This window comes from Bacteroidales bacterium (assembly GCA_031275285.1).
Classification (GTDB): domain Bacteria; phylum Bacteroidota; class Bacteroidia; order Bacteroidales; family UBA4181; genus JAIRLS01.
This window is the reverse complement of the sequence record JAISOY010000211.1, coordinates 1-57,671: the sequence shown is the minus strand read 5'-3', so window position 1 is coordinate 57,671 and position 57,671 is coordinate 1. Positions and strand designations below refer to the sequence as shown.

At 41.1% G+C, this 57,671-nt stretch carries 49 protein-coding genes (1 of these 49 running past the window's edge); 24 read left to right on the top strand and 25 right to left on the bottom strand.

Annotation, left to right across the window (positions count from 1 at the left end):
- The 4 genes in view from LBQ60_21000 to LBQ60_20985 are tightly spaced (at most 32 nt apart) and all read left to right on the top strand, a layout consistent with a single transcriptional unit that may run on beyond the window.
- Nucleotides 1-236 carry the 3' end of a hypothetical protein gene (locus tag LBQ60_21000; GenBank protein ID MDR2040402.1) on the top strand. Its footprint begins 679 nt before the window's first position, so the window shows 236 of its 915 coding nt (coding positions 680-915); its start codon lies beyond the left edge, outside the window; the stop codon is at nucleotides 234-236.
- 32 nt (nucleotides 237-268) lie between these two features.
- The gene (locus LBQ60_20995; protein MDR2040401.1) at nucleotides 269-1,006 is read left to right on the top strand and encodes a DUF4129 domain-containing protein; all 738 of its coding nucleotides are present in this window, start codon (nucleotides 269-271) and stop codon (nucleotides 1,004-1,006) included.
- Nucleotides 1,003-2,193 carry a hypothetical protein gene (locus LBQ60_20990; GenBank protein MDR2040400.1) on the top strand — a complete coding sequence of 397 codons (1,191 nt, stop codon included), beginning with the start codon at nucleotides 1,003-1,005 and terminating at the stop codon, nucleotides 2,191-2,193. The genes LBQ60_20995 and LBQ60_20990 overlap by 4 nt, the downstream gene beginning before the upstream one ends.
- Before the next feature lie 23 nt (nucleotides 2,194-2,216).
- Complete coding sequence (locus LBQ60_20985) at nucleotides 2,217-3,179, top strand: MoxR family ATPase (GenBank protein MDR2040399.1); 963 nt, start codon at nucleotides 2,217-2,219, stop codon at nucleotides 3,177-3,179.
- Here the strand turns inward: LBQ60_20985 and LBQ60_20980 are convergent, their stop codons facing one another.
- From LBQ60_20980 to LBQ60_20960, 5 genes are all read right to left on the bottom strand, one after another.
- Nucleotides 3,180-3,845 (bottom strand): CBS domain-containing protein, encoded by a 666-nt coding sequence (locus LBQ60_20980; protein MDR2040398.1) that lies wholly within the window; start codon nucleotides 3,843-3,845, stop codon nucleotides 3,180-3,182.
- Between the two features lie 87 nt (nucleotides 3,846-3,932).
- Nucleotides 3,933-4,640, bottom strand: a complete 708-nt coding sequence (deoC, locus tag LBQ60_20975; protein MDR2040397.1) for a deoxyribose-phosphate aldolase — start codon at nucleotides 4,638-4,640, stop codon at nucleotides 3,933-3,935.
- Nucleotides 4,641-4,653: 13 nt separating this feature from the next.
- The gene (locus LBQ60_20970) at nucleotides 4,654-4,887 is read right to left on the bottom strand and encodes a hypothetical protein (GenBank protein MDR2040396.1); all 234 of its coding nucleotides are present in this window, start codon (nucleotides 4,885-4,887) and stop codon (nucleotides 4,654-4,656) included.
- A 116-nt stretch (nucleotides 4,888-5,003) separates the two neighbouring features.
- Nucleotides 5,004-6,362: an exosortase N gene (gene xrtN, locus LBQ60_20965; GenBank protein MDR2040395.1), complete on the bottom strand. Its 1,359-nt coding sequence runs from the start codon at nucleotides 6,360-6,362 to the stop codon at nucleotides 5,004-5,006.
- Between the two features lie 11 nt (nucleotides 6,363-6,373).
- The gene (locus LBQ60_20960) at nucleotides 6,374-8,881 is read right to left on the bottom strand and encodes an XrtN system VIT domain-containing protein (GenBank protein ID MDR2040394.1); all 2,508 of its coding nucleotides are present in this window, start codon (nucleotides 8,879-8,881) and stop codon (nucleotides 6,374-6,376) included.
- 600 nt (nucleotides 8,882-9,481) lie between these two features.
- Here LBQ60_20960 and LBQ60_20955 point away from each other — a divergent pair.
- From LBQ60_20955 to LBQ60_20935, 5 genes are all read left to right on the top strand, one after another.
- On the top strand, nucleotides 9,482-10,165 hold the full coding sequence (locus LBQ60_20955) for a 4Fe-4S binding protein (protein MDR2040393.1): 684 nt from the start codon (nucleotides 9,482-9,484) through the stop codon (nucleotides 10,163-10,165).
- On the top strand, nucleotides 10,162-10,686 hold the full coding sequence (locus LBQ60_20950; GenBank protein ID MDR2040392.1) for a nitroreductase family protein: 525 nt from the start codon (nucleotides 10,162-10,164) through the stop codon (nucleotides 10,684-10,686). Before LBQ60_20955 ends, LBQ60_20950 begins: the two co-directional genes overlap by 4 nt.
- A gap of 237 nt (nucleotides 10,687-10,923) precedes the next feature.
- Complete coding sequence (locus tag LBQ60_20945) at nucleotides 10,924-11,883, top strand: L,D-transpeptidase (protein MDR2040391.1); 960 nt, start codon at nucleotides 10,924-10,926, stop codon at nucleotides 11,881-11,883.
- Between the two features lie 44 nt (nucleotides 11,884-11,927).
- Entirely contained in the window at nucleotides 11,928-12,599 is a 672-nt protein-coding gene (locus tag LBQ60_20940) for a murein L,D-transpeptidase catalytic domain family protein (protein ID MDR2040390.1), read from the top strand.
- A gap of 27 nt (nucleotides 12,600-12,626) precedes the next feature.
- Nucleotides 12,627-13,469, top strand: a complete 843-nt coding sequence (locus LBQ60_20935; GenBank protein MDR2040389.1) for a prolyl oligopeptidase family serine peptidase — start codon at nucleotides 12,627-12,629, stop codon at nucleotides 13,467-13,469.
- Between the two features lie 42 nt (nucleotides 13,470-13,511).
- On the opposite strand, the gene LBQ60_20930 is transcribed toward LBQ60_20935, so the two are convergent.
- The 8 genes from LBQ60_20930 to dapF all read right to left on the bottom strand — a co-directional run bounded on the left by LBQ60_20930 (nucleotide 13,512) and on the right by dapF (nucleotide 23,137).
- Nucleotides 13,512-14,465: a hypothetical protein gene (locus tag LBQ60_20930; GenBank protein ID MDR2040388.1), complete on the bottom strand. Its 954-nt coding sequence runs from the start codon at nucleotides 14,463-14,465 to the stop codon at nucleotides 13,512-13,514.
- Nucleotides 14,466-14,653: 188 nt separating this feature from the next.
- The gene (locus tag LBQ60_20925; GenBank protein ID MDR2040387.1) at nucleotides 14,654-16,846 is read right to left on the bottom strand and encodes a glutamine synthetase III; all 2,193 of its coding nucleotides are present in this window, start codon (nucleotides 16,844-16,846) and stop codon (nucleotides 14,654-14,656) included.
- Nucleotides 16,847-17,048: 202 nt separating this feature from the next.
- Entirely contained in the window at nucleotides 17,049-18,080 is a 1,032-nt protein-coding gene (gene asnA / locus LBQ60_20920) for an aspartate--ammonia ligase (GenBank protein ID MDR2040386.1), read from the bottom strand.
- A gap of 74 nt (nucleotides 18,081-18,154) precedes the next feature.
- A complete protein-coding gene (locus LBQ60_20915) occupies nucleotides 18,155-19,528 on the bottom strand; it encodes an ammonium transporter (protein MDR2040385.1) in 1,374 nt (457 codons plus the stop codon).
- 21 nt (nucleotides 19,529-19,549) lie between these two features.
- A complete protein-coding gene (locus tag LBQ60_20910) occupies nucleotides 19,550-19,897 on the bottom strand; it encodes a P-II family nitrogen regulator (protein ID MDR2040384.1) in 348 nt (115 codons plus the stop codon).
- Nucleotides 19,898-19,915: 18 nt separating this feature from the next.
- Nucleotides 19,916-20,611, bottom strand: a complete 696-nt coding sequence (locus LBQ60_20905) for a hypothetical protein (protein MDR2040383.1) — start codon at nucleotides 20,609-20,611, stop codon at nucleotides 19,916-19,918.
- Between the two features lie 355 nt (nucleotides 20,612-20,966).
- On the bottom strand, nucleotides 20,967-22,220 hold the full coding sequence (locus LBQ60_20900; GenBank protein MDR2040382.1) for an LL-diaminopimelate aminotransferase: 1,254 nt from the start codon (nucleotides 22,218-22,220) through the stop codon (nucleotides 20,967-20,969).
- Nucleotides 22,221-22,306: 86 nt separating this feature from the next.
- Nucleotides 22,307-23,137 carry a diaminopimelate epimerase gene (gene dapF / locus LBQ60_20895; GenBank protein ID MDR2040381.1) on the bottom strand — a complete coding sequence of 277 codons (831 nt, stop codon included), beginning with the start codon at nucleotides 23,135-23,137 and terminating at the stop codon, nucleotides 22,307-22,309.
- 543 nt (nucleotides 23,138-23,680) lie between these two features.
- On the opposite strand from dapF, the gene LBQ60_20890 reads away from it, so the two are divergent.
- From LBQ60_20890 to LBQ60_20860, 7 genes are all read left to right on the top strand, one after another.
- The gene (locus LBQ60_20890; GenBank protein ID MDR2040380.1) at nucleotides 23,681-25,474 is read left to right on the top strand and encodes a von Willebrand factor type A domain-containing protein; all 1,794 of its coding nucleotides are present in this window, start codon (nucleotides 23,681-23,683) and stop codon (nucleotides 25,472-25,474) included.
- 129 nt (nucleotides 25,475-25,603) lie between these two features.
- On the top strand, nucleotides 25,604-26,770 hold the full coding sequence (gene nagA, locus LBQ60_20885) for an N-acetylglucosamine-6-phosphate deacetylase (GenBank protein MDR2040379.1): 1,167 nt from the start codon (nucleotides 25,604-25,606) through the stop codon (nucleotides 26,768-26,770).
- Between the two features lie 14 nt (nucleotides 26,771-26,784).
- Nucleotides 26,785-27,267: a dihydrofolate reductase gene (locus tag LBQ60_20880; GenBank protein ID MDR2040378.1), complete on the top strand. Its 483-nt coding sequence runs from the start codon at nucleotides 26,785-26,787 to the stop codon at nucleotides 27,265-27,267.
- A 151-nt stretch (nucleotides 27,268-27,418) separates the two neighbouring features.
- On the top strand, nucleotides 27,419-28,408 hold the full coding sequence (locus tag LBQ60_20875; GenBank protein ID MDR2040377.1) for a class I mannose-6-phosphate isomerase: 990 nt from the start codon (nucleotides 27,419-27,421) through the stop codon (nucleotides 28,406-28,408).
- Nucleotides 28,409-28,544: 136 nt separating this feature from the next.
- Nucleotides 28,545-29,876, top strand: coding sequence for a glucose-6-phosphate isomerase (locus LBQ60_20870; protein ID MDR2040376.1), 1,332 nt, complete (start codon nucleotides 28,545-28,547; stop codon nucleotides 29,874-29,876).
- A 268-nt stretch (nucleotides 29,877-30,144) separates the two neighbouring features.
- The gene (locus LBQ60_20865) at nucleotides 30,145-30,579 is read left to right on the top strand and encodes a hypothetical protein (protein ID MDR2040375.1); all 435 of its coding nucleotides are present in this window, start codon (nucleotides 30,145-30,147) and stop codon (nucleotides 30,577-30,579) included.
- 359 nt (nucleotides 30,580-30,938) lie between these two features.
- Nucleotides 30,939-31,673, top strand: a complete 735-nt coding sequence (locus tag LBQ60_20860) for a carbonic anhydrase (protein MDR2040374.1) — start codon at nucleotides 30,939-30,941, stop codon at nucleotides 31,671-31,673.
- Between the two features lie 177 nt (nucleotides 31,674-31,850).
- On the opposite strand, the gene secDF is transcribed toward LBQ60_20860, so the two are convergent.
- Nucleotides 31,851-34,901, bottom strand: a complete 3,051-nt coding sequence (gene secDF, locus LBQ60_20855; GenBank protein MDR2040373.1) for a protein translocase subunit SecDF — start codon at nucleotides 34,899-34,901, stop codon at nucleotides 31,851-31,853.
- A 107-nt stretch (nucleotides 34,902-35,008) separates the two neighbouring features.
- The gene (gene folK / locus LBQ60_20850) at nucleotides 35,009-35,494 is read right to left on the bottom strand and encodes a 2-amino-4-hydroxy-6-hydroxymethyldihydropteridine diphosphokinase (GenBank protein ID MDR2040372.1); all 486 of its coding nucleotides are present in this window, start codon (nucleotides 35,492-35,494) and stop codon (nucleotides 35,009-35,011) included.
- A gap of 216 nt (nucleotides 35,495-35,710) precedes the next feature.
- On the opposite strand from folK, the gene LBQ60_20845 reads away from it, so the two are divergent.
- Genes LBQ60_20845 through LBQ60_20830 form a run of 4 tightly spaced genes read left to right on the top strand, consistent with a single transcriptional unit; the run spans nucleotide 35,711 to nucleotide 39,659 of the window.
- Nucleotides 35,711-36,739, top strand: a complete 1,029-nt coding sequence (locus tag LBQ60_20845) for an FAD-dependent oxidoreductase (GenBank protein ID MDR2040371.1) — start codon at nucleotides 35,711-35,713, stop codon at nucleotides 36,737-36,739.
- Nucleotides 36,740-36,755: 16 nt separating this feature from the next.
- Nucleotides 36,756-37,097, top strand: coding sequence for a 4Fe-4S dicluster domain-containing protein (locus tag LBQ60_20840; GenBank protein MDR2040370.1), 342 nt, complete (start codon nucleotides 36,756-36,758; stop codon nucleotides 37,095-37,097).
- A 5-nt stretch (nucleotides 37,098-37,102) separates the two neighbouring features.
- A complete protein-coding gene (locus tag LBQ60_20835; GenBank protein MDR2040369.1) occupies nucleotides 37,103-38,887 on the top strand; it encodes a 4Fe-4S dicluster domain-containing protein in 1,785 nt (594 codons plus the stop codon).
- A 4-nt stretch (nucleotides 38,888-38,891) separates the two neighbouring features.
- On the top strand, nucleotides 38,892-39,659 hold the full coding sequence (locus LBQ60_20830; GenBank protein ID MDR2040368.1) for an MBL fold metallo-hydrolase: 768 nt from the start codon (nucleotides 38,892-38,894) through the stop codon (nucleotides 39,657-39,659).
- Between the two features lie 1,363 nt (nucleotides 39,660-41,022).
- On the opposite strand, the gene LBQ60_20825 is transcribed toward LBQ60_20830, so the two are convergent.
- Nucleotides 41,023-43,296 carry a carbohydrate-binding protein gene (locus tag LBQ60_20825; GenBank protein ID MDR2040367.1) on the bottom strand — a complete coding sequence of 758 codons (2,274 nt, stop codon included), beginning with the start codon at nucleotides 43,294-43,296 and terminating at the stop codon, nucleotides 41,023-41,025.
- Between the two features lie 53 nt (nucleotides 43,297-43,349).
- Here LBQ60_20825 and LBQ60_20820 point away from each other — a divergent pair, with 53 nt between their 5' ends.
- Nucleotides 43,350-43,658 (top strand): hypothetical protein, encoded by a 309-nt coding sequence (locus tag LBQ60_20820; GenBank protein MDR2040366.1) that lies wholly within the window; start codon nucleotides 43,350-43,352, stop codon nucleotides 43,656-43,658.
- Nucleotides 43,659-44,121: 463 nt separating this feature from the next.
- On the opposite strand, the gene LBQ60_20815 is transcribed toward LBQ60_20820, so the two are convergent.
- The 4 genes from LBQ60_20815 to LBQ60_20800 form a co-directional block, all read right to left on the bottom strand.
- A complete protein-coding gene (locus LBQ60_20815; GenBank protein ID MDR2040365.1) occupies nucleotides 44,122-45,948 on the bottom strand; it encodes an O-antigen ligase family protein in 1,827 nt (608 codons plus the stop codon).
- A 23-nt stretch (nucleotides 45,949-45,971) separates the two neighbouring features.
- Nucleotides 45,972-46,802, bottom strand: coding sequence for a signal peptidase I (gene lepB / locus LBQ60_20810; GenBank protein MDR2040364.1), 831 nt, complete (start codon nucleotides 46,800-46,802; stop codon nucleotides 45,972-45,974).
- Nucleotides 46,803-46,936: 134 nt separating this feature from the next.
- A complete protein-coding gene (locus LBQ60_20805) occupies nucleotides 46,937-47,554 on the bottom strand; it encodes a hypothetical protein (GenBank protein MDR2040363.1) in 618 nt (205 codons plus the stop codon).
- Nucleotides 47,551-48,684, bottom strand: coding sequence for a 6-bladed beta-propeller (locus tag LBQ60_20800; protein MDR2040362.1), 1,134 nt, complete (start codon nucleotides 48,682-48,684; stop codon nucleotides 47,551-47,553). The genes LBQ60_20805 and LBQ60_20800 overlap by 4 nt, the downstream gene beginning before the upstream one ends.
- A 945-nt stretch (nucleotides 48,685-49,629) precedes the next feature.
- On the opposite strand from LBQ60_20800, the gene LBQ60_20795 reads away from it, so the two are divergent.
- Nucleotides 49,630-49,782 carry a hypothetical protein gene (locus LBQ60_20795; GenBank protein ID MDR2040361.1) on the top strand — a complete coding sequence of 51 codons (153 nt, stop codon included), beginning with the start codon at nucleotides 49,630-49,632 and terminating at the stop codon, nucleotides 49,780-49,782.
- 150 nt (nucleotides 49,783-49,932) lie between these two features.
- Here the strand turns inward: LBQ60_20795 and LBQ60_20790 are convergent, their stop codons facing one another.
- Entirely contained in the window at nucleotides 49,933-50,172 is a 240-nt protein-coding gene (locus tag LBQ60_20790; GenBank protein ID MDR2040360.1) for a hypothetical protein, read from the bottom strand.
- 417 nt (nucleotides 50,173-50,589) lie between these two features.
- On the bottom strand, nucleotides 50,590-51,756 hold the full coding sequence (locus LBQ60_20785) for an AAA family ATPase (GenBank protein ID MDR2040359.1): 1,167 nt from the start codon (nucleotides 51,754-51,756) through the stop codon (nucleotides 50,590-50,592).
- Nucleotides 51,757-53,250: 1,494 nt separating this feature from the next.
- Between LBQ60_20785 and LBQ60_20780 the strand changes: the two genes are divergently transcribed.
- Together LBQ60_20780 and LBQ60_20775 are read left to right on the top strand one after the other, a co-directional pair.
- A complete protein-coding gene (locus LBQ60_20780) occupies nucleotides 53,251-53,475 on the top strand; it encodes a helix-turn-helix domain-containing protein (GenBank protein ID MDR2040358.1) in 225 nt (74 codons plus the stop codon).
- Nucleotides 53,476-53,707: 232 nt separating this feature from the next.
- A complete protein-coding gene (locus tag LBQ60_20775) occupies nucleotides 53,708-54,664 on the top strand; it encodes a hypothetical protein (protein ID MDR2040357.1) in 957 nt (318 codons plus the stop codon).
- Between the two features lie 68 nt (nucleotides 54,665-54,732).
- On the opposite strand, the gene mnmE is transcribed toward LBQ60_20775, so the two are convergent.
- The 3 genes from mnmE to LBQ60_20760 form a co-directional block, all read right to left on the bottom strand.
- Nucleotides 54,733-56,130 (bottom strand): tRNA uridine-5-carboxymethylaminomethyl(34) synthesis GTPase MnmE, encoded by a 1,398-nt coding sequence (gene mnmE, locus LBQ60_20770; protein MDR2040356.1) that lies wholly within the window; start codon nucleotides 56,128-56,130, stop codon nucleotides 54,733-54,735.
- Complete coding sequence (locus LBQ60_20765; GenBank protein MDR2040355.1) at nucleotides 56,123-56,695, bottom strand: DUF4269 domain-containing protein; 573 nt, start codon at nucleotides 56,693-56,695, stop codon at nucleotides 56,123-56,125. The genes mnmE and LBQ60_20765 overlap by 8 nt, the downstream gene beginning before the upstream one ends.
- Before the next feature lies 1 nt (nucleotide 56,696).
- A partial coding sequence (locus LBQ60_20760) for a glycine--tRNA ligase (GenBank protein ID MDR2040354.1) occupies nucleotides 56,697-57,671 on the bottom strand: 975 nt, incomplete at its 5' end.

The window sequence follows — 57,671 nt, the reverse complement described above, 5'->3', positions numbered from 1 at the left end:
TCTATGTTTCAATGGGTGTAGCCGCGATCATGCAGATAGGTGAAACAGGAAATCTCCTGATCATTATCTGTTCCCTGATCCTGTTCCTGGGATCATACCTGATGTCGGTATTGCCCACACTCGCTCTCGGATTCCAATACTTTAACCTGGTCGAAAAGAAAGAAGGAACTGGTCTTCTGGAAAAAATAGAACAGCTTGGAAAAGAAGAAACTTCTGAAAACGAAGGCGGGTTTTAAATCGTTTCAAGTCAATTGCCACATTGTCTGATTTGTGTAAATATACTGTATTCCTGGTTCTGGTTGCTTTATTCCTGCTGCCGGATGCAGCTGTATCTATGGAAATACAGGATCCAAATGATATTTCCGCCCCAATCGTTTCGACAGACCATTCCCCGGTTACTGTCCGGCTACCGGATGAAGCATCCCTGGATCGTTTCCGGCGAAATCCCGAATTCAGGTATACCAGGGATGTCCAATATCCTACCACTTTCTGGGAACATGTTAAATATTATCTGCAAAAATGGCTCCGGAGCGTATTTGACTCGGATGTATCCGGAAAATGGACCAAACGGATTTTGATCATCCTGTTGGTTGTTGCAGCTGTTTTTGTCCTGCTTAAAATGCTGAAAATAGACACATCCGGAATCTTCTTCAGTTCCCCGGAAACAATCGACCTTTCGGATAAGACGATCGATCAGGATATCCGTACCGCCCAACTGGACAAGATGCTTGAAAAAGCACTGGACCAGCAACAATACCGGCTGGCCGTACGCCTCACCTATCTGATCATGTTAAAACTATTGTCTGATGCCGGACAAATACACTGGCAGCCGGACAAAACCAATCGTTCTTACCTGGGTGAGATCAACCGTGAAAAACTTCGTAATCCGTTTGCAGAACTTACCCGGCAATATGAATATGTCTGGTATGGAGATTTTGATATTACCGAGAAACATTATGCTGATGTAGCAGACAATTATCATCAATTGAAAGGATTACTGTCATGACAAAAAACGAGATCAAATATGTCGTAATCCTGGTCCTGATATTTGCGGCTGCAGTCCTTTTTGAGGTATACCGGCCCAAACCCATTAACTGGTCGAGAACATTATCCAATAATGATAAAATTCCATTCGGCACCCACGTCCTGTACAATCTGATGGGTGAGGTATTCCCCGGGCAGGAAATCATAGAAGCACGGGTTCCGGCATACAATTTCCTGGAAAAGGACAGCACTTTGGAAGCCCATTATATTTTTATCTGCAATAATCTATCCCTGGACGAACTCGATACAAAAAGCCTGTTGAATTTTATATCAAAAGGAAATTCTGTATTCATTGCCACCCAGTACATGCATTCGGGAAGCATGCTTTCCGATAGTCTCCATTTCCTGATCAATGACACACTGGCACAGGCATTGCGTGACACATCCGTCACCTTCACCCATCCGGAACTGAATACCCGGCCATATAGTTTTCAGAAAACCTCGAACATCCTCTTTTTTGAACCGGACTCCTTGTCAAAATATACCATACTTGGAAAAAACACAATAGCTAAACCTAATTTTATCAGGATCGATCATGGAAAAGGAAACATTTACCTGCATCTTTTACCTTTGGCTTTTTCCAATTACTATGTCCTGAACGATACCACTTCCGATTATGCCTTTAAAGCATTATCATATTTACCTCCCGGAAAAACGGTTATCTGGGATGAATATCTGAAACAGGGAAGAGCCGGCGCAACAAGCCTATTGCATGTAGTCATGCAGCGACCTCAAATGCGTTGGGCGTATTACACAAGCATATTCGGCATATTGTTCTTTATCCTGATCGAAGGGAAACGTCGTCAACGGATCATTCCGGTAGTACGTCCGCTCAGGAATACCACCCTCGACTTTTTGAATGTTGTCAGCCGGCTGTATTATCAAAAACAGGATCATCAAAGCATTGCCAGAAAAAAGATCACTTTTTTCCTGGAACAGGTACGCAACCTGTACCACTTACCAACCCATACCCTGGATGAAGAATTTACACATATGCTTTCCCTGAAATCGGGCTATCCTCAAGACAAGACGCAATATCTGGTATGGAAAATCGAACAGGTCGGAAAACAAAACAGCCTGACTGCCGATGAATTGGAAAAACTGAACAAAACCCTAGAAGATTTTCATGAAAGTACCTTACATCACTGATATTAATCTCAAATAAAACAGATATGTTTGAAGCACGCATTGATTTTTCACAATTGAACGAACGGATACAATCGGCCAGGGAATCCATTGGCAAACTGATTGTGGGTCAGCAACAGATGATAGACTTATTGCTGGTCGCTATTTTATCAGAAGGCCATGTACTGATTGAAGGAGTTCCCGGTGTGGCTAAAACCCTTTCGGCGAAACTCCTTGCTGAGATCGTTGATGCCGGATTCAGCCGGATACAATTTACACCGGATTTAATGCCTTCGGATGTAACAGGATCGTCTGTATATCTTCCTGCCAAAGGCATTTTTGAATTCAGGAACGGACCGGTATTCGCCAATATCATCCTTACCGACGAGATCAACCGTGCCCCGGCCAAAACCCAGGCCGCATTATTTGAGGTAATGGAAGAACGTCAGGTAACTTATGATGGCGTCACCTATCCGATGTCGTATCCGTTCATGGTAGTTGCCACACAAAATCCTATTGACCAGGAAGGTACTTACCGGCTTCCGGAAGCGCAACTGGATCGTTTCATGTTTAAAATCCTGGTGAGTTATCCTGATACAGTTCAGGAAGTTGAAATCATGCAACGCCACAATAACGGGTTATTTGCACAAACCACCGATCTTCCCAAAGTACTGAATGCCGATATTATCCGGAATCTGCGTTCCTCGATTCAATCGGTATATGTAAAACCGGATTTATTGGAATATATTGCCCAGATAGTTGCTGCAACCAGAGGAAACCCAGCTTTGTACCTGGGTGCTTCCCCACGTGCCTCTATAGCTTTATTGAATGGGACAAAAGCCTGGGCTGCCATGCAGGGACGTGACTTCATTACCCCTGAAGATATCCAGGAACTGGCTTATCCTGTTCTCCGGCACAGGATCATGCTTTCTCCCGAAAAAGAAATGGAAGGCTCCAGCCCGGACGATATGGTCAGACAGATCATCCAGAAGATAGAAGTTCCCAGATAATCAAACGTTCATATACATCATGAACTGATCATAGTTGTTGCGTAATATATCCTCATTATCGTTCCTGCTCTGGAATGAGGCTTTAATGGTATAGTCATAACGCAAAAAAGTCTGGATAATGGATGTCAGATCCGTGCGGTCGACCTTAAGTATTACCTCCATTTTGACAGAATCAGACGGTGTGGTTACATAACAGCTAAGTATTTTTGCATCATTCTCTTCAATAATAGTTGCCATCTGTGATAACAGGTAATCTTTGGTATTTACTTCCAGCACCAGGATCCCTCCCGGATTTTTTACAGCCGCCAGGTCCCCGAATGACTGGATCAGCTGACGCTGGCTGATGATCCCCAAATATTTATTTTTCTCTGTAAGTACAGGCACAGCAGTAAGGTCAAGACGCGAAACGAGTTCTATCACTTCATACAGGTGCTGGTGCTCATATACAAAAGGAGAAAAAGGGGGAATCTGATGTTTTTCAATAGGATCGTCGACCATGTCCTGATCATAAATGTCCACATCGGACAACAAACCCAAAAAGTCACCGTTAGAGACGACAGGCAAATGTGAAATACGAAAAATATCCATCCAGTGGAGTGCTTTCATTCCAGTATCAGATGGACTTAACGAAGGTATTACTTCTGATATGAGATCCTTAGCGAGCATAAATCAGGTGATTGGTTCTCCAAAGGTATAAATAATAATCCTGAATTCAGGAATATCAAAAAAACATTCTTATTGTTGGGTTATTTTTTAAGATATTTCTGTCTTTAACTTCCGGTAGGCTTCTACAATAGATACACTTCCTGAAGTTCCGAGGCGACTGGCTCCTGCTTTGATCATGGCCAGCGCAGTTGTAAGATCCCGGATCCCGCCGGAAGCTTTTATACCAACCTGCTCCCCTACCACACGGCGCATCAGTTTGATATCTTCAATCGTAGCTCCGCCCGTTCCGAACCCGGTGGATGTTTTCACATAATCTGCGCCTGCATCGACCGCTATCCGGCAAACCTTTTCTTTTTCTTCATCCGTCAGATAACAGGTTTCCAATATTACCTTACAAATGGCTTGATGTTCCTTACAGACTAATACGACACTTTCGATTTCCTGTATAACGGTATTGAATTGTCCTTTTTGTAATGCCCGGTTATTGATCACCATATCTATGTCAACGGCTCCCCTGTCAACGGCATCCCTGGTCTCAAACACTTTACTTTCCGTACTGTTTTGTCCTAATGGAAAACCGATCACAGTACCGATGCGTATACTTGATCCGGACAATAGCTGCTTACAGGTATCGATTTCAGACGGGTGTACCATCACTGTAGAAAATTGATATTCAATCGCCTCTGAACACAACTGTTCAATATCCCCGGCTGTCCCGTAAGCTTTCAAAAAAGTATGATCGATCATAGCAGCCAGTTGATCTGCCGATAAACGGTTGATTATTTCATTCATCATTGATTGTTTCCTTTCACCAACAAAAATATTTCCATGCATTATTCTTTAAAGCCTGCAACTCGTTCCCGATAGCTGTTACGGAATATGTTTTTCCTGAACGGACTACTGATTTTGGAATAATGATCTTTCTGGTATAATTATTTGTGATGACTTTCACCTGATTGATTCCGGTTGTTTCATACTTAATTCCGTTCACGGTAAATTCCTGTGCTATTGCTGCTGTAGCAAAAAACAGGAAAAACTCCATAGCATTATTCTTTTATCCTTCTTAAATATCTGTTATGGAAAACTACCGTAGTCCATTAAACAAATATAATGATTTTAGAGGAAAAATCCAAGACCTATTTTTTAAAGAACAAACAGCTAAAAACGAAATGCTACAACTTCATGGGCAAGGCCGATCATTTCTGATATTCCGGACTCCAGTTCTTCTTTGCTGGCTACTGTTACGTTTACCAAAGAGTAAGGATGAGCGCCTTTGAGCATATCCCAGCGCCAATGCAGCTGGCTGTTGGTCATCGAATACCCGTTCGTATACCACCATGCCGTATACAGGACATCCTGCCCGTTATAAAGTATTCCTGTATATATGGAAAAGTCACCCCGAACAGTTTCCTGAACCTGGGTGATAGTATAGCCGCTACCTTTCCAGCATATCATCGGATTATGTTCGGTATCGCAAAACCACCGGATACGTTTCACATATACCAGTGAATTATTGTTCTCCAGTTTAAAAATACCCTGTGAGTGCCGGGTAGTTTCATAACCGGGTACATGCATTGTTTGCAGTTCACCAGATATTTTTTTGTCCGAAACATGTAATGTTGCCATCCATAACAACAGGCAACAAGCAATCTGAACAGGTATGTAGAAAAGTTTTCCGGTATTTTTCCGGAAAATACGATTGTCCTCTTTACTTTGCTTTCCGAGTTTCATCATCATTAACCGGCTGATGATCCAAGCAGGCAAGATCACCTGTACCGAAAAACAAATGATCCCGACGATATCGTGCATGATTGTTTCAGGCATCACCTGAAACAACACCAATACCATCATTCTGATAAGATTAGAAAATACATTCAAGAGGAGAATGATCAATAAATACAAGCAGACACCCCATACCGGAAGTTCTTTTTTGCACTGTTTCTGATAAAAACCAAGCAGGAGTACCCCGACAAGAAAAGAAGTGGTCAACATACTGAGCCCCATACAAGCCGGATCTACTGTAAAATCGACTCCATCAAAAACAATCGTATTGCCGGCTATTACGACCGGAACCCCTGCCAGGCCGAATAAATATCCACAAACAGAAGTCAGCCATATCCGAACAGGAAAACTAAAAGTATTCAATAAATAGCTGGTAATAGGCATGACCAAAACCGCTACGACAACAGTCAGAAAATTGATCCGCCCAAAACGTGATTCTACCAGAAAAAGCAAAACAGAGATCAGGGCGAAGTAAATAAATGTATGCACCGGAACATAAAATGAGAGAAGCATAAACGATACGGCCACTATCGCAAAACGGAAAGATCCTTTTTTCCGGGAATTTATCTTTATGGCAAAAGGGATCACGATTACACCCAAAGCCAGATTGAATAACTGGGCAGACAGATATTCACGAAAGAACAAGATGACAAGCAATATACAGGAAAAAACAGATAAGACAAAGATGATCTTACCAGCGCTCCATAGATTAAATTGTTTCAACAATGCGACCATCAATACCGCAATTATATTTTTCTGATCAAAAAGTCAGGATTCTTTTTACGGATATACAGATAACACGTCACGGCTATTACAATGAGTAATAATGCCCATTCGTGAGGCTCAGGTATGGCACCCTTCGATTTTTTCGATGCGTTCTTCAGGCTATTGTCTGCATCTGTAATGCCAAAACGTTCGTAATCCTTCTGGGATTCCAGCACAACAAGACTCGAGACCGGCGAAACGACATAGGCTTGCCGGGCTTCTTCCACCATTTCTTCGGTAAGTGTTGAAACCGAGTTCCAACTGCCGGCATAACGGAACATGATATGGTTGTAAGCAAACAAACGCATCAGGTGGTCGGGAGCATTTCCTGTTAAAGACCCGGATTGTTTGATGATATTAATTCCCGCATCGTGTACCGCCACCTGATGATCATTTTCAAGCGAAGCCTGCAAAAAAACAGATTGTTTCATTGTTTTATATACATCCTCAATATTTCCTTTCCGATAATTCAATAACCGGTATTCCCGGAGAGTTTTCAGGTATGGAGACAATGTTTCTCCTATGTCCAGAAAATATACAGATTGTTCCGGATGTAATGCAGATTTCATTTTTCTGAAAAAGCGACTATCCTTTAAATCGGATAAATTGGGAGAAGCGGAAGTACTCTTGCTTATCAGCAGGCTTTGGTCCGTTTTATTAATCAGGTGAACCGGGAAAAGAGAAAACTGAAGCTTACTCAAATCACGATATACCTCGTCTTTATTTCCTGAATTTACCGTAACCATTTCCTGACCGTTGAATACCTTTACTTTTCTGCCATCCGAAGCATTCCACACAGCATCGAATTCTTTTTTGCTCCATGAGCGGTTTACATCCAGATACACTTCTTTTATATCAACCTGCACTTCCTTTGACTGAAGTTCCTGTATATGATAGCAATGTGCATCAAAACAGAAGGGCTCGACGGATAAACCAGGATCATCCATAGAAATTGTCCAGTTGCTCTTGTACCTGCTTTTCCGTTTACTTTCCAGACCTGTGTGGTTTTTTCCCATAAACGGCGGATATTTCAACTGTAGAGGTTCATCCATAAATCGGACATGGATGGTTTCTCTTGCTTTACTGCAGTCGGTACCTTCAAAATAAACGGGTTCATACACGAGCTTTGTTTCTTTTTTCCTTAAAGGGGACGTAATACCTATTTTAAATACCCGTTCTTCTTTTGATGTGACCGGAAAAACACGCACGCTTACAGTTGACCCCTCCTGCCAATGCACCAATGACGGGTCCCGGGCCTCCACACCTACGATTGTCCGGTATGCCGAATCGGCTTTACCCTTAGTGGTCAGTATCCCTTTTTCCTCTTCACCGTTGATCCATAAAGAAAGTGAAGTCACTACCGAACCTTCGGGCAAATGAAAAGTATATACGGCTTCACCGGTATCCCGCCATCCGATCCGGGTATTCCTGAGCATGATGATTTGCTCTGTATACGCCATACGAAATTGAGGCCATATCTGTATGGAAGAGTTCACATAAGTGGTTTTGATCCCCTCATCGCTCCATAATCGTTCGGTTGCCTGATGACGCGAATCGTAGATACTTTCCAGTATTTTTATTTTTTCTTCGTCATTAAGACGGGGTTGTCCGGCGACGAGTGCCGCCACAACAATGAACGGATCATGCAGCTGCTGCTCTGTAAATCCCGTAGAAAAACGGAAGTTGGAAAGGTTTAGTGTGTTAAAATCGGGTAAAACGTAAGTAAGTCCTACCTTCAATGCTTTATTGGTAATGTTATTCCTGGGGATACGCTGGGATACCCTGACCCAGGCCGGCAATGTTACATCATCTTCAGCAAATGACTCCTGATAAGTATCATTAATGCCATTGACCACCGAAGCCCACCGGAAGGTAAATATGATTGCCAGGATAAGTACCAATCCGCTCCCGGCATACAAACCCTTTACTGCCATTTCGCCTTTCCGGGTATAACGGAATATCCATATAAAAATAAATATCAAAAAAAGTAATGGAACAAAACTATGCAAAGAAATTCCCAACACCCAGAAAAGAAACGCACTGACCGGATATGCGGGAATCAGGTAAATACCCAGATAGAAAAACACAACTATTCCCACCCCGACCAATGTCAATACCAGCCATTGAAAATAACGGTTCATCCCCCTGAATCCCGCCAATGATAAACAGGCCAACGAGACCAACACAAGCACAAGGAAAAACCATAGCGGAGAGGTATCGAACAGATTCATAAACCTGTTCAAAGAATAAGCACTGATCAGCGATAACACCAGAACAGGAAAGATGCGGAAGAAACGGAATGTCTTGCGGAAAAATATAACTGAAATGGCCAAATACACCCATGCAATGGCTGTAAAAATATAATTCACAAAAAAAAGCCCCAGCGTAGCATCCCCCTCTACATTCATTCCGGCTAAATAAACAAGAAAACTAACAAAAATAAAGCCCAGTCCAACCAGATAAGGCTTGTCATTAATTATTTCTTTCATGTGTATTCACATTAATAAATTATTGTAATTAAAAGTACTTTTAAATGCAAAGTAAAGGTTTATTTTTTAATAAAATTAATTTTATTTACAGAAAAAAATATTTTGCCTAAAAATCAAATAATTACATATCAAATTGGCCAAGTTTATAATAACGTTGTTAAATCACTTTAATTTATCTTCATTACTTTTTGACGCCGCAAAAAGTAATCAAAAACGGCTTAACGATTTTAACGCGCTCCGCCTCCGGCTTCGCTTGAACGGAAAATCGTCAATATGGTATGCTTCGCATGAATAAAATGAACTGACCGATCGTTGTGACTTGACTAAGACATTGCTAACAAGCATTTAATAATTTTTCAATGCTAATTTTAACTACAGTTATTAAATTTCTTTTCTTCTTAAATATCAAGATTTTTTATCGGCATCATCGCCAAATAGCTGTTTCAGTAATGTTTTAGTTGTGCTGCTGTATTTCAATTTCTTTATTCATCAATCAATTTATCGTCATCCGGCCGTAAACCTATGTCAACAGAATTAACACAAATTATTTTTCAACATTCTTTACGATTGAATGATAATTTTCTAATTTAGCTTTCAATTATGGGGCAGCTTGACAAAAACATAATCAGGGAAATAGGAATTGCATCGGGGGCGTCCGTAGTGGGAATTACTCCCTCAGATCGTTTTACCAATGCAACAGTTGGTTTTTCTCCGGAAGATAAATTACCGGGATGCAAAACGGTGATCGTATTCGGATCACCGTTTCCACGGGAAGCATTATCAAAAACCACAATTGAATATACTTCCATCCGCAACGAAATGGTAGAAAAAATGAACCATACCGCAAAAGAAGCGGCAAAACAAGTCAAAGAAATGGGATACAAAACCAAAATAATAGGCGGATTGGGTGGGAAATGGGATAATGGCCGTTTCAGGGGACATATCTCATTAAAACATGCTGCAGAACTTGCCGGACTCGGATGTATTACACGCAATTACCTTTTAACCAATCCAGATTATGGAAATCTCCTATGGTTCAGCGCTATTTTAACCAATGCTCGGATCGAAGCAGATCAGATACTGGAATATGATATCTGTAAAGGATGTAATCTGTGCGTCGATGTTTGCCCTTCAGGGGCATTAAATGATCCGGCATTATTTGGTCAGAAAAATTGCTATAAAGTATGTTACAAAACAATAAAAGGCAAGTTGGAACTAAAATGCTTTGAATGCAGGAGAATATGTCCCCATCGTTTTGGAATCAATCAAAAACACCTCACATGAATTTTTTAGATTTAGCGAAACAGCGTTGTACTGTCAGGGCATTTATAGCACAGGCAATAGAAAAAGAAAAACTGGACTATATACTGCAGGCTGCCCGGGTCGCACCGACAGCCTGTAACAAACAACCACAAAGAATACTTGTTATCCAGGAGCCGGAAAACATCACAAAAGTCCAGAAAGCATACAAAACATTCGGCGCGCCATGCGTCATGATCATATGCAGGGATACGAGGGAGTCCCTGATACGGCCCTATGACAACAAATGTTCCGGGGACCTGGATATAGGAATCATCACAGACCATATGATGTTAGCAGCACGGGAAGTAGGCATAGGAAGTGTCATGGTCGGCCTGTTTGATCCGCATATCATTAGGAAGGAGTTTGACATCCCCGATTATATGGAAGCAACAGCATTACTCATCCTCGGTTATCCAAAAAATGATTTTTCAGATCCGAACCGTCATTCTGTTCTCCGCAAACCACTATCCGATCTGGTCATGATGGAAAATTGGAAAAATTGATCAAGCTGTAATTCAGCGTCTTGAAAGCGGAACGGTCACTTTTATATTCATACGCAAAATTACGGATTAAACCTATTTATAGGATTCATTTTATTGAAAACGGGTATTTTCTTTAAAGATTCAATACCTTTGCCCTGGTAATCATCACATACCAGAAAAATGCTACACCGGATAAAACCTATTCAAAAGATAATTGCACCATTACTGACAATAGTCTTATTATCAGAATCCTGTTCTGTGAAAACAATAAAAAGACTATCCCGGGAAACGAATGTTATATCTTTACCTGATCAAACAGATTCTCATACAGGGATAATTTCCAGAAAAATAGCTCCCATGACTGTAGAGATGGAAAAGGATTTCCTTTATGACCAATATACGCTACCGGACAGTTTTCCATATGAAAGTACCGTTCGCAAATTTCAATGGGATAAAATACGCAGGCATCTGGTATTCCTTGATTCAATCCAACAAGGAAACGTACGTTGGGGCATTTTACAAAATTACAGGAATATGAACGGGAAAGCGCCGGTAGTTAAAGTAAATCATAAAAATGAGTATAACAGCATATCCGATGCTTTCGGAGTCGACCAGAATCAATCGGTCCCTTTATTTTTTCCGGATAACCGGACGGTTGCGGAACGATATGGAAAAGACGGTTCGCTTGTTAAATATATTGCGGATACTGCCGGATTTACAAAAATAGATGTAATCAGTATTGAAGGAGAGTGGCTGGTTCCCAAAAAATATATCAGGCCGATCAATGATACGGTCATCTTCAAAAAAGCCATTTTCGTTGACCGTACCAATCAAAATATCACAGTGCTTGAAAAAGTGGGTGCAATATGGTTGATAAGAAGTATGAATCCGGCAACTACGGGTCGCCGTAAACCGCCTTTTGAACGCGCAACCCCTACCGGAATTTTTGTAATCCAGGGGAAAAAAGGCCAGATGTTTTTTTATAAAGACGGGACTACGGAAATAGGCGGATTCGCACCTTATGCCAGTCGTTTTTCCAATGGAGGATACATACATGGGGTTCCGGTAAATCTTCCACACACAGAGATCATTGAATATATCCCGACACTCGGAACAACTCCCCGTTCACATATGTGTGTACGGAATGCCACCTCGCATGCCAGGTTCATTTTTGACTGGGCTCCTGTTGAAGAGACACTTGTTTTTGTTTTTGACTGAAATCAATTATAGGTATTTGGCACAAAAGTTGTTTTAATTGTGGCATGCAGAAATATTTTATCTTTTTTAGTGTATGGTTTCTTTGCTTGCCGATCAATTTTCTGTTGAGTAAAGAACGGGATTCAGAAGAATTGGTTTTATCAGAGAGTCAGCAACTTTATACAGAAATGGAGTTGGAGCATGTAGTCAATTATACGGCATTTGAATACGCTGTTACCGGGTATCAGAAATTAAATGCCAAAAACAAAGATGTGGTCACGTTGATTGACTTTTCAAAACCATCGACAGAGGAACGTCTTTATGTGTTGGACATGAAACAGAAAAAAATCCTGTATTCGACGCATGTATCGCACGGTAAGAATAGCGGCGGAAATTATGCCACCTCTTTTTCCAATGAAAGGGGATCGAATAAAAGTTCATTAGGTTTTTTTATCACTGAAAATACTTATCAGGGAAAACATGGCTACTCCCTGATTATTGACGGCCTTGAAAAAGGAATCAACGACCGTGCAAAAGAACGTGCTATCGTGATCCATAGCGCTACTTATGCCGACCCTTCCGTCATTGCTTCAGCAGGACGTTTGGGACGAAGTTTCGGTTGTCCGGCACTTCCCAAATCAATCAGCAAGACCATTATCGATACCATAAAAGAAGGGACTTTGATCTTCATCTATGCGGATGATCAGGATTATTTTGATCAAAGTACCATTCTGTAATCTGAAAAAAGCATATAATTATGTAAAATGAACGTATCCATAAAAAGGGCAGCCATTATTATTGCCTGTATATCGGTCTTACCATTAATACTGTCGGTAAAATCATGGAAACCGGATTATAGCCTATTCGAAAAAAAAGAATATGTGAAAGGAGAATATACCTTACCCTATCGTATACTATGGCCGGAAGATATGGAAGAAGGCAAATCATATCCGTTGTTTATTTTTCTACATGGAAAAGGCCTTTCCGGTAATGACAACGAAAGACAATTAAAACGTGGTGCAGAACTTTTTCTTGAACCGGAAAATCGTAAAAAATACCCGTCTATAGTGATATATCCACAGGCCCCAAAGAGAAGCGCCTTTGTAAACATCATGAGAAATGGAAAATCTGCTTTTTTTGTAGGAACAAGAAAACTGATGAGAGAAGAATCTAACCGTAATGAGATGGAAATATCCCTTTCCCCATACGGAGAGATGGTGTATGATATTATAAATCAACTCATAGTCGGTAATATTATAGATACCACCAGGATATATATAGGTGGGGTTTCCATGGGTGGATATACTACCTATCAAATGATTGCCGAATACCCTGACCTGTTTGCCGCCGCTGTAGCCATGTCGGCAGGAGCATCTCTTTCCAACGTTGAAAAATGGGCAGGTAAAGTGCCTATATGGATCATACATGGAGAAAAAGACCCGATGGTCCCTGTAGAAAATTCAAGATTGATCGTAAAAGAACTGGAAAAATTAGGCATCACAAACTTTCGTTATAGTGAATATGAAGGGATCAAGCATCACAGTTGGGAAGTCGCCTTTGAAGACCCCGGCTTCTTAGAATGGGTTTATACCAAGAGTAGAAAATAAAACCATATTATATCGGGAAGGCAGGCAATACCTGTCAGATGATTACCGGAATCCTGACCTGCTTGCTGTCATCATGGTATCAGGAGTATCTCTTTCCACTTTAAGACTGATCCCTCTTACCATGACAGCCGCATCAAAAATCCCCGGAACTTCCCATCCGAAGTTCATTTCTGTAAGTACCAAATCCGAAAGTGATGTCGCCGTAAAAACCCCTTTTTCCTGCATCGATTCAACCGCCCGCATCATCAATGGCAATAGATCCGTTTCAGCCTTATGCCACCTCATATCCTGAAAAGAGATATCGCCCCAGACAAGTATTTGGGGAACATTATAAATAAACATCTGTGTTCCTATATCCCAGGATATTAATTCCTTTTCACTCATCTTAGTATATCGGTAATCAAAAGAGGGAATACCGAACCAGATAGCGGAATTATAGTCTTCAGAGTTTTTATTGGTATTTTTTAAAATAAAATAAAGAGGCGTCTGGGCGGTGTGTAAGGCCTCGTTAAAATCTTCTTCACGCATCATATTAGTACACTTCACCAACTTCATTTCCATTGAAAAAAGTATTTTCCGGACTTCCCCGATGTTTACCCTTTTATTCAACTTTTGTTCGATCAGTAAATGCGGCCATGGTTCTCCATCCCGGCGGGGATGGTCATATTCAGTACTTGTTGTGATCTCCAGTAACAGGGATCCGTCATGATGCCTTGTAATTTTCTTGCCCTGATTACTGTATGATATGCTGTCCCTGTTTTTTTGAGTTATGGTACCTGCCAGGTCATATTTACTATACCATTGCGACATTTGCCAAACCGGTCGGGTATCCGGCTGATAAAAATAAAGGGTATCAGTATTTGCCTTATCTGCACCTTTTCGCTGGGTAATTTGTGGATCGAGCGGCGAAAGGGAAAAACCTTTTTCGAAAGTAATATCCCCGATCACCTCTTCCATAACATGGGAAGAATGATCGGAAACAACAGTTCTTTTCATTTTACAGCCTTGCAGGGAAATCAAAAAGAACAGAATAGGAATTAAGAGAAATTTTCCATCAGAAAATTGAAATAGCATACTTAAAACATCTACTTTTTAACACAATACTGAACGAAATGTATCAACTTTTCAATTAAAAATCCCGGCAGACTAATTCCTGCCGGGACGAAAAAATTGGTAAACTAACTCTATCGGATAAATAACAGTTCCCTGTATTTCGGCAGTGTCCACATTTCATTATCGACAATCAGCTCGAGTTTATCGATATGGTAGCGGATCTCGTCAAAGAACGGTTCTACTTCCCGGCAGTAAGTGACGGCTTTTTCACGCTCGTTTTCGATCCTGTTGGCCACTTTACGGGCTTCGATCATCTGATCGGTCTTTGTCTTAATAGTATTGATATGATGCGATATATCCTCTATCAGTTCAAAATCCTGTGCAGATACCGCCTTGGCTTTTTCAATATTGTCATATACTGATTGAATCTTGTATACATTATCGAGCAGCATTCCCTGATAACGGGTAGCCACCGGAATGATATGATTCATCGCCAGATCACCGAGCACACGTGCCTCTATCTGTATTTTCTTGGTATATACTTCCCATTTCACCTCATTACGTGCATGTAATTCCTTTTCACTCAACACATCTGCGGAAGTGAACATATCCACGGAACGGGGAGTAAGGTAGGCATCATAAATTACAGGCACACAGGTTTCACAATCGAGGCCGCGTTTCTTAGCTTCTTCTTTCCATTCGTCGCTGTAACCGTTACCGTCAAAACGAATGGGCTTCGATTCGATGATGTACTCACGGATCATTTTAAAGATGGCTTCGTCTTTCTTAGTTCCTTTGGCAATCAGCTCATCCACCGATTTTTTGAACTGGTTGAGCTGGTATGCCACAGCTGTGTTAAGTGCGATCATAGCGGAAGCACAGTTGGCGGACGAGCCTACCGCACGGAATTCGAAACGGTTCCCTGTAAAAGCAAAAGGTGACGTACGGTTACGATCGGTATTGTCTACCAAAATCTCGGGAATATGTGTTAAAGAAAGACGGGTTCCGGTTTTTTCGGTTACCTTGATGGTAGAGATCCCTTCACTAGATTCCAGTTTATCCAGTACTTTGGATATTTGCGAACCGAGGAATACGGAAATAATAGCCGGCGGGGCTTCGTTAGCGCCCAGACGGTGTGCATTGGTAGCCGACGATATGCTGGCTTTCAGCAATGCATTGTTTTTGTATACCGCCATTAACACATTTGCAAGGAAAGTGATGAACTGGAGGTTTTCGGAAGCATTTTTGCCGGGGCCAAGTAAGTTCACTCCGGTATCAGTACCCAACGACCAGTTATTGTGTTTCCCTGACCCATTGATGCCCTTAAAAGGTTTTTCATGCAGCAACACCTTGAAATTATGGTGTTCTGCAACTCTTTTCATGGTAGACATCAATAATAAGTTGTGGTCTACAGCTAAATTAGCTTCTTCATAAATCGGAGCAAGTTCAAACTGATTGGGAGCTACCTCGTTGTGACGTGTTTTTACAGGAATGCCGAGCTTATAGCATTCGTATTCCAGTTCACGCATGAATGCGGAAACCCGAGTAGGAATAGCACCGAAATAATGGTCTTCCAGCTGCTGGTTTTTGGCGCTTTCATGCCCCATCAGGGTACGTTCGGTCAGAAGCAAATCGGGACGAGCTGAATATAAGGCTTCATCCACCAGGAAATACTCCTGTTCCCAGCCCAGAAAAGAAGTTACTTTTCTGACACTGCGGTCGAAGTATTTACATACACCTGTTGCTGCTCTGTCTACTGCCTGAATAGCTTTCAGCAAGGGCAGTTTATAATCGAGCGATTCACCGGTATATGATATGAAAATGGTCGGGATACAGAGTGTATCGTCTATAATAAATGCGGGAGAAGAAGGATCCCATGCCGTATATCCGCGGGCTTCAAAAGTATTACGGATACCGCCGCTGGGGAAACTGGATGCATCGGGTTCCTGCTGTGCCAGGAGTTTTCCGGTAAATTCCTCAATTACTCCACCATTTCCATCAGGTTCCACGAATGCATCGTGTTTTTCAGCCGTACCATCGGTCAGGGGATGAAACCAGTGCGTATAGTGGGTAGCCCCCAGTTCCATGGCCCACATGCGCATACCTGCTGCTACGTGGTTGGCAATGCTACGTTCCAAGGGAACCCCTTTATCGATGGCATCCAACACCACTTTAAGCGTCTCCTTCGAAAGATATTTGCGCATCTGGTTGCGATCAAAAACAAGCGTTCCATAATAATCGGATGTTTTTTTGTCAGGAATAGGAACCTGAACGGCTTTCCTGCTGAAAGCTGTTTCTACTGCTTTGAATCTTAGATTAGACATGGTTTAAAATTTGATTTCAATGGTTAATGAAGACACGAATAACACAGATTACATGGATGTTCGCAAATATCGAAAACCGGATGCGCTGTTATTCTGCAAAAATACAAAACCAACAGCCATGAGTGCAAATTAGTAGACAACTTTTTCACACTGAACTTATAAACATCCCTGTTTCCCGCATATATCATGTTGTTTAAATATTTTATTTTAAAATAATGTGGTTGTCTGCACATTTTCTGATCATTTCCTCCGGCCAGATACTCGATTGTACTTCGCCGATATGGGCGCTGTGTAAAAGGTACATGCAAAGACGTGACTGTCCGATACCGCCGCCGATAGAGAGAGGTATCCTGTCTTCCATCAGGCTCTTGTGGAAAAGCAAGCCCAGCCGGTCCTCACATCCCCTGATCCTGAGTTGTTCCACCAAAGCGGTCTTATCCACACGGATGCCCATGGATGAGATTTCGAAAGCGCTTTTTAACAATGGATTCCAAAGGATAATATCTCCGTTGAGACCCTTGAAACCATTTTCACCAGGTGTACTCCAGTCGTCATAATCGGGCGAGCGTCCGTCATGTATCTTTCCGTCTGCCAGTTCTCCGCCGATACCGATAACAAATACAGCACCATACTTTTCTGCGATTTTGTTTTCGCGTTCTTTCGGAGACAACTGGGGATACAATTCCAACAACTCTTCACTGTGTATGAAATGGATATCATCCGGAAGCCATTGCCTGATATCTGGATAGGTATCATGTACCTTTTTTTCCGTAATACGAATAGCCTGATATATTTTCCGGACTATTTTTTTCAGGAAGCCGATGTTACGGTCTGCAGCGGTGATGGTACGCTCCCAGTCCCACTGGTCCACATATACGGAATGCAGGTTATCCAACACCTCTTCATCTGCCCGGATAGCATTCATATCGGTATAGAGTCCTTTCCCGGGTTCGATATTGTATGCACCGAGTTTCATGCGTTTCCACTTTGCCAGTGAATGAACGATTTCGGCACGTTGCCCGATGGCGGATATTTCAAACGATACCGGACGCTCCATTCCGTTCAGATTGTCATTGATACCTGTGCCTGATAGGACAAAAAGCGGGGCTGTTACCCTGCGTAGGGATAATGCCTGTGCCAACTCTTCCTGAAATGTGAGTTTGATCATCTTCACAGCTTCTTCCGTCTGCTGTACATCCAGTGTCGGATGATAATCTTTAGGGATACTTAACATTTTGTTAAATTTTAAAATTAAGAGATAAAAATTAAGAACTACTCAACTTTTCATTCTTAATTCTTAATTATTTATCAGTTATATGCTGTTTCACCATGTTCATAAATATCCAATCCTTCTTCTTCAACCCGTGGAGAGACCCGTATTCCGACCATTTTATCCACGATAATGAAAATGATATATGTAAAAACTGCACTATATGCGATGGCTGCTACAGTAGCAATGGTTTGCACCCAAAGCTGGTGCCAGTCTCCATACAATGCGCCCTGCTGTCCATCAGGACCGGTAATAAACTGTGTAGCAAATACTCCTGTAAGTATAGATCCGACAATCCCCCCCATACCATGCACACCAAAGGCATCTAAAGAATCATCATATTTATACTTTGATTTGACAAAAGCTACCATTAAAAAACAGACTATGGATGATACCGCCCCGATGACAAAAGCACCAAGGACACCGACTGTTCCTGCGGCAGGAGTAATGGCCACTAATCCCGCTACGGCTCCTGTACAAAGACCTACTGTTGTTGGTTTTTTGTGGTGTATCCAGTCTATTACCATCCATACGATTGCCGCAACTGCTGTCGCAATGTGTGTTACCAGAAAAGCATTTGCAGCCAGTCCGTCGGCAGCCAGCCCACTACCTGCATTGAACCCGAACCAGCCCAACCAGAGGAAGGTAGCTCCTAAAAAGACATAAGTGATGTTGTGAGGAGTGGTAGGGCGTCCATGTTTATAATCCTCGCGCTTCCCCAGCATAATCGCCATCACAAGTGCCGATATACCTGCATTGATATGAACGACCGTGCCTCCGGCAAAGTCGATGGCTCCCATTTCTCCGATCCAGCCTCCGCCCCATACCCAGTGCGCCATAGGATTGTATACCAGTATAGCCCAGAAAATGGTAAAGAGAAGAAATCCTGAGAACTTGATCCTCTCGGCAAAAGCTCCTACTATCAATGCGGGCGTAATTACGGCAAACATACATTGAAAAAGGGCAAACAGGATTTCAGGGATGTTTCCGCTCGTTAAGGTATCCAGTGTTATCCCGTTAAGGAAAACCTTGTCGAACCCTCCAATAATGAATCCCCATGGACTGCCTGATTCCATAAAGCCGGTCCCGAATACCCAACTGTACCCGAAAGCAACCCAAAGTATGCTGATTACCCCTACACAAACCAGACATTGCATAATGATGCTCAATACGTTCTTCTGACGTACCAAACCACCATAAAACAAGGCAAGCCCCGGTATCGTCATCAACATAACAAGAATAGTGGCGGTAAGTATCCATGCTGTATTGCCTGTATCCATCACCGGAACATCTTCAATTAGGACGACTTCTGTAACGTCAACAGTCGCGGGAGCCTGAGCCAATACCGAAAACGGTATGACCAACAAAACGATGAATAGAATTGTGATATATTTTGAAATACTATGTATCATGATTATTGTTTTTGAAAGTGATTATTTGGCATCATATAGTGAAATGTCTCCACGTTCACCGGTACGGATGCGGATGGAATCATCAATGGTTGAAATAAAGATCCTTCCATCTCCGATTTCACCGGTCTGAGCCGTTTGGAGAATTGCGGAAACCGTTTTTTCCACATTTATGTCACGTACCACTATAACAAGCATGGTACGTTCAATATAACTGGTATCGTACACTACACCACGATAAATCCTTTCCTGATGTGTCTTACCTACACCACGTACACTATAATAAGAGAACCATTCGATATCTGCTTTCAGTAAAGCTTCTTTCACATCCTCGAACCGGCTTTTGCGTATAATTGCTTCTATCTTTTTCATTTTCTTTTCATTATAATATTAGAAACTAAATCCGAATACAAGGAATACATCTTCCTTTGCAGGATTGAAAGTTAACTGAGTAAAGACAGGCAGCGAAAAGCGTTCGGTGATACTGATCTCTTTGGATGCAAGCAGTGAAATATTGGTGATTGCGAATCCGTCTGTCGCATGGGCATATCCTGCAGTATACATGACATCGCTTTTCCACGGGCTGAAGCCGAGTGACGCCGTTAAGTCAATACTTTTGATGGAGAAAGAATAACCGGCTTCGATATAGGTAGAGAAAGCCCTCTGGATATCTCCATCATCGTCCGGGTATTTGTCCTGAGCTCCGGCTACCATGGTATTCCACGATAAGCTGAGACCGAATCCGAATTCATATCCCAGGTTCACTTCCAGCATGTGGGATGACGAATCTTTTTTGAACCGGAAATAATCATAAGCTTCTTCGCCGTTCCACCAATAATCGGATAATCCGATACTGAAGCCTCCGATAGAATAGCCGAGGGTCAGGTCCACTTCCTTGAGTCCGAACCCGCCCACATCTACGCTTCCCCATGTCCCGATGGAGAAGCCTCCTACCGATAATCCCATACTGGGTTGAATACTTGTTCCGGCACAATGGGATCCGCGCCATATATATGAACTGACAATATCAGCTCCTAATGAATAATCGACTTGCGCTTTACTTGTTAAGGGAGCAACAAACATCATCGTTGTTATGAATAATATTGAACATGATTTGTTCATGATTTCTAAAAATTAAAGTTGAATCTTAAACCGAAAAAATTGATAATAATAGGTATATTTTTCCGAACGAATACTACGCTGGGCTTGGCAGTCATTCCTTTTTTATATGTCCGGATAATACAAGGGATATAATCCATCGTCTATCAGGCTATTCCCCGGAATCAGTTCATCCCCCGTAGGGGTTCTTTATCCGCGGATACAATTGAAAATCCAGTTTTAACTTTTTCATGACATTTTATTTATCGATGAACTATTTCACTTCCTAAACTTTATAACTTTCCGACTTTATAAACTTTATAAACTTTTTAACCTTCTAACCTTATGAACTTTCTGACATTCTAACTTTATGAACCTTTCCTTTCATTCTATTTATTGCTTCAACAGTATCTTCCCGCTTTCCAAATGCAGTGAGCCTTACATAGCCTTCCCCGCTTTTCCCGAAACCTGAACCCGGAGTACATACAATTTCCAGCTTTTGCAACAGAAAATCAAAATAATCCCACGATGACTTTCCGTCAGGTACCTGCAACCAGATATAAGGGGCATTTATACCGCCATATACTTTCATTCCGCATTGCTCCAATCCTGTCCGGATAATTTTTGCATTCTCCATATAGTAATCGATGGTCTCACGTACCTGTAGTTTACCCTCGGGTGAATAAACCGCTTCTGCCGCACGTTGTACAATATAAGCCGTACCGTTGAATTTCGTCGATTGGCGACGGCGCCATAATTCATTCAAAGAAAAAGTTTTTCCTGTATCGGAATATCCTTTTAACTCTTTCGGCACCACCGTGTATCCACACCGGAGTCCGGTAAAACCAGCTGTTTTTGAGAAACTACGGAATTCTATAGCTACTTTTTTGGCTCCTTCAATTTCATAGATGCTGTGTGGAACATCTTTTTCAGTGATGAACGCTTCATAAGCTGCATCGAACAGTAGCAACACATCATTTTGAACGGCATAATCGACCCATTTTTTCAGTTCACTTTTGGTTAGTGTGGTTCCGGTAGGATTATTGGGATAACACAGATATACTACGTCCACACGCCTTTGCGGAAATTCAGGGACAAATTTGTTCGCCGCCGTACATGGCAGATATTCAATACCATTCCACATAGCATCCTCCCATTCACCGGCTCTCCCGGCCATCACATTGGTATCTACATATACCGGGTATACCGGGTCGGTCACAGCCACCATATTATCGGTGCTCAATATATCCCCGATGTTTCCCGTATCACTTTTAGCGCCATCACTAATGAAGATTTCATCCGGATCAATACTTACCCCACGGGCTTCAAAATCGTTTTTTATAATGGCATCGATCAGGAATGAATAACCCTCATACGGAGCATACCCATGCATAGTTGCAGCATCGGCCATTTCAAGAGTTGCTTTCTGCATGGCTTCAATAACTGCCGGAGCCAGCGGTCGCGTAACATCACCGATACCAAGAAAAACCAGCTTGTTTTCGGGATGTGATTTTTGGTAGACATTCACTCTTTTGGCAATCTCTGCAAATAGATAATTGCCGGCTAACTTCAGGTAATTTTCGTTGATTAAGGCCATGCTAACTTTTGACTTTATGAACTTTTTGACTTTCCAACATTCTGACTTTCTAACTTTATGAACTTTTTGACTTTCCAACGTTCTAACTATTCTATTTCCCCATGAAACACAGTAATGGCATCACCGGTCATATATACATGGTTATCGCTTTCACGCCATTCTATCTCAAGGTCTCCACCTAATAAACTGATCGTCGCTTTTCGTTCTGCTTTCCCATTAAGTACTGCGGCAACAAGTGCAGCACAGGCACCTGTCCCACATGCCTGGGTTTCGCCGGCTCCACGTTCCCAGACCCGCATTTTCAGGTGTGTAGATGAGATACACTTCACAAATTCGACATTGGTGCGTTCAGGGAAAATAGGATAACACTCGATTTCAGAACCTATCCTCCTCAATGGAAAATAATCGATATTGTTTTCAAAGATCACTGTATGAGGATTTCCCATAGAAACACAAGTGATCAGGTGTGACCCCGAAGGAAAATAGACCGGAGTCGCGATTATTTGTTCTTCCGGTAATGCCACCGGTATTCCTGTTGATCTCAGGACAGGTTCCCCCATATCTACGCAAACCTTTGTTATTTCCCCGTTTTCAGGAAAAAGCCAGAGTTGTTTTATCCCTGATAAGGTTTCCAGTGTCAGATGTGTTTTTCCGGTCATACCATGTTCGTAAACATACTTTCCGACACACCGTGAAGCATTACCGCACATCTGAGCCTCCGAACCGTCGGAATTAAACATGCGCATACGAAAATCACAAATCTCGGATGGCATAATCAGCACCAGACCGTCAGAACCTATTCCTTTATGCCTGTCACTGTAGCGAACGGCAAATTCCTCGGGTCGGCTGATCTGTTCCCGCGAACAATCCACATATATATAATCATTACCTGAACCTTGCATTTTTGTGAATTTCATAACCGTTTTCTTATTTTTACTACATTATCAAAACAACAATGCAAATAAAGATAACATTTTTTCAAAATCACAATATTTTAGATAAAATAAAGTTAAAAAATCAATTTTAGTTATAATTTAAAATTAATTTACAATTTTGAATAACGTATTGAAAGTAACTTCAAATAAATACAATAGAATTTCTTTCAAATTGTAAAATAAGCGGTAATTGCCGCCAGAAGGCTCTTTCGAATGAAATAAAGAGTAAATCAAAAGAACTAAGAAACTATCTCAAAATTACCGGTTTATTTCTCTATTTTTCATTTAATACATATAGATATTACTCTTCCTCCAAAAACGAGGTTACGTGAAAATAATTCTAAATTTATAATCCAAAATATGAATTTACTCAACACTTATATCTAAAATCAACACACAACCAACTAATCAACAACAACTTACTTAAAAATATATAAAAATTTCTCCGGATTTATGGAATACGACATAACATTGCATCTATATAGAAAAATAATGTCGAATTTAAAATTCAGAGCTATGAAAACAATGAATGCAAAAACAAAGTGGGCCTTTTTATGGATAATATTATTATTCGGATTTCATCTAAGTGCCCAGACAATGACAGTCACAGGTCGGGTTACGGATAAAAGCGGCGTATTACCGGGGGCAAGTATCATCGTAAAAAGCACCCGGACTGGTACTGTGAGCGACATCAACGGATTGTACAGTATCCAGGCAAAAAAGGGAGATATACTGGTATTTTCTTTTGTCGGATATCAGACACAAGAAGTCATAGTCATAAAAAGCACGCATGATGTCCATATGAAAGAAGCAGAAGCACAGCTTGATGAAGTAACAATAGTAGCATTCGGCACACAAAGAAAAGCATCTGTAATAGGTGCGGTAATGCAACGTAGCATCCCCATGCAGACTGAAGAGTATGCTTCATTCGGGGAAAACAGGTTTAAAAATGCACTGGATGATCCGCTATCTACTTTCTCCATTGATGTGGATGCTGCATCATACAGCAATATGCGCCGTTTTGTCAATCAGGGGCAAATGCCTCCGAAAGACGCCATCCGCACTGAAGAACTGGTGAACTATTTCAGCTACAACGATACAAAACCCAATGGCAAAGATCCGGTACACATCACTACAGAGATCGGGGAATGTCCCTGGAACACTTCCCATCGTCTCGTCCGTATCGGAATCAAGGCTAAAGAAATTGAAAGCGAGCATCTTCCTGCCAGCAACTTTGTTTTTTTGATCGATGTATCCGGCTCCATGTTTGGTCCGACACGTCTCGATCTGGTAAAATCATCATTAAAATTACTGGTCAACAATCTGCGTGAAAAAGACCGAGTTGCTATCGTAGTGTATGCCGGCGCTGCAGGAGAAGTGCTGCCTTCGACACCAGGTTCCGACAAGCAGAAGATCCGTGATGCCCTGGACGGACTTACTGCCGGGGGGTCAACGGCCGGAGGAGCCGGGATACAACTGGCTTACAAGATTGCTAAAAAAAATCTGGTTAAAGACGGCAATAATCGTATCATTCTTTGCACAGACGGAGATTTCAATGTCGGAGTATCCAGCAACAAAGATCTGGAAAACTTGATCGAGGAAGAACGGAAGAGCGGTATCTTCCTGACAGTACTGGGTTACGGAATGGGTAATTATAAAGACAGCAAAATGCAGACCCTTGCTGAAAAAGGAAATGGCAACCATGCTTACATAGATAATCTCCAGGAAGCCAACAGGGTGCTGGTACAGGAATTCGGTTCCACCATGCATACTGTTGCCAAAGACGTAAAATTACAGATCGAGTTCAATCCGGGAAAGGTACAATCCTATCGTCTGATCGGATATGAAAGCCGCTTGCTGAACAAGGAAGATTTCAACGATGACACCAAAGATGCCGGAGAAATTGGTGCCGGACACAGTATCATTGCTTTTTATGAAGTGGTTCCGGTCGGAGTACAAGGACCAGGCAGTGTGGATGACTTGAAGTACCAGTCAAACACGAAAAATACGAAAATCAAAAGCCAATCATCGGACCTGCTCACCGTAAAATTACGTTATAAACGTCCTGATGAAGGGAAAAGCCATAAAATGGAAGTAGCGGTGATTGACAATGGAAAAAATAATGTCTCGGATGATTTCCGGTTTGCTGCAGCCGTGGCTATGTTCGGGCAACTGTTACGCAAATCTGATTTCAAAGGCGATGGAAGCTATGAAAAAGTGATCACCCTGGCCGAATCCGGATTGGGAAAGGATCCTAAAGGATACCGCCGTGAATTTGTAAGAATTGCGGAAACGGTAAAATCATTGGACAACGATTGATCAACATGATCCCAAACAGACACACTACATGCTCACCAACAGTATGTAGTGTGTCTTTTGTTATTCTACATTCAGACATCCGTGTGATCCGGTGTTTATTTCTTACCTTTGCGGATAAGAACACCCGATATGACAAAAACCAGCATCAACCATATCCGCATCGTTACCGAAGACCGGACCATCAACAACGGATCGATCATTTTTGAAGATGGTGTCATCACCGGGATCAGTGACAATCCGGAAGCACATGACATACGAAATAAGATTGACGGTAGCGGGCTGACAGCCATTCCCGGATTTATCGACACCCATTGCCACGGAGGTAATGGTGCAGATGCTAATGACGGTACAGTCGGATCGATAGAAACACTGGCTAATTTCCACCTGAGACATGGGGTCACCGGAATGTACGCGACATTGGCTACCGACGATTTCAATAAGATCATCAAAGGATTTGAGATCATCAGGGAATACATGCATAAAAATCCGGAAGGGAATATTCTGGGAGCACATCTTGAAGGCCCTTTCCTGAACATTAAGTATAAAGGAAGCCAGTCTGAGAAATATTTTATTCCTTTTGATGAAAAATACCTGCCTGTCATCAACACTTATAAGGATATCATAAAACGCATTACGCTCTCTCCCGAATTAGAACACCACCTGCAACGCATATCAGAACTTACCGGGATGGGAATAGTCGTATCCGGAGGACATAGCGATGCCGACTATGACCTGATGCTGGAAGCAGCTGCTCTTGGCATGAATAGTGTTACCCATCTGTACAATGCCATGTCGCAGGTACATAAGGAAGGGCCATTCAGGATTTGCGGAATGACAGAAGCCGCGCTTACGCTGGACACGCTTTATGCTGAAATTATTGCTGACGGCTATCATGTACCGGTTCCGCTGATCCAAATCGCTTATCGCTGTAAAGGAGCGGATAAACTATTGATATGTTCCGATGCCAATGGCGCGTCGGGATGCAAAGACGGAGGTGTTTACCATGTATATGGACACACTTTCATTGTCGAAAACGGAATTGCATTGAATGAGCAACGTACATCCCTGGCTGGATCTGTCACTCCGCTTGATGCCATGTTCCGGAACCTGATCACCCTGGCTGGTATCCCTTTGGAAGATGCTGTAAAAATGGCGTCAACAAATCCCGCCAAAATGATGGGGATCGACCAGAGAAAAGGTTCCCTGAAAACAGGAAAAGATGCGGACATTAACCTGTTAGACAATGAATACCGGCTTGCCAAAACTTTTTGTAAAGGAAAAGAAGTAAAATACTAAATCTATCATTGAATATGATCTCTGCCATTGTCGCTATCGATGAAAATAATGCCATCGGATACAATAACCAGTTACTCACCCATCTCCCTAATGACCTGAAATATTTTAAACGCACTACGCTCGGGCATCCGGTAATCATGGGACGGAATACTTATGAATCTTTACCGGTAAAGCCTTTGCCCGGAAGAAAAAATATTATCATCAGCAAATCTTTCTCCGAAGCACCGGGCAGTATTGTGGTATCTTCTATAGAGGATGCACTGGAACAATGCGATGATAGCGAAGAATGCTTCATCACCGGTGGGATGCAAATATACCGGCAAATGATGCCCTATGTACAGAAGTTATATATAACACGCATACATCACCGGTTCGAGGCGGATGTATATTTCCCTGATATAGATCCGGATATCTGGCAGTTACAATCATCCGAACGTCACGAAACAGACGAAAAACATCCTTATGCCTATTCATTCGAAGTATATCTGAGAAAATAAGAGCCCACTGTACCAAAGTTTTGAAAACCTTGAAAATGCAGAACATCATTGATTTTGTTTCCTGAATATTTTTGTAAAAAATGATAGTTTCATTAATTTTACATCCACATTCTTGAAAGGTTTTATTACAAATAATCCGGATCTCAACATCATGTCTACAGAACAATCTTTATATCCTTTAAAATTTACGCCCATATTAAAAGAACGTATTTGGGGAGGCGATCGCTTACATACTGTTTTAGGGAAAAAGACAAAGACGGATCATTGTGGGGAAAGCTGGGAATTATCCGGTGTATCAGGTGACATCTCGGTGGTTGAAAACGGATTCCTTAAAAATAATAATCTCCAGGAATTGATTGAAATTTATATGGGCGACCTGGTAGGAGATACCATTTATGATAAATTCGGCATCGAATTCCCTGTACTGATCAAATTCATTGATGCACAGGATGATCTTTCGATACAGGTACATCCGGATGACCAGTTAGCTGCTGAACGGCATAATTCGTACGGGAAAACCGAAATGTGGTATGTGATGGAAGCCGATAAGGACAGTAACCTGATTGTCGGCTTCAATCAGAAAATGGACAAAACTACCTATCTCAGAGCGCTGGACGAAAAAAAATTAAAAGACATCATGAATGTGGAAAAAGTATCCAAAGGTGATGTCTTCTTCATTCCTGCAGGCAGGATACATGCCATCTGCAAGGATATCCTGGTCGCCGAGATCCAGCAGACATCCGATGTTACCTATCGAATTTATGACTGGGACAGGATAGACTCGGACGGAAAATCACGTGAATTGCATACCGAACTGGCAGTTGATGCGATCGACTATTCTTACCATGATCATTATAAGACCCAATACCGGAAAAAAGAACAGGGAACTGCCGAATTGGTGAAATGTCCCTATTTTACCACGAACATAATCAGTATCAGTCAATCCATGGAAAAGGATTATCAGGCTATCGATTCGTTTGTTATCTATATCTGCACATCCGGAAGCTGTTCCATAGAATACGGACCGGGTAAAATAACGGATATCCGCAAAGGTGAAACCATATTATTACCTGCTGTGCTCAAAAACATCCGTTTGATTCCATCGGAACCAACGGAAATACTGGAAGTATTCATTGATTGACAAAATATTTTATTAAGTAATGTCAATTAATGACATATTTAAATGAACGTAACCAATTTGATCAATCTAGCTCAAGAAAATAATAAATAGCACTGAGTGCTTATCTGAAAATAAAGACCATTTAATAATCATTAGTATGAAGCTGAATATCGAAAAAGTCACTGATTTCGTATCAAAAGAAAAAATATATGCCAATAAGGATCAGGCATTGGGATATGTAAAAGCCCTGTATGAAAAAACCGGCAAGGGAAGCGATTTCCTTGGATGGGTAGACCTCCCTTCCTCCATCAAAGATAAAGACTTTGCCGCCATTGAAGATGTAGCCTCTTTTTACAAGAAAAATGCCGAAATAGTAGTGGTGATAGGCATCGGTGGATCTTATCTCGGAGCTAAAGCAACATTGGAAGCTTTGTCCGATAATTTCTGGCAAATGAAAGAAAATGAAAGCCCGAAAGTTGTTTTTGCCGGACAAAACATCAGTGAGGACTATTTATATGAATTGCTGGATTTGTTGGAAAACAAGAAATATGGTATTGTTGTTATTTCAAAATCAGGTACCACCACTGAACCTGCCGTTGCTTTCCGCATACTGAAAGACCATCTGGAAAGTAAAATCGGTAAGGAAAAGGCCAAGGATTATATTGTTGCCATCACTGACGAGAAACGTGGCGCTCTGCGGACACTGGCTGTACAGGAAGGTTACCGTACTTTTGTGATTCCTGATGATGTGGGTGGCCGTTATTCGGTGCTTACCCCTGTCGGATTACTGCCTATTGCCATCGCAGGATTCAATATCAGGGAACTGGTGCAGGGAGCCGTGGATATGCAGAAAGCGACAGGCCCGGAAGTTCCTTTTGAAGAAAATATAGCGGCTATTTATGCGGCTACCCGCAACGAACTTTACAAAACCGGAAAGACCGTTGAGATACTGGCGGGATACCATCCTAAGTTACTCTATGTTACCGAATGGTGGAAACAACTATACGGGGAAAGCGAGGGCAAGGAACTTAAAGGCATCTTCCCTGCAGGAGTCACCCTGACAGCTGACCTCCATTCAATGGGTCAGTACATCCAGGAAGGATTGCGCATCCTCTTTGAAACGGTCATTTCTGTTGAACGCACAGCCCATAAATTACGCATCCCCAATGATCCGGCAAACCTTGACACCCTTAATTTCCTTTCCGGCAAACGGATCGATGAAGTGAATAAAATGGCTGAATTGGGAACCATGCTGGCACATGTTGACGGAGGTGTTCCCAATATCCGTATAGAAATACCGGCCATCAATGAATACAACTTAGGGAAACTTTTCTATTTCTTTGAAATTGCATGTGGTATCAGCGGTTACCTGCTTGGTGTCAATCCATTCGACCAACCTGGTGTGGAAGCATACAAAAAGAACATGTTTGCATTACTCGATAAACCCGGTTATGAAGAAGAAAGTAAAAAGGTAAAGGCCAGACTATAAATCGTCGGATATTAAAATTTTGAAATAAACCCTAAAAGTTGTACAACTTTTAGGGTTTATTTCTATAAAGCTTAAAGTCAATACTATTTCACCCAACAAACCAACCTGATCCGATGTCCTAACGCACATTTTGGAGGTATCTGAATACCAACTTCACAGTATTTAAAAGGAGTGTAGGTATATATAAAAAGCATATATTGTAAAATAAATCATTACATTTGTTAAAGACTTTTAGTTATTAATATTGCAAATAAAAACTGTGTGAAATATGATGAAACAAATAATACCTCTAGCGTTTTTATTACTTATCTCGTGTAGCCAATCTAATAAAAAAGATGATGCCCGTGTCACCAGTGCATTGACATTTGTAAACAACTATATAAAAATAGACGCTTCATCGCCTGAAGATCTTGAAGCATGGTTCAAATCGTCCAATTTGGTCACAGAATCTTTTAAAACTGCGTATAAAAGAGTAATTGATAAAGGGTGGGAAATGGATTCCGAACTGGGACTTGGTTTCGATCCCGTAATTAACGGACAAGACCGCCCAGATGAAGGATATGAGTTAGATTATATTAACGACAAGGATAATTATGTTTTTTTAAAGGGGAAGGGTCAGGAACAATTTAAACTGGCCGTTAAGGTTATAAAAAAAGACAATAATTGGTTAGTCGATGGATCAGGGATAGTCAATATGCAATAAAAACTTAATTTTTGTCCTTCAAGCTGGGTAGTCAAGGAGGTATAAAGTGGTATTATAAGTAAAAAGGCCACTATGCGCAAGTAATTTGTGTCTCACTGAGTCTAAAATCAAATATTCGGTCCTCCGGAAAATAATCAGACATCATCTTTTTAATTTTATTTCCATATCTGAAAATACGTAATTTACAATAGATAGAACGAATATGGTTTTCGTTCACAATGGTACAGATATATCACGAATTCATCTCTCGAGCATGCCTAAATTTTATTGATTATCAACCACAACACATTTCTTCGGCACTCTTTTTGATGTAGCATAGATTACAAAAAATCTTAACATAGAAACTTAATAAAATGATCATGAAAAATTTATTGATTGTATTCATTGCCGTATCGGCTTTATTATCCTGTAACGGATCAAATACAAAAGTGGTTGAAATTGATAAGGAAGAAATCCTTGACAATACAATTCTCACAGCAGATCAACAGGCTAAGCTAACGCCCGATCAGGTAATTGAAATCCTGAAAAGGGGAAATGATGACTTCACCCAAAATAATCTGATCGTACGGAATACCACCGAGCGGGTAAGGGATGCTTCATTAGGGCAATATCCGAAAGCTGTCATTCTTTCATGCCTGGATTCACGCGTCCCGGTAGAAGATGTGTTTCATCGCGGAATAGGAGATATATTTGTGGCACGCGTTGCAGGAAACATAGTGAACCCTGATATTCTGGGCAGTATGGAGTTTGCCTGTAAAGTGTCCGGATCCAAGCTGGTACTCGTACTGGGACATGAGTACTGCGGCGCCATCAAATCGGCAATTGACGATGTGGAACTTGGAAATATCACCACACTGCTTGATAAGATAAAACCGGCTGTTGAGCAGTCCAGATCGTCTTTTCAAGGAGAAGCGAAATCATCCAACCCGGAATTTGTCGAAGCAGTTTGTCATACCAATGTTGAACTAATGGTGAAGGAAATACGGAAACAAAGCCCAATACTGAAAGAAATGGAAGAAAAAGGGGAAATCAAAATCATCGGGGGCGTATACGATATGCATACCGGAAAAGTCGACTTTTATGAAAATCTGTAGTTAAAAATGAAGATAACTTCATAGAATCGGAAATAATAATACCTACAGGGAGTTATCCCATATAAATATTTTTCTGTTATGAATAAACCCAGGCTTTACCAGACAGAAATATTAAAAAACAGAAAGCTGCCTAATTTTATTGTTTAGGCGGCTTTCTGTTTTTGATCTCAATCGAGATTATTTCTTTACTTCCTTTTTGTTTTTTCTATTCATTAAATCAAATACAATCGGAGCGGCCGTAAAGATGGAAGAATAGGTACCGACCATAATACCAACCAGCAGAGCAAACGCAAAACCACGAATCATTTCTCCCCCGAAAAGGAAGATGATGAACAATACAAACATGGTTGACAGCGAGGTATTCATGGTACGACCCAATGTACTATTAATAGCAGCATTGTATGTCTCTTTCATCGAACGTTTCGGATAAAGCGTCACATATTCACGGATACGGTCGAAAATAATCACCGTATCGTTGATCGCATAACCGATGATGGTCAGGATAGCTGCTATAAAATGCTGGTCAATCTCCATGGAGAAAGGCATCACCTTATACAACAACGAATACAATCCGATCATAATGGTTGCTACAAAGAAGAGGGAAGTGACGGCAGCCAATCCAAACTGCCAGTTCCTGAATCGCATGAAGATATACAGGAAGATCACCATCAACGACAGCAATACCGCAATCACGGCATTACGCTTGATATCATGGGCAATGCTTGCTCCTACTTTTTGCGAATACATGATATGATCCGTACGGAATTGCTCAATATCCACATTATCACCCAGTAAATATTTAGAACCTTCATACAAACGTACCAAAACAATACTGTCGACATTACCGGTTATTTCATGGTTCAATTCTTCTTCCATCAGGTAATTCGTTGTTATTTTCACCTGATTATCAGAACCGAAGGTTTTTACTTCCGGAGAACTGTTCTCTAATGCATCCCGTAAAGAAGACTGCAGTTCTACGGTATTTACAGGATCGTTAAAACGAACGGTATAACTACGTCCACCGGTAAAGTCAATCCCCATATTAAATCCCTGGAATATGATGGACAATAAAACTACGGCCACCATCGAAAGTGATATAATATAAGTTTTCTTACGGAAATCTATGAAATTGAACTTCGCTTTACTGAATACATTGGCTGTAGCCGGAATGGAAAACTTGATATTTTTGTTCCTGTCCAGCATCCACTCAAAGATCAGGCGGCTGATAAAGATAGAACAGAACATAGAAGTGAGGATACCCAAAACCAAGGTAGTGGCAAATCCCTGAATAGGCCCTGTTCCAAAGAAATATAATACAACCCCTGTCAGAAGCGTAGTAACGTTACCGTCAATGATCGCAGAGTATGCATTTTTATATCCGTCGGATACTGCCAGCCGCAACCCTTTACCCGCTCGAAGCTCTTCCCGGATACGCTCAAATATGATGATGTTGGCATCATCCGCCATACCCAGCGTCAATACGATACCTGCAATACCCGGCAAAGTGAGCACGGCTCCCAGTGAAGCGAGCACACCCATCAGGAAGAACATATTTACCATCAAAGCGATGTCTGCAACCACACCGGCACTACTGTAATAGAATGCCAGATAGAGCATCACCACTACCAATGCCATAATGAAAGAGATAAACCCGGCGCGGATGGATTCTTTTCCTAAAGTAGGACCGACCACTTCATCCTGGATAATGCGGGCTTTCGCCGGCAATTTTCCTGATTTCAAAATATTGGCAAGGTCCGTGGCTTCATTGATCGTAAAATTACCGGTAATCCTTGATTGTCCTCCCGTAATTTCCGTCTGAACATTAGGTGCGGAATAAACGTTGTCATCCAAAACAATGGCTATCGAACGGCCAATATTTTCCTTGGTCATCCGGGCCCATGTCTGGGCGCCTTCTTTGTTCATCGTCATAGAGACTTCAGCTGAAGAGCCTCCCTGATCGGCGAAATTAGCAGATGCTGTAGTAATGGCATCGCCACTCAACGGAGGGCGTCCATCACGTCCTGTCTGCTTGATGGCATGTAATTCAAAAAAATCCGTGTCGCGTTTTCTTTGAGGATCATTAGGATCTTTCATCGGCTTTACTGCCCACAGGAATTTTATGTTACGAGGCATCAGGTCACGTACCTGAGCCATAGAAAGATAACGATTTACCTGAGCCGTATCTTTTATACGAGCCATCCCAACAATTGATCCCGGCATAAGCTGATTCTGGGATACATTGGGACTCAACACTGAAAATAAAGGAAAATCCTTCATTACATCACCCTGTAATGCTGCAGTATCGGTAACGGTAGTACCTTCCTGACTCAACCGGTCAAGTAATCCACCCTGGGAAGAAGTATCCTGTACAGATGCTTCTGCTACCGGCTGCTGAACGGAAGAAGTTGCTTGTGTTTCTGTCTCCGGTGTCTCCAGAGCAGCTTTGGCATCTTCTATTTCTTTGATCTTTTCATTGGCCTGTAACAGATATGGGTATACTTCCGAATTATCGTAAGTTTCCCAGAATTCGAGATTCGCAGATCCCTGCAATAACTTACGGACCCTTTCAGGCTCTTTCACACCCGGTAATTCTACCAATATCCGACCTTTGGTCTCTAACTGCTGGATATTAGGTTGTACTACCCCAAACTTGTCAATCCTTGTACGGATGATATTGAAAGCATTATCAATGGCACTGTTTGATTCATTACGTATGATACGAAGCACCTCTTCATTGGTCGCGTCAAATTTGATCTTATCGCCCATTTCAGGAGTACGGAATATCGCTGCCAAACGGGCATTGGGATCGATTTCACGGAATGCCCTTCCGAAAAGGGTGATATAATCTTCCTGGCTGTTTTGCTGCATCTGGGTAGCACGGGTAAGTGCCTGCTGAAAAGTCGGATCCGGATTGTAATTCGATAAGGCCTTGACAACATCAGCCACCGATACTTCCAGAATAACGTTCATCCCTCCCTTCAGGTCGAGGCCCAGGTTGATTTCCCGCTCTTTACATTCTTTATACGTATACTTACGTAACCCCAGAAAATTATAAACTTCTACATTGGATATGGAATCCAAATATTTTGCTTCTTTGTTGTAGTCACCAGCTGCATATTCTTTAGCCGCTTTTTCAACAGTATAAGTCTTCCAGGTAAACAACAGTTGATACAGGCACACCAATGCCATCGCTATAGCAAATGCCCTGATAATTCCTTTATTGCGCATTGTATCCTTTTATTATATAATGTATGGTTTCATAAAAATTGAGCGCAAATATATAGCTTTTTTTTAAGCTACGGAAGCATTTTAATAATTAAGGGAAAAAAGTCATATCAATCCCATTTCCGTACCGTCAAAACATCAGTACATTCTTCCTTCAGAACATGGATCGTCCGGTCTAAAACAGGATGTACCCAATCCGGTATCAGATCCGATAAAGGTTGTAACACAAACATGCGTTCAGCCATATGAGGATGGGGAACTACCAGATCCGGAAGATGGATCTGTTCTTTACCATAAAAAATAATATCGATATCCATGGTCCGCGCTTCATAATCTCCAGAGGTACGGATTCGCCCCAATGCAGTCTCTATTTCCTGGATCTTTTCAAGTAATATATGTGCATCCAGCAATGTGAGCAATTCCACAGCCTGATTCAGGAACCAGTCAGGGTGATCGAATCCCCACGGTTCACTTTCATAGATCGAAGACAACCGGTTAACCTTCCCGCAATTCGCCCCCAATAAGGATATACTACGTCTCAAATACGCTTCCCTGTCTCCGATATTACTTCCCAGCAACAGATATGATTTTTTCATGATGCAAATGTAAGATTTTCAAAGGCATTGCTAACATTTTATTGTTAAAGTTTGAAGGGAAATTATTATTTCACTATTTTTGAACCTGATTTTTATCATTTAAGTATGACAAAAAGACCTCCGAAAAATTGCCGGATGCTGTATTTTTTCAGGATGATAGGTAACCACCAGTTATGCTGATGTGGGTTTTAAAGGAGTCGTTTAAAATTTTGACAAATGTATGATGTTGCCGTTATAGGTGCAGGTATTGCAGGGATAGAAGCCGCCACCCGGCTTTCTAACATGGGACATGAAGTAATACTTGTTGAGAAAGAAAAAGAACCGGGAGGCCATGTTGCCAACTGGGACCGGTTGTTCCCTTTTCAAAGAAACGCTGCGCTGCTTTCCGGAGAATTGGTCGCTGCTGTTGAAAAAACACCGGTAAAAATACTTACCGGAACCTCTGTGGCCGATATTCAGCCGGACGGACGGAATTTCCGCATCTGGTTGTCCGACGGACAGGGAGTCACAGCATCATCAGTGCTCCTGACTACAGGATTCCGGCTGTTCGATGCCCACCGAAAGGAAGAATACGGCTATGGCATCTATGATAATGTGATCACGTCTTCCGACCTCGAGAAAATGTTTGCATCCGGAAATCCGGTAACTACCAGCAAGGGAAAAGAGCCCAAACGTGTCGCGTTCATTCACTGTGTCGGTTCCCGTGACGAAAAGGTCAATAACCGCCATTGCTCCAAGGTCTGTTGTGCCACGGCCGTGAAACAGGCTTGTGAAATAAAACAGATGTACCCCGAAGCGGAAGTATACTGCTTCTACATGGACCTGCGCATGTTTGACCGTCATTTTGAAAATATGTACCTGGAAGCCCAGACCAAATACGGGGTAATGTTCGTCCGCGGACGCTTATCGGAAGCTGCCGAAAGTATTGACGGACAGGTCACCATCAAAGCGGAAGATACTTTAATGGGGAAATTATTAAAAATATCCGTCGACCTGGTGGTGTTGATGTCGGGTATGGAAGCGCCCGATGAAACAGAAGAACTGGCACGTATGCTGGATATTACCACCGGTAAAGACCGTTTCCTGAATGTAGGCGATGAATATTTGCAAAGCAACTATACCCGGCAGAAAGGGGTATTTGTTGCCGGGACATGCACAGGACCGAAAACTATTCCGGAAACAATGGCCGACGCCAGAGGAGCAGCTATTGCCATATCCGAATACCTGAAGTCTTCCCCAAAATAATTTTGAATCACACAGGATGAAACCGGATTTCGGATATAGCATCAACCAAAGCCAGAAAATTGACCTGGACCAGACACCAAAGGATGTGGCTGCTTTCGTGCTTCGCTTTGAGCCATCCTTCGCCATATGTATCGGATGTGGAACCTGCATGGCCACCTGTTCTGCGGGCCATTTCACTCATTTTAACCTGCGGATGGCACAACTGATGGTCATGCGTGGCCAGATCAAAAAAATCCACGAAGATATTGAAAAGTGCATGCTTTGCGGCAAATGCCAGATGCTTTGTCCGAGAGGCGTCAACACCCGCAATGTAGTACTGGCCATCCATCGATTCACCCATCCCCTATCCCGAACATAACATACATGCGCGAACGTTTTATATATGATCCTTTTGTCCTGCCTTTCATGGCCGGATTTATCTATATCCTGATCTATCTTTTTGCAGGAATCATCAAAACCGTCAAAGAACTGCCTTACGAAGACCGGAAAAAGCTAGGGAAAAGCATTTTCAGTCGTAAGATATTTGTTTCCATTAAAGAGATCTTCATCGAATGCCTGATCCACAGAAAAATATGGAAAAGGAACCCCGTTCTGGGTTACATGCACATGAGCATTGCTTTCGGGTGGTTCATGCTGATCATACTGGGGCATCTTGAAGTTCAGTTATATTGTCCGGACAGGGTCAAACTGCCTTATTTCCCGATCTTCTTCCGTTATTTCATGATGGAAACCGAAACCACGCTCAAGGGATCGCTGTTGTTCTTCCTCATGGACTTTTTCCTTCTAATGGTGCTCACAGGGATTGGTTTAGCGATCTACAAACGTATCAATTCACGTTTGATGGGTATGCGGCGTACCACCAAGTTGAAAATCGGGGATTCGATAGCGGTTTACACCCTTTGGGCCATCTTTCCATTACGCCTGCTGGCCGAAAGCTTTACCTCCGGCATCAGTGGCGGCAGCTTCCTTACCCGTGGATTTGGACTGGTCTTTGAATCATTCGTCCATAACGAAGCCCTGATCCGGCCGATGTGGTGGGCTTATTCCATTGCCTTAGGCGCTTTTTTCTTTGCACTGCCCTTTTCACGTTTCATGCATATCCCTACTGAAATACTGCTCATCGTATTACGGAATGCCGGCATCAAGAGTAGAAAGACCAATGCGGGATATGGCAATATCGAGTTATATTCCTGTTCCCGTTGCGGTATCTGTATCGATGCCTGCCAGATGTCTTCAGCAGCACACCTCGACAGGAAAACAACCGTCTACTTCATGCGTATGCTTCGGGATGAAAAAGGGAATATTGAAGAGGCGGCACAGCAATGCCTGATGTGCGGACGTTGTGTAGATGCCTGTCCTGTGGGTATCGATTCATGCCGTCTGAAGCAGAATGTCCGCCGTTCCGGTTCTTTCCACAGTCCGCAACAATACCAATATATTCCTCCGGCCGAAACCATCCGGACCGATGTGTTGTACTTTGCCGGTTGCATGAGTCATGTTACTCCCGGCATAGAAAAGGCCATGCGTACCATTTTTGAAAAAGCAGGCGTCAATTACCGGATGATGGATGAAGGAGGCGGTATCTGCTGCGGCCGTCCGGTCATGCTACTGGGACAGGAAGAGTCAGCAGCGGTATTGATCCGGAAGAATACGGACATCATCCTGCAATCCAATGCTAAACTACTGGTGACATCGTGCCCTATCTGCTTCAAAGTGTTCAATGAGGAATATGACCTGCCGATACCGGTGATGCACCACACCCAGTATATCGAACAATTACTCGATACGGGAAAAATCTCCGTCAATCATACCGGTCTATCGGTCGTATACCACGACCCCTGTGACCTGGGCCGTAATTCGGGAGGTATCTACCAGCCGCCACGACAGGTATTGTACCAGGTCGCTTATGTGATGGGTAATCCTAATGAGCGGGAAAAATCGCTTTGTTGCGGGGCAAGCGTAGGTAACGCGGTACTGACGAACGACCAACGCAGGAAAATAGCCCGGGACGCACTGGAAAAACTGACTGAAGAACATCCTGATATATTGGTAACCGCCTGTCCGTTATGCAAAAAGACATTTGCAGGAGCAGGAACACAACAGGTGGAAGACATCGCCCAGATCGTGGTAAAAGCAATGGACCAATAGGCGCATGATAGAGATATGTGCCATAGCATCGGGGAGTAACGGTAACTGTTACTATATCGGGAATGAAGAAAGTGCCGTCCTGATCGATGCCGGCATCAGTTGCCTGCGCATCATGGAGCGGATGAAACAGAAAAACCTGAACCCGGAAAAGATAAAGGCTGTTTTTATCTCACATGAACATACCGATCATATCAAAGGGGCAAGGGTATTCTGTAAAAAAAACGGCATCAGGGCATACATGACCGAAAGAACCTGGCAGGGGTCGGGCATCAGTGACCGCCCCGGGGATGTTGTTTTTTTCGATCCTGGCGATACCATAGAAATAGATGCATTTACGGTATATACCTTCCTGAAAAAGCATGATGCCGCCGAACCCTGTAGTTTCAGGATCAATTACCAACACATCAATGTGGGGGTTTTTACAGATATCGGTGAAGCCTGCGAAAATGTGTCCTGCCATTTCAGGCAATGCCAGGCCCTTTTCCTGGAGAGTAATTATGATGAAGATAAACTATGGACGGGACGATACCCTTATTACCTGAAAAAAAGGATCGCTTCTTCTCATGGACACCTGTCAAACCTACAGGCATTGGAACTATTGAGAGCACATCATCATCCCGATTTACAGATGGTATTACTTTCCCATCTTTCCGAGGAGAATAATGCTCCGGAACTGGCCCTCTCTACTTTTCAACCTTTTAAAGAACATTTTTCGATTATCGCAACGGACCGGTACGCTTCAGGGAAAGTATATCGTATTGTTGGTTCGTAGCATAGCTCCGGCTTTCATGAGCCTATATGAAATTCGTTTATTGATTACTAACAGCGTGCATATGCTCCTGTATTTGAGTATTCGAAAACTTATCCATATTTCACTTTTTTATAAGGGCAACAAAATTACACTATTAAAGTGCATTTTTTGGTATTTTTTGCACTATCATAGGGCATTATTGATGTGAGAGTAGATTTATTTAGCTAATTGTTTAAAAATATACCATACATATATGGAATCATTTTTTTACTCTTCTTTTTCTTGATAAAAAGAAGCAAAAATCAAGGCTTGCTTCCTCAGCGACCAGCCACTGCACGCTACGGGACGCCGGAAGGACTCACCTAACGGCTCAGACAGCTTCCGGCTTGCCCCTTCACTTTGCAGGACTGGTGCCCGCTTCCGGAAGATCAGGCCTCCCAAGTGTAACACCACTGTATGAGCAGGAGAACAGAAAATATGATAATGGAAACTAATTATGAACATCTACTTAATAGAAATAGACGATAGTTTTAAGACAGGTATGCTTCTGGTTGATCAAATAAGTCTCGTATATCTATCATATTTTAGTTAGTATCTGATGTTACGTAATAATCCGCTTGGGTTATCTATCAGCATGATCATTAAGCATAGGAATGATTTTAATAATATTGCTTTCAAACATCAAGATATCAAGGACTGTAAGTCCGTTTTAATTTAGCTCGACGGCAACGCCCCGGGATATTGATCATTTTTGATTCTCCGGGCTGCAAGCCCAGGTTAACTAATTAACCTGGGCTTGCAGCCCGCTTTGTCCGAATTCGTTTTCATTTCCCAAGGCTGAAGCCATTGGGTTAAAATAACCTGCCATTTCATGGCGAAACGCTTATTTTTGGAATAAAAATCCAGTCTCTGCACAACATCAGTTAGTATTTCTAATGACAAAAATAACTCCTTCAGGAAAGAATAGCAGCCGGGGTCTTTCAAGTTCTGTATTCCTCCAATAATTGGGAATGCAGAACATCTCTATTTTTGCATAAGGGTTGCCCAAAAGTCCAAAACAACGGCTTAACCTTTAGCTCGACGAAGTCAACTCAGCGTAGCGTTCTCAACGAAGTTAATTACAAATTAAGCCGAACGCCAGAAGTCTATCAGTTCTAAGTGTATAATTTCTGGCTGGCGCAATGTCGAAGTCAGGTCTGAAAACGAAAATCTCGCCTTTTTTACAAAAAAAATACTTTTTATTGTTGCGTGTCTGTTTTTATCCCAAAAAGAAACAATACTCAAAATCTTTTACTGAACTCTCGAATTTTGATTGCATAATGTAAAAAAGAGAGCTGCCCTTTTGAGACAGCTCTATCGGGTACACTTCCCTCAAGAACGTTTATTATTGATACGTGAATTTCAGGTTTCTCAGATTCATAGAGACAGGCGTACCAAAATAGAATCTTATCTGATGCGTACCTTCACTAAGCCTAATCGAACGCTGTATATCAAACCATCTCCAGATAGTCCATCCCCCTGTTTGTGGTATGGATACCGGACCGGTTACATTAATACCATTCAATTCGATATGGCAAACGCTTGTGCTAGTACACGCCACTTCTGCCGATATGAGATAATCCCCTGCATCTTGTACTTCCAGCGTATATATCAACCATTCGCCTAAGGCGATGTATTCGATGCTTGCCTGATCGGAATGAATATCAACGCCCTGAAAATCGCTATCGCCACCGGTAGTCCGGTAAATAGAGTCACCGGTAGTATGAGGTGTTGTATCGTAATAGGAAACACCCTGACCGCCTTTGTCGAAGTCCACACTTTTCAGCGTGTAGGGTGCGGCGGCAGAGAGGATATGTGGTCCGTTAAATGGCTTGGTTTTCCACTTTTTTTCTTTCTGATATGTGAATCTGAAATTCCTGTAATCAAAATTGTCACCATCAATACAGAATTTTATCTTATGCGTACCTTCAGTTAACGCAAGAGTCTGGGAATGAAGAATCCATCGCCATGAGCCATAACCACCGGTAGATCCATAAGTAACCGGCTTCATAGCAACGCCGTCCACTTCAAAATGAATGGTGGTTTCCCCATTTACGGCCACTTCCGTCTCAACAATATAATCCCCCGGATCCTGCACTTCAACGGTATAGAACATCCATTCGCCTAAGGCGACGTATTCGATGCTTGCCTGATCGGGATGAATATCAACGCCCTGAAAATCGCTATCGCCGCCGGCGGTCCGGTAAATAGTGTCGCCTGTGGTATGCGGTGTCGTATCGTAATAGGAAACACCCAGGCCGCCCTTGTCGAAATCCACACTTTTCAGCGTATAGGGAGCGGCAGCAGAGAGAACATGAGGACCATTGAAAGGTGTTGTTAAATCCGTTGTATCCGGCTTGAAGAATCTGCAACTGCCGTCTTCGTTTAGCATAAAAGGGTACGAAGCCGGTGATTGTACGCCATTGTTGTAATAAACAGGAAGATAATAAATGTTTTTACCTGCGGATAGAAATTGAATGGAATCGCCGGTAACAACACCCCAGCCAACAGGATGCCATTCACTTCCTTGAAGGATAGCCAGAAAAGCATATCCTGTTTTGTTCAAATGACCGTTCAGTACAGGTACCCGTATATCTGCACTTTTTCCATATTCAGCGGTTGCATCAACCATGCTGTTCACATCCTTCAACAAGGGTGGAATGTTTACAGCATCTGTGGTTACATTCTTCTGATTGGCATATACATAGCGATATATTTTAGCAATATGGAAATCCGTACCCTGATGCGGTTCACCGGGATTTGACTGTGTTCCCATAAAAGATATATGAACAGCGCTGTCGCGCACACTGTTCCACGAATGGCCCGCCTTGGCTTCGACATATTTGGGTGTAAAATCATAAGTGACGGGAATACCCAGACCGCGCATCACAAAAACTGTCAAGGCAGACATTCCATCACAGATACTTCGCGTGGTAGCCATCAATTGAGAATAATTCATGGGTGGAAAATCATTATCCATCCTAAAGCGGGGCAGGCGGTCATTCACCCTGTTACAAGCCTCAATAACAGAGGTGGTCGTGTCTTTGGTAAATGTTTTGTAAAAATCTGCAAAACTGGCAAGCACTTTTTCACGCCAGTTTTCCAATGGCTCAGTTTTCACGCGATATGGCAATATTTCCTCGCAGAAAACATCGAACGGGATATTTTTTCCCCACGGCATTTCCCGCCACACCATAAAGGCAAGTTCAATGTTGTTGATCAGGTATTCCGCAGAAATATACGTTACGTCATCTTCTATTACCGGCTCGCCTATCTGATAGGTATCTAATACCGATTGTTTGTCCGATGAACTTGTCCATCTCAGCATCACCGTAGCCACATCGTTCCATGGCGCATCATAATACTCCGAGTATTTGCCCGGCATATTAATAATCAGGAATTCAGCAGCACGGAGTTTTAGGCTATCTGCAGGATTTTTACTATAATGTTCCAATACTTTTTCCAATTCCTTGCGGTTATCATCTGCTAGCCGTAACACTCTTTCAATTTCCGGGGAATAACGGGAATTGACTGACTGGTAACGACGCCATGTAAACCAACCAAATACAAAAACAATCATTACTGCTCCAACTATAACATAAATATCTTTTTTAGTCATACTTTGTATGTATAAATAATTTAAGTAATTGTTCAAAATTATACCATACATATATGGAATCATTTTTTACCCTTCTTTTTCTTGATAAAAAGAAGCAAAAATCAAGGCTTGCTTCCTCAGCGACCAGCCACTGCACGCTACGGGACGCCGGAAGGACTCGCCTGGCGGCTCAGACAGCTTCCGGCTTGCCCCTTCACTTTGCAGGACTGGTGCCCGCTTCCGGAAGGTCAGGCCCTCCAGGTGTAACACCACTGTTTGAGCAGGGGAACAGAAAATATGATATATGTGAACTAATTATGAACATCTACTTAATTATTTATTCAATTACTTTCCAACTTTTCTTGGTTTTCCTATCCCCATAAACAGTGGAAGAAACATGATGGCAATAATCAGTAAGCGGCTGCCGCTACACTCCTCCCACCAAGATCTGTGGGATCCGCTTTCCGCTTTATACCCTAAGGATGCATTTCTGTTAAACAGTTTGATGTGGCGCTTCATAACATTATGCGTTTGCTTGTAACTCCCTATATACTCATATTGGACACATAATTTATATTGCTGATTCTCTTTTACTATACTCTTCGGTATCTGAGCTTTCTCAATACCGCCAATTCAGAGTGCCTGAATTCACTGTCTCGGTTCCGTTGGATACCAGTTCGCAATTGAAATCCTTTTCTTCTGGCAGGATTGCTTTCACGTGAGTAGGTTTATCATCTGCCACATGGGAAGAAGGGATTTCCTTTCCTTTATCCTTTCACTGTTTTTCTTACCGGAACAGGATATCATATAAAAGGGTACAAAACATGATGATCCGTATGATATTTTTCATTCTTCTGATTTATATTTATCGTATATCTCTTTTGCTTCTTCGCGCATTTCATCAACTGCCTGCGACTCTACCTTGACTTTCTTAGTCAGTACAATCCGGGCCATTGATAGTGCTTTCTCTTCCTGTCCTGTTTCATCATACAGTTTGGCTGACAGATAGTACGGGTATAAGCGTCCTGGAACCAATAGCGAAGCGATTTTATATGCTTCTTCCGCTTGTTGGTATTCCTTTAATGCCTGATGGTTACGCCCCATTACATTGTATAGCATGGCATCGCAACTGATTTTTGCCAGTTTGGTTAAAATCTGGTTGCTTTCATCATATCGTTCAAGGCGGTATAAACATTGTGCATATTCAAACAGGAATCGGCTTTCATGACCAAGGAGATCCAGTAACTTACTGTACTCTACGGGTTGTTTCTGATCAACCTCCATATTGTTCAGCATTTTTACCCGGCTCCATTGTTTGTAAGCCTGATGGATGGGATAATATTGATAAACTGTGATGGATGTTATGACCAAGGCGCAAAAAACAATCGTCAGGCAATAGGCCGTTGACAATCTGGTCGCTTTAAGTTCGTCCTTCCTGTGAATGGAAAGTACAATCAAAAGTACTAGAACAATCAGAAAAGGCAGGAGATTAAACGGATACGACATGAATGCAAAGACAAGTAGAGCTGACAGGCCTGCTATGGCCGCATGGTTTCCCGATTTGTAGCCTCCGGAAAGGGTATAAACCAAAAGCGAGAGAAAAAGAATCAAGGGAATAACCCCTAACTCCATTCCTATTTGCATATATTCATTAAAAGCGTATTCCGGCGATCCTGCCACACGTTCTTCCTGCTCACTGGCATTTCCCGATGCAAAGTAATTCTTCTGTTCCTCGCCGTAATATCGGGCAAAACTGCCGACTCCCACACCCATAGGATGATGATGTATGGCCGATATGGTATTCTTCCAGATAAATGCCCTTCCGTCAGCCGAATCCTTTTTCAGGTGATAAAAACCCAGGGAAGCGCCAACAAGCAACAACAATACGACTGCCGATCCGATGAGTGTTTTTTTCCAATTATTCTTGGTAAGAGCATATAGTTGAGTTTTGTATTTATCTATAAAATATACACTCAAAATAAACGAACAGGCAACAAACGCTGCAATCCATGAAGCCCTGCTCATGGTAGCCGGAAGAACGGACAGGATAAGGACAAATGTGACCAGACTAATGCCCCATCTCAGGTATATAAAGATTTTTTTGAAATTAAATTTCCCCTTTATATGGGAATAATCAAAAAGCACATAATAAAGGGTGATGGGTAATACCACCGATAAATAACCTGCATAAGGGCCGGAATTATAAAACGAGCCTGTTGTTTTGAAAAGATGGTGCTGGGATGGACAATAACCATATAACTGGCCCAGGCCCCAAGTTGCTTCAAGCAGTCCGGTAATGATGAGTGCGAATAAAAGGATGGAAGAGTAACTTTTTCGTTGCACAAGGACAATCCGACAAATAGCATACAATGTCCAAAGCAGTATAAAGACGGCTAACTTCAGTGAGAACGAATCATGTAAATAATAAGTATGGGCTATCCCCCAGAAACAAAAAACAGTAACCGATATATCAACAACTGATATTCTGATGACTTTCCTGTTCATCATAAAACTGAAAAAAACGGATAATATCGTTACCAAAAGTGCGATGCCGAACCAGCCGTACTTTGCCGATACGGTCGGATTAGCCATATCTTGATTGATGATAAGTACGGTTGCCGCTACCAGCAACAACGGGACAATAAGGATAAAATTTATACCCTCTCTTAACATTGGTTTAATGTTATACTTCATCATCATTTCACTGTTTTGAAGAAACGGCTCCACCTGTTTTTCCCGGTATAAGGATCGACGGATTTATAGATGAACGACACTTTGCCTATGATATGGTCTTCGGGAAGTAATCCCCAGTATCGGGAGTCCTGCGAATCATAAACAAGGTCACCTGCCATAAAATAGTAGTTTTTACCGAATACATAATAATTAATGACACTGTCGCCTAACAAAACCTTATCATTATCAATAGAAATATTTTTCTTTGTTTCATAAATAATCAGGTTTTTATACAGGACAAGGGTATTAACATGAACGGCAAGTGTATCTCCTTTTGCCGGTACATAGAGTGGCCCAAAGGACTTTATGTTCCATCCGTAGCGTTCATCAAAAGGAAAACAATTGTAAATATTCGGATCAAGCTGCTCAGACGGAATATTATAAAACTGTTTTTGACTTGGATAATGACCGAGAGTATCCGCTACTCCCTTTACCTTATAAATGCCGTTTTCTATATAAAAGGTATCTTTAGGTATGGCTACGCATCGTTTAGCATAGAATATGTTTCTGTCTAAATCCAGATATTGCCAGTCTGAGTACGGATAATTGAATATCAGCACATCGTTGCGTTTTATCCCTCTCCATCCCGGAAGACGTGTATATATGGGGGTGGCGCCATCTCTCAATGAGAAAAGGTTGGATATAAGGCGGGGACCCGGAATGAGTTTGTTGACAACAATGCGGTCGCCATGTTCGATAGATGGTTGCATGGAAGGAGTAGGGATGGTAAAGACAGCAAAAACAAACACTCGTAACCCAATAGCCAGCAGTATACCCAAAATAATAATGAGCAACAGATAAAGAAGTAATTTTATGTATTTTGTAAAAATCATTACTTCAGTCCCTGAAAAATAAGAATTTCAAATAATCTTTATATATCGCCCGAAAACTAATTGCTGACACTTTTAAACCTCTGAAATTTTGATTGTTAAATCTGTGGATAACGTTCTTTAATATTTTTCAGGTATTCCTTTGTTAGTTCAGGGCTTGTGCTATCAGTAATAAACAATAATTTAACACATAAGTCCTTATCGAGAATAAAAAAAAATGGCACCCCAACTATTTCATACAGAGGAAAATCATTTTTTTGATGAAAGCTTATTACTTTCTTACCATAAAAATTGTCTTTAAATCGTTGTTCAATATCGGCAATACATATTATATCAGGATTAGATTCAAAATCAGGAAAAAATTCCTTAATATCAGTAAATATACCTTCAACACATGGTCTGCACATATTCTGATTCAAGCCTAATACTAATTTTGGCTGATCCGTAATAGAGTGGACGGGGATAAGCGTATTTTTATCCGAACCTAGATAAACAGAGGTATTACCTATGTTGTACTGTTCATATTTGAGTCTGGTGACAGTGATTCCCTTGGATGCCTCAAACATGGATTCAATGCCTTTCAAGTGCTGCGACCTGTGATGCATACTATTTAATTCTCTTTTATACAGCTGGTTAAAAAACAGCAAAACAATATTAAAAAGCAGAAAACATACCACAACACATATTAAAATTGTTTGTATTGATTTATTTTTCATCTGAACCAGTATTTGATCAATATTGGATTTTGTTCCATTTCAGCTTGTAACAATTTTTCAAAAACCTTTTTTTGTCTATCATCCAGCATATCTTTTGTAATACGTTTTTCTAGATCAACCCACTGAACAGGCATCAAAACGTATTCATCGGTAACAATTATTTCTTCTCCACGATACGAGTTAAATATAACCTGTTCGGTAAAATCAAGGATAAATTTTGATTGCCCGGTAGATTTGTCATATATGATATTCGCCCTGCGGTCTGGATCCTTCCATGAAAGTGACGCAAATACATATTTACTGTTATGTCTCACCGCTTGTATCAAGTAAGGAAACTGGCCAAACAACTCTTCTATTTTTTTAGGGAAAAATTTTTCTGCTTCTTCCGAGAAAATGGCTGTTGTACCTTCCTGCGTGTATGTTCCGAAATCGAATTGAAAAGCAGCTTCAAGCCGTTCCTCCCCTATTTTATATACAACAGGGTGAACAGGCCTGAAAAAATACCAGTTATCCTGGTACTGATAAAAATTTTTGGTAGCAAAAGCACCAAGATGCCTAGTTTCCTCAAATTCTTCATGCAGCAACTCTTCCTTATCAAAGTTAAAATAGATGATTTTTTTAGGTTCAAACATAGTATAAAACACATACGTATGATCATTTAAAGCAGCAAAATGGTGTACGACGCGAAAATCAGGATAGTTAACCCGTTTTGTATCGATATGGTTACCCGATAAATCGTAAATATGCACTCTGCCCTCAGGTTCGAGTAGCTCAAGGTTACCCGAAAAAGGGTTGATATTGAAATCCCTAATAAATAAATATTCTCCGGGGCCTTTCCCCTTTTTATCTATCTTAAAAAGAAATTTTCCTGTCTGATCAAACACGGAGATAATACTTTGCGTTGGATCCAATGTATAATACATATCCTGATGAACGATCATTTTACCTACACCTGCAATAAGAACGTCAGGCAAAGTTTCCAATGGAATGATTTCAATGGAACTGAAATAATCAAAAAGGGAGGCTTTATCCGGTTGATCCATATCAACAAAAATAGCCTCATCAATTTGTTGTTTTTGTTTACACATGGTCAAGCATACCACAATCAACAGTATAAATACTTTCTTCATTTTTTCAACACTCTATTAATAAATTTGTTTGTTTTTTTGATTTACACCGAGTTAACACGACTTGATATTTTACCAAGTTATTGGAGGTCAATGACTTTTCTTAAATGATTGACTTCTGTAAATATGTCCACTTCTAAGGCTCAACCATCTTTTCACACTATTTGTGTGTATTGTTTTCAACAATCTATCTGCACCGCTTAATAAAGCGCGTACAAGATTTATCATTGAAACTCTTTGTTTATTTTTGAGTATCGGTCGAGCAAGTTTTGTTCAACTTGTCAGATTCTGTGGTTGCACCAAACAACACTTCCGCATCCAGTTCGCTAAAGGTTTTCAGCGGCTCTGCTTCAACACTTCGATGGTAGAACAGAATTGCGCGGCAGAGCGCGCCATCGCTTTTGATCCCTGTTAGATTCCCTAATCAAAGAAATATCACGAAGGCATATCACGATTTTGTTTGGGTTGCGCAGGAGCTCTCAAACGAGGTTTGGAAATTTTGCGAGATTGCCAATTTAGAACTTGACAATAACAACAATGCTATGCACTTGTTAGCTGCACAAACCATCCTCTAACAAGGCGGAAATTTACTTCAATTCTATGTCCAGATATATGAAGATAGCAACCGAATCGAAAAATATTCATTTGTGAAAAATATCATGGAAACAGTTCAGCTTTGTTGACCGCCTCAGAGACGATGTCGTTCCACATTATATTGCAAACATTGAAAAGATCGAAAACGCGGCAAGTACAGGACAAAGGGGAACGGGTTGATTTTCACAATCTGAACGCGTCAGTCTCAGTGATAAAGAACACACCTACACCACCGTAGTAAAATCTAAATCCTTAAAAGTGAATATCCAAATGTTGATGTGATATATGCCAAAACGGGAGTAAATAAAATTACTTCTCAACAGACGCCGAAAGCTTGCTACACAAGCTTTAAGAATGTACTGTAGTCGATTTCAGATTGAGTTTCTATACCTGGATGCCAGGCAGCACAATTCTTTGACCAAATGTGAGGCTCCAAGCAGGGAGAAACCCGACATTCATTACAATGCGTCACTATCTGCTATTGATCTGGATAAGCAGGCACAGTGATATTCATTGCCAGTGGACAAACACAGAGCATTTCCTATGAATACATTTAAAACAATAAATCACAATAAATTACTGATTGATCGTTTGATGTGCATGTTTAAGGTAAACCCGAACCTGATCAAAAATAAACAAAAAGTCAAAGAACTTATATTATACGGAACTGATGCCGCTTAAAAATAACAGGGTATTGTTATAAAAAATGTCCAGTCGTTTTGATCCGGACATTTTTAGCGTACTGTTATTAAAAGCATATATCCACAGGTCTTCCGGTTTTGTCACATGGACATAATATATTCCACGTATTGCTATGACAGTCCTTTCCATGACAACTACCTTGACTACAGGTAATAGTACCACCTTCACACCTACAATAATCAAGAGGATTATCACAAACTGCACATCTGTCACCCTGTTCTCCCATTGCCAAAGCTACTATGTTTTTCAATGACAATTTAACATTGAAATTAGCGTTGTCATTTAGTGTAAAATTCAGATTTACAGCAGATAAAGCAACAATTATTATCGCGCAAACAAATAATATTATTTTTCTCATGATGATTCCCTAATTCGTGTCGGGCACAACCTCTAAGTTAAAGATACAAATAAATTAAAGATACAAATGTAATTTTTTTATTGAAATAATGGTTAAGGAACTGTTTATATTTTGCAAATAAACACTCAGTGCTATTTATTGTTTTCTTAAGTCGCATTGGTCAAATTGGTTACGCTTAATAAATATGACATGAATTGTTTTATATTACTTACAATATAATAAAATGTAAATATTAAATTTAACCTATCTATAATCTAATAACTCATTCCAAACTGCCATAGTGGAACAATATTCAAATACCCACTCTCTATATCGTCTTTTACAATATACCCATTCTCAACCTCTTTAATCTGTTTTTGTCCCTTGTTTTTACCTCCAACTTCAAAAATTTTATCATCGATCAGGAAATCAGCAACAGGAGATGAAAATACATTATATTTTACCCGCATTTGATTGAAGAAGAATGTTTCTCTAATATTACCTATATCAGATGTATCTTCTGTAAGATTATAAATCAGATTGGTATTATCCAAATATATTTTATCTACTTTTCCTAGTCCCCGAATACCGCTTGTATTGTCTCTCAATTGGGATATCATACCCGCTTCCTCTATATACAGGCAATAGTCCGAAATATTGTTCCGGCTGGCGGATAACATTTCAGCGATTTTACTCATGTTGGGCTTGAATGGTGCGCTTTTAGAGATTATAGCAAGTAATTGCTTTAGCTTTCGTCCGGTTGCTACATTCATATCAGCAAACATCGGAATATCATTCTCCAATGTCTGATTGATAATCTGCCCTAAACGTAATCCGAAATCTTCTTCTAAAGCAAACGGATAATACCCTGTCTTTAAATAATCAGAGAAAAGAGGTAGCGGGTGTTGTACAGGCAATTCAACCTCATGTTGCAATATTTCATCTAATGAATAAGTTTTTGCAGAAATATTATGAAACAACTGCAGATATTCCCGAAACGATAAACCTTGCATATTGTATATAACTGCCCTGCGGCTTAAATCGGAAGCTCCCTTTTTTATATCCAGAACTGAAGAACCAGTGAATACGACATTCAACTCTTTGTGATAGTCGTAAATCAACTTTAGTTCCTTTGCCCAATCTTTGTATTTATGGATTTCGTCAATAAACAGGTATTTACCGCCATGTTTAACAAAAGTATCTGCCAGATCGGTAAATCTGTTATCTACAAAATAAAAATCCTCTGCCGTTACATAAAGTGTTTCGGCAGGATTAAGATTTTGCTTGATGTATTGCAAGACCAATGTTGTCTTACCAACGCCACGAGGTCCAATAAGTCCTATCATCCTGTTCTTCCAATTTATTTCGTTATATATATATCGGAAAAACATTGTGCCGATTTCTTTTATCAGCTTATTTGAGTATTCGAATAACTTATCCATATTTCACTTTTTTACAAAGATAACAAAAATGCACTTTGAAAGTGCATTTTTGTGCATTTTTTGCACTATCATAGGGCATTATTAATATGAGAGTAGAATTATTTAATAGAAACAGACGATAGTTTTAAGACAGGTATGCTTCCGGCTGGATCAAATAAGCCTCGTATATCTATCATAGTTTAGTCAGTATCTGATGTTACGTAATAATCCGCTTGGGTTATCTATCAGCATGATCATTAAGCATAGGAATGATTTTGATAATATTGCTTTCAAACATCAATATATCAAGGATTGTAAGTCCGTTTTAATTTAGCCCGACGGCAACGCCCCGGGATATTGATCATTTTTGATTCTCCGGGCTGTAAGCCCAGGTTAATTAGTTAACCTGGGCTTACAGCCCGCTTTGTCCGAATTCGTTTTCATTTCCCAAGGCTGAAGCCATTGGGCTAAAATAACCTGCCATTTCATGGCGAAACGCTTATTTTTGGAATAAAAACCCAGTCTCTGCGCAACATCAGTTTGTATTTCTAATGACAAAAATAACTCCTCCAGAAAAGAACAGCAACCGGGGTCTTTCAAGTGCTGCATTCCACCAAATTGAGAATGCAGAACATCTCTATTTTTGCAAAAGGATTGTCCAAAAGTTCAATACAACGGCTTAACCTTTAGCTCGGCACAGCCAACTTAGCGTAGTATTCTCAACGATTTTAATTATAAATTAAGCCGAACGCCAGAAGTATATAGTATTATTTGGGTAATACGACGTATAGACTTTTCATCTTTTGTAAATTGATATAAAAATGATGAAACATATACCACTTGATGTCTTTGTGATGCCCAGAAAACTTCTGAAAATCTGCCATTGTTTTCTCTGATTATTGTATTCATACAGATCGTTCAGCATTTCTATAAGTAAATCAATATCATCAATACATTCGAGAAAAAAGTAAACCGTGTTACATTTTCCCCATTTGTTAAACGAGCAGGAAAGAGTAGTGTTGTCGTCATCAAATCTTATTTCTAAAACATTCTTATATGTATCTTCCTCAATATATTCTATCACGCATATTGTATTGTTGGGGTATGTTTTCCGGATTTGATTGATTGAGCGATTTAGAACTTTTAATGAATGAGAGATGAGATTCAGGAGATGTTTGAATTGATTCTCCACGGTTGTAAAATTGTGTTTGCAGTTCCCAACAAACCATACACATAGAAAAAGCGTGGAACTCACACTGCTCCATAGTAGAGGTACTGCCTACCCAACAAACGAAACAGGTGAGCCCACGCTATAAGATACAAATATAGCATGAGCTCAGCACTTTCGTCTCGTTTGTTTTTGAAAATTGGCAGTTTTCTACTATGAGACGTTTTGCGACGCTACTTTATCAATTTTATTTCCTGCAAATATACAAATAATCTTTCAGAATATTCCAAAATGGAATAGCAAAATTCTGTATATAATATTGCATAGTGGAATTTTTCCATTATGCCATGAACAAACAGGAATATACAAAGAAAAGACGATTACTATCGGCCAAGCTGATTGAAGCCAGAGAAAAAGCTGGATTTACTCAAAAACAGGTTGCTGGCACTGGTATAATTACCCAAAGTGAGTTATCTAAACTTGAAAACGGTTCGAGAAGGGTTGATTTTCTGGCACTTTTGGAATTAGCTGAATTGTATAATCAGCCTATAACGTTTTTTACTTCTAAATGAAAAAATCCTTACATAATAGATTTAAGTAGATCAACAGAATTAGTTTAAATGATAATTTTCAGCCTTCATACGCTTCACTCTAAATACTAAGGAGGAGTCGTGTATGTGAACTTTAAAAATCATGCAGCTTAATTATGGGGACTTACTTACTCATATGGAAAGATGAAAATTTTGGTTAATAATATTTAGTTTTGATTTTTGAAATTACTTTATCTACAAAAGATAACACACTATGAAACAGTCATTAACAGAAAAACAAAAAGAAAGATTAAAGACTCTAGAACCTAAACTTGATTTTGCCATTAAAAATAGGGATTATCAGACTGCAAAAGGTTTAGTGCATGATATACAAGTTATCTTAGGGCCGACTCAACATTATGTTCGTCTCTGTCAATCAAAAAATAAGTTATTTGAATTTGCTATTGATTTATGTGACTTTGAATTCGCTATTAGTGGACTAAATTCTAATAGAACAATATTGAACAGACAAACAAGAATTTACTTGGAAAGTACAACTTTGTTAGCCATTGCTTATCTACGATTACAAGAAGTAGAAAAAGCAAAGCCATTCATTAAAGAAGTATTAACCAACCAAACAGTTATAAAATCGGAGCGAACAAGAAAAATATTTCATGAAGAAATAATTAATAGATTTAATGAAGAAGTTGCTCTTTGTTCCTTAAAGAATTCATCAAATCCAGAATTTGATGAAAACGAAATCGAACAGGATGTTATAAATTTAATTCAAAATTTATCTGACCAAGAAATATTTGAGCAAATTGGGCAAGCTTCGCCTAAATCAACAAAGGATTTAATATTTTTAGTATATGACTTTTCAACAAAACAATTGACACATAATGAAAGGCTTACACTTCCTAGTCCTGAACAAAAATTAAAAGATGCAGAGGTTGGAATAACTGTTTTCCAATCTATTAAACGAGTACTATACAACTCATTATGTAATCCTGAAAGTGAAATTTATCAAGTATGGTTTAATAATGGTATGCAATTAATTCTATCAAAGGGTTATATAAAAACAGCTGTTTTATCCTGTTTGATTGGTTTAGGAATTGGAATAAAAATGATTGCAGTTTCAATAATTGCACTGATTATGAAATTGGGAATTGAAGTATATTGTGATAGATATAAACCAATGGGACTTATGGAAATCAGAGAAAAAAAGAATTAATTGCTATAACTTATTTTACATTTCTCTTCAGATAATCGCAATTTTTCTTAACCGCTGATGACCAAGATTTACTTCCCAATACAAAAATTCTTAAAAATATTTTGAAGTACCTCTTCGGAATGTATCTGTTGCCCGGTAATCGTTCCCAGATCATACAAACAGTCCCGTATATCCTGTGCCAGCAGATCACCGGGAATATGATCATCCAGTCCCCGGATCACCTTCTCAATGGCCAGTAAAGCCCGTGACAATGCCTCGTAGTGCCGCATATTGGTCACAACAATATCATTTTCTCCGATCTGTGGCAGATGAGCGGAAGCGACCAGTTTCGTCTCCAGTAAAACAATATCAGTATCGGATTTTGCTGAAATCACCATACAATCCTTATCGAAATGACGGTAATATTCCAATTTCTTTTCCAGCTCATTCTCTTCCAGCCGGTCGGATTTATTCAATACAAGGATCAGTTGCCGGTCCCTGCATTTTTCAATGATCATACCGGCAAATGAACCGGTACTATCTGGTTCTTCCGTCAAATCGATCACCCAAAGGACAATCGACGATTGTTCGATTTTCCGGAATGTCCGTTCAATTCCTATCCGCTCGATGGCATCATTTGTTTCCCGGATACCTGCCGTATCGATAAAGCGGAACATCAGTCCGTCGATAATGATGGTATCCTCGATCACATCCCTGGTGGTCCCGTGTATATCGGATACAATGGCCTTATCTTCTTTCAGTAGTTGATTCAGCAATGTAGATTTTCCTGCATTGGTGGCACCGATAATAGCTACGGGTATTCCGTTTTTGATTGCATTTCCTGCAGCAAAAGAATCGGTCAGGCGCCTGATCTCCGTCTCGATTTCAGATGCCAGTATCCTCAACTCGGTACGATCGGCAAACTCAACATCTTCCTCACTAAAGTCCAGTTCCAGTTCCACCAGGGATGTAAAATTCAGCAACTGGTCCCGTAATATGGATAACCGGTGGCTGAATCCACCTCTCATCTGCTGTACCGCAATCTTATGGGATGCAGCAGATGACGCAGCAATCAGATCGCCGACAGCCTCCGCTTGTGACAAGTCCAGTTTTCCATTCAGGTATGCCCTTTGTGTATATTCACCCGGTGCAGCTATTTTGCAGCCCTGCTCCACCAGCAGTTTCAGTATCTCCTGCTGTATAAAGATGGAACCATGACAGGATATTTCAACGGTATCTTCACCGGTATATGAATGAGGGGCCCGGAAAACCGACACCAAAACCTCATCGATGATGTCTGCCTGCCGGATAATATGCCCGAAACTGATTGTATTAGGGAACTGTTCTGCAACAGAATAACTTTTCTTCATCGGACGGTATACCGTATCACAAATCGCAAAAGCATCGGGACCGGAGATACGGATCACGGCGATCCCCCCCTGCCCTGCCGGCGTAGATATGGCACAGATGGTGGTTTGATCAGGCATGGCTGTTGGTAATTTTGTCCCCAAACATAAGCGATAATTCATGATCGGAAAAAGATGCCAGCTCCAGTATCGAACGGTAAGGGTTTCCTTCTATCTGCAAAACCTTACAAAAAGCCGGTTCAGTTTTCATTCCATCCGACTTTACTTTTATGACCGCTTCCCGGAAAGATTCGCCCAACAACTTCAAAAGCCTGTATTCGACGATCATATGCCTGTATGCCTCCTGTTCCTTAACAGGAACGGGCCTAGCGAATATTTCGATCCTGAAATGATTACTCGTGAAGTTCGCAATGAAAGTGTCTCCGCTTATTTTTTCATGAAAATCATCATATCCGGAAAATAACCGGAATATCAGATCCCGAAAAGAGGATATATCATCCATTTTGCAAATAATATCCAGATCACTTTCCGGAAGGTCTATATGGATCGGGATGGTTCCGGCAAGAACAGGGTGATAATCCGCAAGATAGTCGAATATACCTATTTCCTGTAAGGTATCATATGCCTGACGTTGCCTGTCTGAGCCACTTTTCAGGTAACTGATATCATCCCACTCATGATCCATGTTATACCAACTCCTGCAACAAAGTCTTAATGCTCACTTTTTCAGCGATAATATCCGATAACTGCTTTACAGATACTCTTTCCTGTTGCATGGTATCGCGATAGCGAATGGTCACGGTGTCATCTGTCAGCGTCTGATGGTCGACAGTGATACAATACGGGGTTCCTATGGCATCCTGACGGCGATAGCGTTTTCCGATGGAATCTTTCTCATCGTACTGGCAATTAAACGCAAACTTAAGGTTGTTTTTAATTTCCGTGGCTTTTTCCGCCAGACCATCTTTCTTCACCAAAGGAAGTATCGCTAGTTTCACCGGCGCCAAAGCCGGCGGAATACGCATCACTACACGTTCATCGACCGAGCCATCTTCTTTGGTCAGTTTTTCTTCCGTATAGGCATTGGAAACAATGCTGAGGAACATCCTGTCGACCCCTATGGATGTCTCCACCACAAAAGGAGTATAGCTCTCATTACGTTCCGGATCAAAATACTGTATTTTCTTACCGGAATATTTCTGGTGCTGGCTCAAATCGAAATCGGTACGGGAATGTATCCCTTCCAGTTCCTTGAATCCGAATGGGAATTCAAATTCTATATCGGAAGCTGCATTGGCATAATGCGCCAGTTTCTCATGCTTATGGAAGCGGTATTTCTGATTACCCATACCCAATGACTGATGCCATTTCATCCGGGTCTCCTTCCATTTTTCATACCACTCAAGTTCCGTTCCCGGAGGCACAAAGAACTGCATCTCCATCTGTTCGAATTCACGCATCCGGAAAATAAACTGACGGGCGACAATCTCGTTCCGGAAAGCCTTTCCTATCTGCGCAATCCCAAAAGGTATCTTCATACGCCCTGTCTTCTGCACATTCAGGTAGTTGACAAAAATCCCCTGTGCCGTTTCCGGACGAAGGTATACTTTTAACGCACCATCAGCAGTTGAACCCATTTCTGTGGCAAACATCAGGTTGAA

Bases quoted from the DNA above. Each gene is read 5' to 3' on its own strand.
- LBQ60_20990 (MDR2040400.1), top strand. From the start codon at position 1,003: ATGACAAAAAACGAGATCAAATATGTCGTAATCCTGGTCCTGATATTT.
- LBQ60_20985 (MDR2040399.1), top strand. From the start codon at position 2,217: ATGTTTGAAGCACGCATTGATTTTTCACAATTGAACGAACGGATACAA.
- LBQ60_20980 (MDR2040398.1), bottom strand. From the start codon at position 3,845: ATGCTCGCTAAGGATCTCATATCAGAAGTAATACCTTCGTTAAGTCCA.
- deoC (MDR2040397.1), bottom strand. From the start codon at position 4,640: ATGATGAATGAAATAATCAACCGTTTATCGGCAGATCAACTGGCTGCT.
- LBQ60_20970 (MDR2040396.1), bottom strand. From the start codon at position 4,887: ATGGAGTTTTTCCTGTTTTTTGCTACAGCAGCAATAGCACAGGAATTT.
- xrtN (MDR2040395.1), bottom strand. From the start codon at position 6,362: ATGGTCGCATTGTTGAAACAATTTAATCTATGGAGCGCTGGTAAGATC.
- LBQ60_20960 (MDR2040394.1), bottom strand. From the start codon at position 8,881: ATGAAAGAAATAATTAATGACAAGCCTTATCTGGTTGGACTGGGCTTT.
- LBQ60_20955 (MDR2040393.1), top strand. From the start codon at position 9,482: ATGGGGCAGCTTGACAAAAACATAATCAGGGAAATAGGAATTGCATCG.
- LBQ60_20950 (MDR2040392.1), top strand. From the start codon at position 10,162: ATGAATTTTTTAGATTTAGCGAAACAGCGTTGTACTGTCAGGGCATTT.
- LBQ60_20940 (MDR2040390.1), top strand. From the start codon at position 11,928: ATGCAGAAATATTTTATCTTTTTTAGTGTATGGTTTCTTTGCTTGCCG.
- LBQ60_20935 (MDR2040389.1), top strand. From the start codon at position 12,627: ATGAACGTATCCATAAAAAGGGCAGCCATTATTATTGCCTGTATATCG.
- LBQ60_20930 (MDR2040388.1), bottom strand. From the start codon at position 14,465: ATGAAAAGAACTGTTGTTTCCGATCATTCTTCCCATGTTATGGAAGAG.
- LBQ60_20925 (MDR2040387.1), bottom strand. From the start codon at position 16,846: ATGTCTAATCTAAGATTCAAAGCAGTAGAAACAGCTTTCAGCAGGAAA.
- asnA (MDR2040386.1), bottom strand. From the start codon at position 18,080: ATGTTAAGTATCCCTAAAGATTATCATCCGACACTGGATGTACAGCAG.
- LBQ60_20915 (MDR2040385.1), bottom strand. From the start codon at position 19,528: ATGATACATAGTATTTCAAAATATATCACAATTCTATTCATCGTTTTG.
- LBQ60_20910 (MDR2040384.1), bottom strand. From the start codon at position 19,897: ATGAAAAAGATAGAAGCAATTATACGCAAAAGCCGGTTCGAGGATGTG.
- LBQ60_20905 (MDR2040383.1), bottom strand. From the start codon at position 20,611: ATGATGTTTGTTGCTCCCTTAACAAGTAAAGCGCAAGTCGATTATTCA.
- LBQ60_20900 (MDR2040382.1), bottom strand. From the start codon at position 22,220: ATGGCCTTAATCAACGAAAATTACCTGAAGTTAGCCGGCAATTATCTA.
- dapF (MDR2040381.1), bottom strand. From the start codon at position 23,137: ATGAAATTCACAAAAATGCAAGGTTCAGGTAATGATTATATATATGTG.
- LBQ60_20890 (MDR2040380.1), top strand. From the start codon at position 23,681: ATGAATGCAAAAACAAAGTGGGCCTTTTTATGGATAATATTATTATTC.
- nagA (MDR2040379.1), top strand. From the start codon at position 25,604: ATGACAAAAACCAGCATCAACCATATCCGCATCGTTACCGAAGACCGG.
- LBQ60_20880 (MDR2040378.1), top strand. From the start codon at position 26,785: ATGATCTCTGCCATTGTCGCTATCGATGAAAATAATGCCATCGGATAC.
- LBQ60_20875 (MDR2040377.1), top strand. From the start codon at position 27,419: ATGTCTACAGAACAATCTTTATATCCTTTAAAATTTACGCCCATATTA.
- LBQ60_20870 (MDR2040376.1), top strand. From the start codon at position 28,545: ATGAAGCTGAATATCGAAAAAGTCACTGATTTCGTATCAAAAGAAAAA.
- LBQ60_20865 (MDR2040375.1), top strand. From the start codon at position 30,145: ATGATGAAACAAATAATACCTCTAGCGTTTTTATTACTTATCTCGTGT.
- LBQ60_20860 (MDR2040374.1), top strand. From the start codon at position 30,939: ATGAAAAATTTATTGATTGTATTCATTGCCGTATCGGCTTTATTATCC.
- secDF (MDR2040373.1), bottom strand. From the start codon at position 34,901: ATGCGCAATAAAGGAATTATCAGGGCATTTGCTATAGCGATGGCATTG.
- folK (MDR2040372.1), bottom strand. From the start codon at position 35,494: ATGAAAAAATCATATCTGTTGCTGGGAAGTAATATCGGAGACAGGGAA.
- LBQ60_20845 (MDR2040371.1), top strand. From the start codon at position 35,711: ATGTATGATGTTGCCGTTATAGGTGCAGGTATTGCAGGGATAGAAGCC.
- LBQ60_20840 (MDR2040370.1), top strand. From the start codon at position 36,756: ATGAAACCGGATTTCGGATATAGCATCAACCAAAGCCAGAAAATTGAC.
- LBQ60_20835 (MDR2040369.1), top strand. From the start codon at position 37,103: ATGCGCGAACGTTTTATATATGATCCTTTTGTCCTGCCTTTCATGGCC.
- LBQ60_20830 (MDR2040368.1), top strand. From the start codon at position 38,892: ATGATAGAGATATGTGCCATAGCATCGGGGAGTAACGGTAACTGTTAC.
- LBQ60_20825 (MDR2040367.1), bottom strand. From the start codon at position 43,296: ATGACTAAAAAAGATATTTATGTTATAGTTGGAGCAGTAATGATTGTT.
- LBQ60_20820 (MDR2040366.1), top strand. From the start codon at position 43,350: ATGGAATCATTTTTTACCCTTCTTTTTCTTGATAAAAAGAAGCAAAAA.
- LBQ60_20815 (MDR2040365.1), bottom strand. From the start codon at position 45,948: ATGTTAAGAGAGGGTATAAATTTTATCCTTATTGTCCCGTTGTTGCTG.
- LBQ60_20805 (MDR2040363.1), bottom strand. From the start codon at position 47,554: ATGAAAAATAAATCAATACAAACAATTTTAATATGTGTTGTGGTATGT.
- LBQ60_20800 (MDR2040362.1), bottom strand. From the start codon at position 48,684: ATGAAGAAAGTATTTATACTGTTGATTGTGGTATGCTTGACCATGTGT.
- LBQ60_20795 (MDR2040361.1), top strand. From the start codon at position 49,630: ATGTACTGTAGTCGATTTCAGATTGAGTTTCTATACCTGGATGCCAGG.
- LBQ60_20785 (MDR2040359.1), bottom strand. From the start codon at position 51,756: ATGGATAAGTTATTCGAATACTCAAATAAGCTGATAAAAGAAATCGGC.
- LBQ60_20780 (MDR2040358.1), top strand. From the start codon at position 53,251: ATGAACAAACAGGAATATACAAAGAAAAGACGATTACTATCGGCCAAG.
- LBQ60_20775 (MDR2040357.1), top strand. From the start codon at position 53,708: ATGAAACAGTCATTAACAGAAAAACAAAAAGAAAGATTAAAGACTCTA.
- mnmE (MDR2040356.1), bottom strand. From the start codon at position 56,130: ATGCCTGATCAAACCACCATCTGTGCCATATCTACGCCGGCAGGGCAG.
- LBQ60_20765 (MDR2040355.1), bottom strand. From the start codon at position 56,695: ATGGATCATGAGTGGGATGATATCAGTTACCTGAAAAGTGGCTCAGAC.